Consider the following 57,671-nt stretch of genomic DNA (forward strand, 5'->3'; position numbering starts at 1 on the left):
CTATTGAGTTCTCAAACATCATCCGCACACTCTTTGCACTGAAGCTATTTATTCATTGCTCTGAGCGGCTGGAGTTCATACTCTAGCCAACAAGTTTAAATCTTGTCAACTGGGAGTTAATCTCCTTGTCACCGGCGTCTTGCGGCGACTCGAATTAATATACGCACACCCCCATACTTGAACAAATCCGCAGTTCATACCATGTTTTTCGACTTCCTTAACTGCTTTGCCGATTGCCCCACGGTAAAACGACGAATCCCGCCGCAGTACGCGACGGGATTGACCTAATTCAGGTCCGCAGTGGACACCCACTAGCTAGTTGAGCTTGGCACCAGCAAAATTCTTCTTACCACGACGCAGCACTAGCCATGCCCCGTGGAGCAGGTCGTCGGCAGCCGGCTCCCAGTCATCAGATTCAATGCGCTGGTTATTAACGTATGCGCCGCCTTCCTTGATAGTGCGACGGGCCGCACCCTTGGAATCAGCAAGGCCGGAGGCAACCAACAAGTCGACAATGGTGCGCGGTTCACCAGCGGCTATGTCAGCCGCGGTAGTCTCCGACAGCGCGCCAACCAGAGTTTGCTCATCCAAGTCAGAAAGCTCTGCCTTGCCGAACAGCGCCTGCGCAGCGAGCTCGACGGACTTCGTGGCTTCCTCGCCATGCACCAAGGTGGTCATCTCCTGCGCAAGGCGGCGCTGTGCCTCACGACGGAAGGGCTCCTCGGCTACCTTCTGCTCGTATTCAGCGATTTCTTCCTGGCTCAAGAAGGTAAACCACCGCAAGTAGTCAATGACCACGGAGTCACCCGCGTTGAGGAAGTACTGGTACCAGGAGTACGGCGATGTTTTCTCCGGATCGAGCCAGAGCTTTCCGCCGCCAGTGGACTTACCAAATTTCTGCCCCTGGGCATCCGTCACGAGCGGAACCGTCAGGCCATGCACCTTGGCTCCCTTGACACGTCGGTTGAGATCAACGCCAGAGACGATATTGCCCCACTGATCGCCACCACCGATCTGCAGAACACAGTCAAACTCATCGTGCAGATGAACATAGTCATTGGACTGCAGGAGCATGTAGGAAAACTCGGTGTACGAGATGCCATCAGACTCCAAACGGCGCTTGACGGTGTCACGGTCCAGCATGGTGTTGAGAGAAAAGTTCTTACCCACATCACGCAAGAAGTCGATGACGGTCATCTTCGAAGTCCAGTCAGCATTGTTGACCATGGTGGCAGCGTTCTCGCCCTCAAAATCAATGAACTGACGCAGTTGCTTCTTAATGGCGACCATATTGTCGTTGATAGTCTCCTGCGAGAGCATGGTGCGCTCCCCTACATCGCGCGGGTCACCGATCTGGCCCGTCGCACCACCTGCCAGGGCAATCGGATGGTGGCCAGCCTTCTGGAAGCGACGAAGCATGATCATCGGTACGAGGTGGCCGGCGTGCAGCGAATCACCTGTCGGGTCAAAACCGCAATACAAGGTGATGGGTTCTTCGCAAGCCTCACGGAGTGCGTCGAGATCGGTGGACTGGTTAATGAGGCCGCGCCACTGCAGCTCATCAATGATATTCATGAAGGCTCCTTTGAAAATCGATTCGTTCTTTTGAGATCTAGTTCTGGCGCGGCCACGGCGTAGCGTGGTCCACCAGCATGACGGGGATGTCGTTCTCAATGGGATAGGCCACGCCAAGACGATCATTGACCAAGACCTGTTCCTCGGCCAGATACTTCAACGGACCTTTATCCTGCGGACACACCAGGATGTCAAGCAGTTGCGAATCGAGACTCATAAGCGCTAAGCCTACACTTCCCTAGATTCCACGGAAGGAAGGGTCCCACCATATTCGAGTTTGAGCGCCATAGAATGATTGCGCAGCTTGCGGACCGAGTTCTGGGAAATCGCCTCCTTGATTTGCTCCATTTCGCGGCCCAGGATACTGAGCGATTCACTCATCTCCTCGACAGCAACCGGATCCTTCAGGTCTGTCACATCGAGGTAAGACCTCACCAGCTCCTTGGAGTGTTGTTCAATCATGTCGCGCACGAGGGCTTGCTGGTGCGGAGCCTCATCGAGGCGGTGCCAGTTGTCCAACACCCACACTGCTGATTCATCGAAAGAATCCCACGCTCGTTGGACAGGGCTAGGAAGCTTGTGCGCTGTAAAGGTGTATCGGACTTCCTCCAAGGTATGGATAAGCTCGCCTTCTCCGGCTTTGGGAGGCTCCAGAACCTTCTCCTGCCGTGGCGGCGTCACGAACCCAGCCGCCATACCTGTGCAGATTGCGACAACCGGCCACAGGAAACCCAATCCACCGCCGCTTAAGACATGAAGGACAACGACGAGCGCGGTAACCGCAACGCCGACGACAACTTTTCGCGAGTTCAGGGCGTTCATGTAGTGCAGATCCTCCTGGGAAAGGTGGAATTGTTTTACTGGTAGGCACGAATTTCTTCGAACGCGGCAGCAAGGTCACCGTTGAGCGCATCAAAGGTCTTGCCACCAGTCAGCTGAGCTAGTTCTTCCATCTCTTGGATATTGGCTTCACCATACAAGATGACAAAGACAGGAATCTCCTTTTTGTCCTCGGGCAACTGCGCATAAGCTTCCTTCAGCTGTGCAAATGTGCGCCCACGTGTAACTTCGCCGTCGGTCATGAGCACCACTGTGCCAATATCGCCGCCGCTGGTATCCACTTCATCGAAAGCGTTCAGGACGGCCTCGAAGGTCGCGGTATCGCCATCCGCAACGAGGCGTTCCACGCGGTCTGCAAGCTCCTTGGTAGTTGCCGGCTTATCCTTATCCACGCGTGCACGAGTTGGCTGCTGGGGCTCTGAAGAATACGGAATCAGCTTGATATGCTCGCGATTTCGGAAGGCAACTTGACCTTCGCCATCTGGGGTGCCGTCAGCTGAGCCGTCGATAAGCGGGAGCAAACTACTCTTGAGTAGATCCATGCGCTCGCCTTCCATGGAGCCGGAGGTATCGAGGACCAAAGCCGTGTTGCCAGGATTGCGCAGTTCATGGGCGAAGGCAGCCTCCAGCGCATCAACGGTTTGCTCGTTTGCCGGGTAAGGCAGCTCAAAAACAGTGCCGGGCAAGTCAGAACTATCTACTCGCAAATGGAAACTTGTGAGCTTGTCTGGATGCTCCGCAAACCATTCAGCAAGCGCCTGCACTTTCGCTTCTGCGTCTTTGTCCGAAGAGCTCGCCAAGGAAGACAGCGGATAGTCAGCCGAAATCACTCCATCGGAGGGGATGACCACCTCTATGTCTGCTCCCTCATCTTTGAGCTGGTAGAGCACAGATTCATAGTTAAAAATTGCATCGGCTTGCTCTGGGTGCTCGCGGAAGCGGTCGGCCAACCAGCCAGAGGAACCCGATGTCAGGGTTTGGTTGCCAAAGAGCTTCTGCACTTTTCCAGTGGACTGCCTGATGTCCTCTTCCGTGAGGGCGCGTCCTGTGTCCGCAAAAGCGGTCGTTGCTGCCGATAGTGCGGAGAAACCCGAATTTGAGGTAGAAGGATCCGTCATGCCAAAAGTTATTCCGGAGTCAGCGATTTCTTGCCACGACGGCTGCTTGCTGGTCCAGCCTTGCTCTTGTGCCACAGAGGACTGCACGCCGAGAGCTATTGGGGAACGCGCCACGCTGTGCTCTCTTCCCAGCTGGTCATCTGCACCAATAATGCGCGCATAGCGATTGGTGGCAAACCACGTCGCGTCATAGGTCCCTTCGAAACCACCTTGCTTAAGGGTACGGGAATTCGCCAGCGTTCCGTCCTCGGTGGTCATGGTGATGTCGAAGCCGAGGTCTTGGGAGGCGTCGGCAAGCACGGGCTCCAGAGATTCGAGCTCCGTTGCCGCCACGATTCTGAGACCGCCGCTGAATGAATTCCCGGAGCCGGGTTTCTGAGAGTCATCGAACAGATCCCCCATCGAACAGGCCGTCAGCGCCATGGTGCCCACTAGGATGAGCAGCACTCTCAGTGACCGAAACATTCCCTCACAACCTTCCTGATGCTTGTTGCTGCGGAGCCTTAACCGACTACCTGCAGAATTTCCTCGAAATCCGCCCACCGCAGCTGGCTATATTCGCCGCCGTCCACGGGGATACTGTGATCGTTGGATGGATCAAATTTCGGGTTGAAGCCGGAGCCCTGCGTACTGAGCCCGAGGCCCTCCATCACCGCAGGGATGCCGTCCTCATTCATTGCTTTAGCAAACAGCACTCCCTCCTCAGTGCGAGGAATGACGATGCTGATCAACGTCGTCGGTGGATCCAGAGCTAGGGGTGTATAGGGGGACAGGTCCTCGCCCTCATTGCGCAGGCGCACGTACTGATCGGTAGTTGCCAAGACCATGGGCATCTCCCCCTTATCCACCCGAAGAAAAGCATCGAGGATTCCCTGCTCGGTGGTCTCACTGTAGCCCTGTTCCGCTACGAGATGCCGCATGATGTCATCAGCTTCCGCATCAATCTTCGCCTTGTCATCACGTCCTAGCTCCTTCTGCGCGTAATCCTCCCCAACGGTGCGAAGAAGGCGTGCGTAACGCAATGCGGCAAAAGACTGACTTACCTGGGGCACTGCCACGTCCACGACACGCGGCGATCCGAAGGCTGGGCTAATGTCACGCCAGCGAGTGTTTTCCTGGGACATGTCCACCAAGGTCTCTACATTCAACGAAGCTAAGTTGCCGGATTCCGTGACCAAGTCGTGGTCCTTCATGTCCTCGACTAGGTCACTATGCACCAGCACCTGCAACTGATTGCCAAACACCATCGGAAAACCTTCATCCAGTTCCGCCAGCTCCGGGTTGGCATTGCGCAGATCAGACACCCACGCAGCGCCATTGGGATCCGTCAGAATGAAGTCATAGTCCTTGTCCACGCTGCTACTGTGCTCAACGAAGTCCCCAGCCGGCACAACATCGAGTTCGACCTCGATGTTGTGTTTCTCTAAAGCCTTGAGCATGGCAGGGTCGTTAAAGGTGGCTTCCAGTTCTGGACTAATTGCGCCCGTGACAAGGGTCGTGTCCTTGAAAAAGTTGAACTTCGGCAGGGAATCTCCGCCACGCCCTACCGCGAGGGAGGCCACGGCGAGGACGATGAACACTGCGGCAATCACGAAGGACTTGGTGCGCTTCGTCGACGATGTGCTGCTCATGATCTAAATCATAAAGTGATCTTCTTCTCATTGCTGGGTAAAGGAAGGGGTGAGGGGGTAAAGCGGCGGCCCGCCACCCTGCCCCACCCGGTTCTCTAAAGAAGAGAAGGAACGTTCGCCACCAAAAAGTAGAGGTCCTTCGGGACCTCAGGGTTAGCGATAATATCAATCTCGGACTCTAAGTCGGTGCCACGAAGGTGGGAAAGATATTGTCGGCGTCGACAAGCACGCCGATGGCCGGAACCGTCTGGAATCCGTACGCGGACTGGAAGGATGACCGTTGACGAACTTAAAGGATAGAACCAGCCCCAACGATGTCAGTGTGCCGAGCGGCAAGCCGGAGCCGATAGCAGAGACAATGGCAATCATCTGCAGCTACCGGTTGCTCATCCCCTTCTGGAGGACCTGTTCCTCCGAGACATAGAGCACTTTCTCTTAATCTTGAGACTCCGCGCTAGGGGTCCGAAGTGCTTCAGCAATGGGTTACTCCATGTCACCCCACATAAGAAAAGAACCGCATGGCCATAAGGACCATGCGGTTAAAGAAGCTGGCGGGTTTAGCGCAGCGGAGTCTGCGCCCATTCGCGTGCGTCACGAGCACGCTCGCGAACCTTTTCGCGCTGCTCCACCACACGGACACCGGCGGTGCCGCCCTTAGTGGAGCGCGACGCCACTGCCCCATCAATGGTCAGCACCTCACGGACCTCTGGGAGCAGGCGCTTGTCGACGCCCGCCAGTTCCTCATCCGTGAGATCCACCAAGTCAACGCCGCGGGACTCTGCGATCTGCACACACGCACCGGAAGCCTCATGAGCCTCGCGGAAAGGAACGCCTTGGCGCACCATCCACTCGGCAAGATCAGTGGCCAGAGTGAAACCGCGCGGTGCGAGCTCGCGCATGCGAGCTTCGTGGAAGGTCAGCGTTTCAACCAATCCGGTCATCGCCGGTAGCAAGAGGTTCAGCTGCGCCACCGAGTCAACGATAGGCTCCTTATCCTCCTGCAGATCACGGTTATAGGCCAAGGGCTGCGCCTTAAGCGTTGCCAGCAGGCCCGTGAGGTTGCCAATGAGCCGGCCGGTCTTACCACGGGTCAACTCCGGTACGTCCGGGTTCTTCTTCTGCGGCATGATAGACGAGCCCGTGGACCAGGCATCATCCAAGGTGACATAGCCATATTCCGGGGTGCACCAGTAGATGATCTCTTCGGATAAGCGCGACATGTCCACGGCAATCTGGGTAAGGACGAAGGCCGTTTCGGAAGCAAAGTCCCGTGCTGCCGTGCCATCCAGAGAGTTCTCCGCGGAGGAGTCGAAACCGAGCTCCTCGGCGATAGCCTCCGGGTCCAAGTGCAGCGAGGAACCCGCGAGTGCACCCGAGCCATAAGGTGACACGGCCAAGCGCTTGTCCAAATCCTGGAGGCGCTCGATATCACGCAGCAAGGGCTGGGCGTGTGCGAGAAGCTCGTGCGCAAGCAGAACTGGCTGCGCTGCTTGGGAGTGGGTCTTGCCCGGCATGATGGCATCCGGGTGAGCCTCGGCCTGACCAGCCAAAGCTTCCACCAAGTCGGTGACTTGGAGCGCGATATCGCGGATGGTATCGCGGATCCACATCCGGAACAGGGTGGCTACCTGGTCGTTGCGTGAGCGTCCAGCGCGCAGGCGTCCACCAACCTCGGGGCCAACAATGTCAATGAGTCCGCGCTCCATCGCGCCGTGGACGTCCTCGTCCGTCGGCAGTGGGGTGAATTCGCCAGAAGCAACCTTCTCCCCTAGTTCGCTGAGGCCGTTGAGCATGGTGTCCAAGTCTGCGTCCGACAGCAATCCGGCCTTGTGCAGGACCTTGGCGTGAGCCTTGGAGGCCAGCACATCATAGGGGGCGAGGACCCAGTCGAAGTGGGTGGATACGGACAGGGCAAACATCGCCTCGGAAGGGCCGCCCGAAAAGCGGCCTCCCCACAACGCGCCCTCATTAGTCTTGTGCATCGATTCCTTACCTTGACCTTGACTGTGCTGGTTTACTTGCCGGTGGGGAAACCGCCGTCGCGGTCACGCTGGTTAGAGATCTGCGTCGACAGACCGTGCAGCTGGACAAAGCCCTTGGCCGCAGTCTGATCGAAGGTATCACCGGTGTCATAGGTGGCCAGGTCGAAGGAGTACAGCGACTGGCCAGAGCGACGGCCATTGACGGTGGCGGTGCCGGCATGCAGAACCATGCGGATATCGCCGGTGACGTTCTCCTGGGTGGACTCGGTGAAGGCATCCAGGGAGCGCTTCAGCGGCGAGAACCAGAGGCCGTCGTAGACCTCTTCGGACCAGCGGGCGTCGGTAAGGCGCTTGTAGCGGGCCAGCTCACGCTCCACGGTGACATCTTCCAATGCCTCGTGGGCCTTGATGAGAACCATGGCGCCCGGGGCCTCGTAGACCTCGCGGGACTTGATGCCCACCAGGCGGTCTTCCACCATGTCGAGGCGGCCAATGCCCTGGGCGCCGGCGCGGCGGTTGAGCTCCTCGATAGCCTGCAGGACGGTAACCGGCTTGCCGTCGATGGCAGTGGGCACGCCCTTATCGAAGGTGATGGTCACCTCGTCCGGGGCATTGCCCAGGTCTGGCTGCTCGGTGTAGGCGTAGAGATCCTTTGTCGGCGGGTTCCACAGGTCTTCGAGGAAGCCGGTCTCGACCGCACGGCCCCACACGTTCTGATCAATCGAGAACGGGGACGCAGCGGACTGCTCGATCGGAAGGTTGATTTCCTCAGCGAAGGCAATCGCCTTATCACGGGTCCAGGCATAGTCACGCGCCGGCGCAATGATTTCCAGCGCCGGATCCAATGCACGGAAGGAGACCTCGAAACGCACCTGGTCGTTACCCTTGCCGGTGCAGCCGTGAGAAACATGGGTACCACCGTGGGCCTGAGCGGCCTCCACGAGGTGCTTGACGATGAGCGGGCGCGAGATAGCAGACACCAGCGGGTACTGCTTCATGTACATGCCGTTCGCCTTGATGGTGGGCAAGCAGTACTCTTCTGCGAACTCATCCTTTGCGTCGACAACGATGGACTCGACAGCACCGCAGTCGAGAGCACGCTGGCGCACAGATTCCATATCCTCGCCGCCCTGACCAAGGTCAAGGGACACGGCGATAACCTCGCCGCCGGTCATCTTGGCCAGGTAGGGAATGGCGACGGAAGTATCCAGACCGCCAGAGTAGGCAAGCACAACGCGTGCAGTCATAGTAGTTTGCTCCTTTTAAGACAGACAGGTGCTAAAAATTGAACTTATTTATATTATACAGACTTACGTATAAATGTTAAATGCTGCGGCTGGTGAGCTTTTCTGCAAGCTCACGGCCTCCGAGTCCTTCACGTGCTAGGACAAAGATGGTGTCATCGCCCGCAATACACCCCACCACATCTGGCAGGCCCACACGATCAATGAAGGAAGCTAGGTACTGGGCAGCGCCCGCGGGCGTGCGGAGCATCGCGATATTGCCGGAGAAATCGTGGGAGACCACGAGTTCTTCGAGCATGCGACGCAGCTTCTCGCGCGGACCGTTGAGCTGGTCTTCGAATTGCTCCAACTCGCCGCCCACCACGTAGAAGGACCGGCCACCATCGCGTTTTACTTTCTTGGCGCCCAGCTCATCGAGGTCACGCGACAAGGTGGCTTGCGTGATGTCGATTCCCTCATCGAGCAAGAGCTCGGAGAGCTGGACTTGGCTCGTGACCCGTGTGCGGTCAAGAATCTCCAAGATCTTTGCTTGGCGGGCATTGCGCGTCGTTGGGGTCGTCGTCATTCGCTTAGTTCTCCTCCTGAGCTGCAAGAAGCCACACGAGCAGCGCCTTCTGAGCATGGAGGCGGTTTTCCGCCTCGTCGAAGACACGAGATTGTGGTCCGTCAATCACCTCAGCGGTCACTTCGCTACCGCGGTAGGCCGGCAAGCAGTGCAGGAAGATTGCCTCATCCTTGGCACGGGACATGACCTCTGGGGTGACCTGGTAAGGCAGGAACGGGGTGCGACGGTCCTTGCCGTCATCTTCCTGCCCCATGGAAACCCACGTGTCAGTGATAACAACGTCGGCGCCGTCGACGGCGTCGAGAGAATCAGTCACAGTCACCGTGCCGCGCTTGCGGGCACGTTCCACAAACTCCGGCTGCGGCTGGAAACCTTCCGGCGCAATGATCGTCATCTCCATGCCCGCGGTGGCAAAGCCCAACATATAAGAGTTAGCCATATTGTTGTTGCCATCACCCAAGTAAACGGCCTTGCGGCCAGCTAGGTCACCGAAATTCTCGCGGCAGGTCACCAAATCTGCCAGGATCTGGCAGGGGTGTAGGTCGTCGGACAGGGCGTTGACGATGGGTACCGTCGCGGTTTCAGCCATCTCCAACAAATTCTGGTGCGCATAGGTGCGCCAAACGATAGCCTCGACGAAACGGGAGAGCACGGCTGCGGTGTCTTGGTATGTCTCGCCCTTCCCCATTTGCGTGGACTTAGTCTCCGTAACGATGGCGTTGCCGCCTAGGTGAGCGATTCCTGCCTCGAAGGAGAAGCGCGTGCGCGTCGACGTCTTATCAAAAAGAACCGCGACTGACTTCGGGCCCTCCAAAGGACGCTCGGCAAAAGGATCCTTCTTCAACCTCAGCGCAAGATCAAGAACCTCCGCTTGCTCCTGCGGTGTGAGGTCATCATCGGCCAAGAAATGGCGCACGCTCATCCAATATCCTCCAGTACCTTATGCAGGCGCTCCACAGCCTGCGCGAGTTCTTCATCGGTAATCACTAGCGGCGGGGTCAAGCGCACGACCTCGCCGCTTGGGGCGTTGAGAATAAGACCGTGTTGCAGGCCCGCAGCCACAACGTCCTTAGCCACCGACTTATTTAATACAACTCCTAGCATAAGCCCTCGGCCCCGGACAGACTGCACAGCCGGAGATTTAGCCAGCTCGGCGCGTAGCCACTCGCCCTTGCGGCTAACGTCGGCGAGGAAGGGGTCGTCGACAAGCTCCAGCACCGTCGCTGCCGCCGCACAGGAGACGGGATTGCCGCCGAAGGTCGTACCGTGCGAACCCGGAGTGAAAAGGCCTTTGGCCTGACCACGAGCAATGGTGGCGCCAATCGGCATGCCCGCGCCCAAGCCCTTGGCCATGGTGATGACATCCGGAAAGACGTCCTCATGTTGGAAGGCAAAGAAATCGCCGGTGCGCCCCACACCCGTTTGCACTTCATCGACGATCATGAGGATCCCGTGTGTGGTGCACAGCTCGCGCACTGCGCTCAAGAATCCATCGGGCGCCGGAATCACACCGGTCTCCCCCTGAATGGGCTCCAAGATGATGGCGGCAGTATCCTCCGGGTTCTGTTCCACCAAGGTGGTCAAGTATTCAATGTCGCCGTAGGTGTAGAACTCCACCCCGCCCGGGAAAGGTTCAAAGGCCTTGCGCTTTGCAGGCTGCCCCGTCATGGCGAGAGAGCCCATCGTCCGGCCATGGAAACCATGATGTGCGGCGAGAATGCGGCGGCGCCCCGTCAGGCGAGCCAGCTTAAAGGCAGCCTCATTGGCTTCGGCCCCGGAGTTGGAGAAGAAGACACGGGCGTCGCTGTCCCCCACCTTCTCCAGCAGCTTTCCGGCAGCCTCGACGACGGGTTTGCTGGCGAAGAGATTGGAGACATGCCCCACGGTCGCCACCTGAGTGCTTACCGCTTCTACGATGGCCGGGTGGGCATAGCCCAGCGAGTTCACCGCAATGCCGGCGAGCATATCGATGTATTCTTTACCGTCTTCATCAGTCACCGTGGCTCCCTTGCCGGAAACGATGGCCACGGGTGGGGTGCCATAGGTGTTGCTTAACACCTCTCCCCACCGTTGCGTCAATGTGGTCTGCGCAGTCACTTGTTATCGTCCTTCCTGAAGACCGTTCCTTCTGGGTAGTCCTCACGGTTGTAATCATTGGGCAGCACCATCGTGCCGATGCCGCCCGTAGTGAGCAGCTCCAATAGCACGGCGTGGGCGATACGCCCGTCGATGACGTGGGCGGCGCTCACATCACCCTCGACGGCCATGAGGCAGGACTCCATCTTCGGAATCATGCCCGAATCCAGGCCTGGGAGCAGGGCTTTGAGTTTGTCGACCTCAATTTTCGACACCAGTGAATCGCGATTGGGCCAGTCGGTGTACAGGCCCTCCACATTGGTGAGGATGACAAGGCGCTCAGCACCCAGTGCTCGTGCCAATGCACCGGCGGCGATATCCGCGTTGATGTTGTAGACCTCGCCGTCATTTCCGGGAGCGATGGTCGAGACCACCGGAATGCGCCCAGCCTCGATGATGTCCATGACGGCGGAGGGATCGACGCTGACGATGTCTCCCACCATGCCGATATCGGTGGGCTCGCCGTCGACGTCGACAAGCCGCTTGCGGGCCTTAAACAGACCCGCGTCCTCACCGGATGTTCCCACGGCGTAGGGACCGTGGGAGTTGATGAGGTTCACCAGACCGCGCCCCACCTGGCCGAAAAGAACCATGCGGACCACGTCCATGATTTCCGGGGTGGTGACGCGGAAGCCGCCCTTGAATTCTCCCTCAATGCCGAGCTTGCCCAGCATCTCATTGATCTGCGGGCCGCCACCATGCACAACCACAGGCTTAGCGCCTACGGTGCGCAGGAAAACCATGTCGGCGGCAAAGGCGGCCTTGAGCGAGTCATCCACCATCGCGTTCCCGCCGTACTTGACGACGACGATCTTGTCGCGGTAGTGCTGCAGCCATGGCAAAGCTTCCGCGAGCACCGTGGCGCGGTCAGCATTGCTTAATCCCGGAAGCATTCTTCCTCCCTGTGAGAACTAAGAGCTATACGCGGAGTTGATCTCCACATAGTCGTGGGACAAGTCGGTGGTACGCACAAAGGCAGTACCGCTTCCTCCGGTTCCGAGGTCCACGCGCACGTCAATGTCGGCGCCAGAAAGGTCGACATCGCGCGCGCCGGGCGCACCGGTGGACTTAACGCACACGGCCTGGTCATTGAAGAACACGGAAATATTCTCCGGATCCATATCAGCATCCGCCATGCCCACTGCGGCGAGCACGCGGCCCCAGTTGGGATCCGAGCCGAACATCGCGCACTTAAAGAGGTTGTCCCGCCCCAACGTCCGCGCAGCGTTCAGCGCCTGCTCATCGGTGCTTGTCCCCCCCACGGTAATCTTTACGCGCTTGGTCACGCCCTCCGCGTCTGCCTGGAGCTGATCCGCGATATCGGAGCACACGGCTAGGACCGCCGCGTCCAACTCCTCCTGGCTCGGCTCTACACCGGAGGCGCCAGAAGACAGGATAATGACGGTGTCATTCGTTGACGTAGAGCCGTCCACATCGAGTGTGTTGAAGGTCTGATCGCTAGCGGCCTGCAGGGCGGAGTGCAATGCTTGCGGGGAGGCCACGGCATCCGTGGTCACGCATACCAGCATGGTGGCCAGGGAGGGAGCCATCATCCCCACGCCCTTGCCCATCGCGCCCATGCACCAGCCGTCGGACTCGACGACGGCTTCCTTGGTTACGGTATCGGTGGTCATGATGGCCTCTGCCGCGGCCTGACCGTGAGCCTTATCCGCCCCCAACTCCCCGGCAACCACCCCGATGCCCGCGAGAGCCTGCTCCATGGGCAGTGGTTCTCCGATGAGGCCCGTCGAGCAGGCAGCAATGTTAGCTACAGGAATACCCGTATGCTCGGAGACAGCGGCAACCATCGCCGCGGCGTCCTTGTCCCCCTGCTCGCCGTTGCAGGCATTAGCGTTGCCGGAGTTATAAATAACTGCTTGGAGTGTGCCATCGGCTACTGCTTCGCGGGAAAGCTTCACGGGTGCGGCCACTACGCGGTTGCGGGTGAAGACCGCAGCGGCGTCGAAATTCGGCCCTTGGTTAACCACGAGTGCCATATCTGGCTTTCCCGAGGGCTTAATCCCAGCCCTCGTAGCCGCTGCCAGGAAGCCGGCGGGTGCGGTGATCATCTTTATGTTCTCCTTGTCTTAACAGAACGGAAGTCCCCGGGGAATTGGATAGCGCGGGGAACGCGCGCGAGTATTTCGAGTGCTTAGGGTGCGACGGCCGCCTGCGGCAGACCCAAGGTTTCCTCCCAGCCCAAAGTCAGGTTCATGCACTGGACAGCTGCACCGGCGGTGCCCTTGCACAGGTTGTCTAAAGCCGCGGTTATCACCAGGCGCTGAGCACGCTCGTCCACGTGCGCCTGGATGTGGACCATGTTGGTACCCACTACGTTCTGTGTTTCCGGCTGCTGAGCTTCCGGCAGAACCAGGCAGAACGGCTCTTCCGCATAGAAGTCGCGGAAGGCTTGAGCAACGCTGTGCTTGTCGACGTCCCCCTTCAGAGGCGCCGTAATCGTCGCCAAGATGCCACGCGGCAACGGCGCGAGCACCGGAGTAAAGCTCACCGAAACCGAATCCTGGGTAAAGGGCTGTAAGTTCTGCAGGACCTCCGGAGTGTGTCGATGGGTCCCACCCGGCTTATAAGCCTTGAGATTGCCCATCGTCTCCGCGCCGAGCTGGGCCACGGAGGCCTTCTTTCCCGCTCCGGAAACACCGGTAATCGCGATAACGGACAGGTCCGGTTCAATCAGCCCTTTCGCCACGGCGGGCAGAGCGCCGAGAGTAATCGCGGTGGGGAAACACCCGGGGACGGCCACACGGTTGCTGCCTTTAAGCTTGTCCCGGTTGCCGGGAACTTCAGGAATTCCATAAGGCCATGCACCGGCGTACTCCCCGCCATAGAATGCATCCCAATCTTCCTTGTTGCGGAGGCGGAAATCGGCGGCGCAATCAATGACGGTGACGGACTCCCCCAACTGGCGGCCAATCTCCGCGGAATGCCCATGCGGCAAACCGAGGAAAACGATGTCATGGCCCGCTAAGACTTCCGGAGTGGTGTCTTCGATGACGCGATCTGCTAACTGCGGCAGGTGCGGCATGAGTTCGGAGACTCGCTGACCAGCATTGGAGTGCCCCGTCAGCGCGCCGATGAGCAGATCACCCGCAAGGTACGCTGGGTGCGACAGCAAGAGACGCAGAATTTCGCTTCCTGCATATCCCGTGGCTCCGGCGATAGCTACTGAAATAGTCATGCAGCCACAGTAGCAAATAATGCAGCCCGCCGTATGTTATTCACTTAAATTGGAAGCACTTTTCTTCATTCCACCGAGAATAAGGCCCGGATCTCCGCAGTGTCCTGCGAAATCCGAGCCTTGCAATAGAGATAGGAGCGAAACCTACATGACGCGGGATGAGACCTGCCCGAGCCCTTCGGCTCCTGATACGGCCTTCTTTCCTGCGTAGCCCAGGTACCCCTGTGGGCCAACGAAGTGGATGCCACCCTGGGCGTCCGCGATGGCGGTGACCTCATTGAATTGGTGAACTTGGCCGGGCTGCAGGCGCTTGAAGCTGGAAGGCGTTAGCCCCTGGTTGAAGCAATCAGCCTTGGAGCGGCCTGTGTGGTAAAAGAAGCGTGGGGCCAACTGACCCGGTGGGTTGCATTCTGGACTAGTGGCGCGAGCGCCATTCGACAAGCAGGCGATGTAAGTTCCTTCAATATTCGCTGCCTCGCAGTTGACGGTGCCATCAGCATTAGAGAAACCCTGGGACAAGTCTGCAGAGGCATGTGGGGCGATGGTCAGTACGCCGACGACGGCGGCGGTAGCTGTAAGACGTGAAATCAAACGCATGGTGTGAACAATCCTTTCGGTGTGGAAACGCTGCCCCTTTGAGGTTATGAGCCAAGCCACACTGCATCCAGTGCTAGGGGATCTATCCCCATCCCTTCGCTCGTTGCGGTATGAGAAAACCCGGTTCACGGGGTGCGTGAGCCGGGTTAAGGAACCGAAGGTGCCAGTGAACGCTAAGCGCGCATCTCTGCGCCAAGACGCTGCTTGGCTAGGTCTGCAGCAGCGAGTCGGTGCTCGTTAGCCTCTTCATCAGTCAGCGTGCGGTCATCCGCGCGGAACAAGAGCTGGAAGGCAAGGGACTTCTTGCCTTCACCGAGCTGCTCACCGCGGAAGACATCGAAAAGCTCCACGGATTCCAAGAGCTCGCCGGCGCCTTCCTCAACCACTCGGCGGACTGCCTCCGCCGGGGTATCCTCATCCACCACCAGCGCGATGTCCTGGTGCAGGGCTGGGAAGGAGGAGAGGACTGGTGCTGGGAACTTCTCGTGCAACGGCAGTGCGGTGACATCGAGCTCCATGGCGCACGTGCGGGCTGGAAGCTCGAGTGCCTCGAGTACTTGCGGATGCAGCTCGCCGGCATAGCCCACGACGGTCTCCTCGTCTGCAGCGAGGACCAAAGCGGCACAGCGGCCCGGATGCCACGGGAGCTGCTCGGCTGCCTTGACAGTGATGTCAACACCAGCAGCGCGGGCGACCTGGCGCGCGGATTCAATGGCATCTGCGTAGCTATAAGCACGACCGGAGCCCCACGGGCCCTCGTGCTCAATGTTGCCGGTAGCGACCGTGGCCACATGCAACGGCTGTAGCGGCAGCGACTCCACGAGCTCGGTCACGACGGAATCCTCCGGGCGCGACTCCACCGAAGGCATCGGAGACGCATCGGCGCGCTTGATTGCCACCTGCTGGAGACCGAAGAGGGCGAGGTCACTTCGGCCACGAGCCACGTTGCGGGCGATTGCTTCCAGGAGATTCGGAAGCAACGTCGTGGACAGAACGGCCTTATCCGCTTCGAGAGGATTCTGCACGGCAACAGTGCGGCGGCGCGGGTCTTCCTTATCCAAACCCCAGGTGTCGAAGGTGTCGTTGGCAATGAACGGCGAAGGCAGAACCTCGGCGTAGCCCGCATAAGCCAAGCCGTGTCCGATTGCACGGCGACGCTTCTGTGCCGGAGTAAGGCCACGACCTCCTACCGGGGTAGGAAGAATGGTCGGAATATCCTCGAGCCCCTCCAGACGCAGAATCTCCTCGATGAGATCCACATCCATTTCGATGTCGGTGCGCCAAGACGCGGGGACGACGGAAAGCTCTTCTTCGCCAGAGACCTCGCAGCCCACCTCAGTAAGGCGCTTTACCACGGTCTCGCGGGAGTACCCAACGCCGGCATACTCGCTCGGCTTGGCTGCGCGCAGCGTGATGGGCTCGCGCTTGGCGACGTCCCCCACGAGCGTCCGGCCCTCCTCAATGGTGCCGCCCGCGATCTGCTGGAGCAGCGCACACGCAACGTCGAGAGCAACCTCCACGATGGCCGGGTCGACGCCACGCTCGAAACGGCGGGAGGCTTCCGAGGACAGCTTGTGGCGGCGCGACGTGCGAGCCACGGTAATCGGATCCCAAATGGCGGATTCGAGGTACACGTCAGTGGTCGTCTCGGAGATTTCGGAAGTCGTGCCACCCATGACACCCGCCAGGGACTGAATTCCGTTGTCATCGCAGATGACCACGTCACCCGCCGAAAGCTCACGCTTGACATGGTCGAGGGTCTCAAACGTCTCTCCCTCGCTAGCGTTGCGCACCACGAGGTCGCCGCTCACGACGTTTGCGTCGAAGGCGTGCATCGGTGCACCGAGGAGCAGCATGACGTAGTTGGTGACGTCGGTCGCCAGATTGACGCTGCGTTGGCCAGAGAGCATGAGCTCGCGCGCCATCCAGAAGGGCGTGCGGGCAGCGGGATCAATGCCGCTAACCTTGCGTAGACCAAAGCGCTGTGCCTTGGTTTCTTCGCGCAGATCGACGGCGATCAGCTCGCCCTTCGGCGCCGGTACATCGGACATATCGATACCGGCAACGCTCGGATCCTGAGCCACGTCTGCGAAAGCCACGTCAAAGGCGGAGGCAATCTCACGTGTCAGGCCACGGGCCGACAAAGCATAGCCACGGTCTGGGGTGATGTTGACGTCGAAAACCGTATCGGAGAGGCCAATAATGGGGCGAGCGTCTTCACCGATCTTGTCGGCGACTTCCTCTCCCAGAACAATGATGCCATCGGCCTTCGGACCAAAGCCCAACTCAGCCGCGGAGCACATCATGCCGTTGGAGATGTGGTCATAGGTCTCACGGGCAGCAATCTTGAAGCCTCCCGGCAGCTCAGCACCCGGCAGGGAAACCACGACATAGTCATTGAGGCGGAAGTTACGAGCGCCGCAGATAATGCCCTGTAGCTCGCCGGTGCCGTTGGCTTGGCCAACATTCACCTGGCAGTAACGGATTGGCTTCTTGAACTGGGTGAGCTCTTCAATCTCAACGACCTGGCCAATAACCAGCGGCCCCGTGGTCTCCGGAAGAGCTTCATAGCCCTCGGTTTCGAAGCCGACGCGGACAAAACCGGAGTCTAGCTCTTCGGCGGATACGTTCCAGCCAGAGTTTGCGGTGCCAAGGAGGCGGGTAACCCAGTCTTGGGAAATAAGCATTGTTTTCTTTCTATCCTTTCTCTGGGTTCCTATGCCTGCACGCCGAATGGCAAGGTAAAGCGGACATCGCCTTCCACCATGTCGCGCATGTCGGTGAGACCATTGCGGAACTGCAGGGTGCGCTCGAGGCCCATGCCGAAGGCGAAGCCGGTGTACTCCTCCGGATCGATGCCAACCGCACGCAAAACGTTGGGGTTGACCATGCCACAGCCACCCCACTCGATCCAGCCGGCACCACCCTTCTTGTTCGGGAACCACACATCGACCTCGGCAGAAGGCTCAGTGAACGGGAAGTAGTTCACACGCATGCGAGTAGTGGTCTCTGGGCCGAAGAGAACTTTGGCCAAGTGCTCCAGAGTGCCGCGCAGGTGGGCCATGGTCAGTCCTTTATCCACGGCAAGGCCTTCCACCTGGTGGAAGACCGGCGTATGAGTCGCGTCGAGCTCGTCGGTACGGAAAACTCGGCCTGGGCAGGCGATGTAGAGCGGTACATCACGCTCAAGCATCGTACGTACCTGCACCGGCGACGTGTGTGTACGGAGAACCTGCTTGGAGCCCTCCTTACCCACGTGGAAGGTGTCCTGCAACGTACGTGCCGGATGGTCGGGCTTGAAGTTCAGAGCATCGAAGTTAAAGTACTCAGCCTCGACCTCTGGGCCATCGGCGATTTCCCAGCCCATGCCCACGAAGATGTCGGCAATACGCTCCGACAGCGCAGTAATTGGGTGCAGGGCACCGGTCTGCGCCCGGGTAGTTGGGACGGTGACGTCGACTTTCTCCGCCTTGAGCTGAGCGGCGCGAGCCTCCTGCTCGAGCGTTTCCCGGACCTGGGCAAAGGTCTTCTCCACCTTGCCTCGCGCCATGTTCACCGCACGACCGGCGTCCTTGCGCTGATCCTTTGGCAGCTGCCCCAGCGACTGGCGGGCCTGCGGGATATAGCCGCCGTCACCAAGATGCTCACGGCGGGCGGAAGTGAGCTCGTCGAGGTCGGATGCAGCCTCGAAGGCGGCAATGGCCTTCTGCGCGGCGGCCTCGAGGGCCTCTTCGGTCAATTCGATCTGAGGTGTGTCGGACACGTGCCTTGATTACCTTCTTCTCGCACAAAAACTAACGCGAGCTATCTTACCGTGCTCCCCGACTTCTGTGGCCACCAGCCCCAGCCCAAGGAAAGACTAGCGGTTCTGCTGCTTGGCAGATTCGTACAAGCAGATGCTGGCTGCCGTGGCAAGGTTCAACGACTCTGCACGGCCCAAAATTGGAATGCGCACGCGCATGTCGGCTTCATCCAACAGCTCCCCTAGTCCATGAGCTTCGTTTCCAAACAGCCATGCGGTGGGCTGGGAAAGATCGGCTTCAGCCAGATCTACTTCACCGTCAGCGGCCGTTGCCAGCACCTGCATACCGGAGGACCGTAACTTACCCAAAACATCTTTGATATTGGGATCACGCGCCACGGGTATATGGAAGAGTGAGCCTGCTGATGCGCGCGCGACTTTACAGCCCAATGGATCGACCGTCTCGCCCGCGAAGATGACGCCATCGGCGCCCATGGCATCCGAAGTCCTGATCAAGGTACCTGCATTTCCCGGCTCGGAAGTAAGCACTGGGACTGAGACCAAACGCGGCTTGCCCGCCAGGATTTTACCTGCACTCCACAGGACAGGACGGCACACTGCAAAAAGGCCTGTGCTCGTCGCCGTATCGGAGAGGTGCTTTGCTGCCTTGTCGGTGATGGGATGGACATAGACGTCCATGTAGCCGCAGGTTTGCACGATATGTGCAAAGCGTTCGGCGGCCTTCTCCGTTACGAAAACATCCGTGGCCGAGCCTGTCGACACCGCTGCATCGACAGCATTCTCACCCTCAATAAGGAAGCGCTCTGCCTTCCGACGGCTAGCGGCGCGATGCAATTTGGCGGCATTGACTATCCGCGGCGTGCGCTCGGTGAAGGCATTCTCAAAGTCCAGTTTCATGGCCTCCACCCTACCGAGGCCGCCTGCGAGGTCGCCGATCGAGTGGGTACACCACAATGCAGCAAGCCCACCGCTTTCCAAACTGTAGGAGGCGGTGGGCCACACGAGTATTGCTAAAGACTACTTCTTCAGCGGGATGCCATTGGAGTCTCGGTCATAACCGCCTGCACCGGCGATGATCATGATGAACTCGATAATCACCCAGATCCAGAGGATACCCGCCGAGATAGCTCCGATACCGAGCCAGGACGTCAAAACACTAAAGACGCAGAGCGATAGCTGGCCGATGGCGCGTCCTGTGCGACCAATATAGAAGTTGTGAGCGCCAAACCCGCCAAGGAAAAATGCAAGGAGCAACGCTGCCAGCCAGGACTTCTGCGGTGCGTTGACCGGGGCCTGCTGAGAGTAGTACTGGCCCTGCCCTTGGTACCCGCCCTGCTGAGCCGGCAGATTCTGTCCGTAGTTGCCGCCCTGGTACTGGTTTCCGTTGGAGTCGAACGGATTGGAGTACTGAGGGTTATTGCCAGAAGCATTCGGGTTGTTCTGCTGGAAACCGCCGTTGGGGTTCGTCATGAGAAAGACTCCTTTTTAAGCCTGCACACACAGGAAGAGAACGTGGGAACTTGATTAAGGTAACACAAAGCACACGCTATGTCCCCTTTTTCTTCACCCCACTGGGGCCTATTCCCCATTGGCTGTGCTGTGCCCCAATTGAAGCTTGGAACGCCAAACGCCCACCCTTTCTTGAAGTAGAAAGCGGTGGGCGTGAGCAGGCTAGTGAAAGCTTAAGCAGCCTTCGGAGCGTTAACGTCCTCCGGCAGTGCAGCCTTGGCGGCCTCGCACAGTGCGGAGAAAGCCTCGAAGTCATTAACGGCAAGCTCAGCCAGGATCTTGCGGTCAACCTCGATCTCAGCCAGGCGCAGGCCGTGGATGAGGCGGTTGTAGGTGATGTCGTTCATACGAGCAGCAGCGTTGATGCGCTGGATCCACAGCTTGCGGAACTCAGACTTACGGGCGCGACGGTCGCGGTAAGCGTAAGTCATGGAGTGCAGCCACTGCTCCTTGGCCTTGCGGTAGAGGCGGGAGCGCTGGCCGCGGTAGCCCTTAGCGGACTTCAGAATCGCGCGACGCTTCTTCTTGGCGTTAACTGAGCGCTTTACTCGTGCCACAGTAATACTTCCTTATCTTGATTGTGGTGTGTGGAAATGGAGTGTTTCGGCGCTGACTATGCGCGGCCGAGAAGGCGCTTGACGCGCTTGGTGTCTGCCTTGGCAACGTCCTCGGTGCCCTTCAGGCGACGGGTGCGCTTGGAAGGCTTGCCCTCCAGGAGGTGGCGGCGGTTAGCCTGCTCGCGACGCAGCTTGCCGGAGCCGGTCACCTTGATGCGCTTGGCGGTGCCCTTGTGAGTCTTCTGCTTCATGAGAATTAAATCCTTAAATCCTAAGTGGAGCGTGGTCTACTTCTTGCCTTTGCGGACGGGCCCAAGAACCATGGTCATATTGCGACCATCCTGCTTGGGGCGTGACTCCACGACGCCAACCTCTGCGACGTCGTCGGCCAAACGCTCCAGCAGCCGGAAACCGAGCTCCGGACGCGACTGCTCGCGACCACGGAACATGATGGTTACCTTTACCTTGGAGCCCTTCTCCAGGAAGCGCACCACGTTGCCCTTTTTGGTCTCGTAATCGTGATCATCAATCTTCGGACGGAACTTCTGTTCCTTCACCACGGTTTGCTGCTGATTCTTACGGGACTCGCGGGCCTTCTGGGCCTGCTCGTACTTAAACTTGCCGTAATCCATGATCTTGGCTACGGGCGGCTTCGCGTTCGGGGCAACCTCGACCAAGTCAAGGTCTGCTTCGTATGCGAGCTTGCGAGCATCGTCCGTGCGGACAATGCCCACCTGTTCACCACCGGGGCCAACAAGACGGACCTCGGGTACTCGGATGCGCTCATTAATGCGAGCTTCAGCGCTGATTGTGGTTCTCCTCGATTGTGGGGCTAGTAGTGTGCCTACCGTGACCACAAACGAATAAATCCCGGTGCCGTAGGCATCCGGGAGTTTCTTCTCAAGCACGCGCCAATAAATGGCGCCTACTCTTAACCTTTATCCTGCGCCGGATAATTCATCCTGCGCGGCATCGGGTGGGAGAAACTCCGCTTGCGGCCCAAGTACCTCCTGGAGGAGGCGCTACGGGCGGTAGTGGGCACTACTTTATCACCGCGATCATCGCGAACCAAATCGGCGTGCCGAGGTGGTTGCCGATACCTCTCTCGCAGTGCTTGAGGACGTCCCTTTCACCGCAGATGGCGCACTGGGTTGCGCGCAGCCTACCTGTGGCGTTAGCGCCCCGGCTTCCAGCGCCTCAGAAACCACTCGGTCCACTCCGGCAGCTAGCGTGTCGAGGGCGGGTATCGCTTCTTCTGCGTATTCCCCTGGCATGGTCACCTCAATGGCCAGACCCACGGCGCCATTTTCCGCAGTCCCGCCGCCTGCAGTTTCTCGAACTCCAATTTGACGGTGGGTATATCCGTTATCAGTTTCAGATAATCCCCATCCGCCTTTGGCGCGGGTGTCCGGCAGCTTATCAAGCCCATTGTCTTGCCACTCCACGATGTCATCCATCGCTTCATACACCTGCTCAGCTTCTGGTATGCACGGCAAGTGCGCGCCGAACTTAGCTTGTTCTTCGAGCACCCACGTGGAATAGCCAAAGGGCTCGGCAAATTCGCCGGTTGTGTCATACTCCTTCAATAGGGCTTTCACTGCGCTGCCGGCATCCCCTTCAGACCATTGGACGTGGGACCACAGTGCGTAGGCTGCGTCATTATCAGATTCTTTAATCGCGAGGTCCACGAGCTCGGGACTGGCTCCATCACGCAGAGCAGCGATGGCGATGGGAACCTTCACGGTCGACCATGCGGGTTCATCACCCTTGAGCCCTGCGTTGAACGTCTCCTCTTGATCCGCCACGGACACACCGGCACGGACGTCAAACTCGCTTTCTACGTCAGCGATGACCGCTCGCAGTTCCGATGACACATCGAAATTTTGTGCATCGTCTGTTCGAGACGCTTCAGCTGCTGGCTGATCTCGACTTTGTCCGGGTTCAGAGCAGCCAGTCGCCGTTGCGACCACAGCGAAGCCGAAGACTAACGCAGCCGCGTTCGCACGCTTCAGCCCCACCATTACACCATCTCCTTGAGGAACCCTCCCGTATAGGAGCCTTCTACTTGCGCCACGTCCTCCGGCGTGCCTTGGGCCACGACAGTGCCGCCACCGGAACCACCTTCTGGCCCCATATCTACGATCCAGTCGGCGGCCTTGATGACGTCTAAGTTGTGCTCAATGATGATGACCGAATTGCCCTTGTCCACCAGCCCCTGGATGACGAGCATAAGTTTGCGGATGTCCTCAAAGTGCAAACCGGTCGTCGGCTCATCCAAAATGTAGACCGTGCGCCCATTCGTGCGCTTCTGAAGCTCGGATGCCAGCTTCACGCGCTGCGCCTCACCACCAGAAAGCGTCGTGGCGGCCTGCCCTAAGCGGACATATCCCAGGCCTACCTCCACCAAGGTGTTGAGGTAGCGATGAATAGAGGTGATGGGTTCGAAGAACTCGGCTGCCTCCGAAATCGGCATATCGAGAACCTCGGCGATGTTCTTGCCCTTATAGAGGACCTCGAGGGTCTCGCGGTTATAACGAGCACCATCACAAACCTCGCACGGCACGTAAACATCGGGCAGGAAGTTCATCTCAATCTTGATGGTGCCGTCGCCTTGGCAGGCCTCACAGCGTCCGCCCTTAACGTTGAAGGAGAACCGGCCTGGCTTGTAGCCGCGGACTTTCGCCTCCTGGGTTTCCGCGAAAAGATTACGAATCTTGTCGAAGACCCCTGTGTAGGTTGCCGGATTCGAGCGCGGGGTGCGGCCGATGGGGCTCTGGTCCACCTGCACCAGCTTGTCTAGGTGCTCCACGCCTTCAACGCGCTTGGCGCGACCGGGCACCTGGCGTGCACGGTTGAGTTTATTCGCCAAGGTCTTGGCCAAGATCTGGTTGACCACCGTGGACTTTCCTGAGCCAGACACACCAGTGACGCAGACGAGGACGCCCAGTGGAATCTCGACGTCAATACCCTTGAGGTTATTCTCGCGCGCGCCGACCACCTTGAGCATGCGCTCGGGGTCAATCTCGCGGCGAGTATCCGGGACCGTGAGCTTCTTCTTACCTGACAGGTACTGCCCTGTCAGGGACTCCTCCACGGCTTCAATACCGGCGGGTTCGCCCTGGTAAACCACAGTTCCGCCGAATTCGCCGGCGCGCGGGCCAACGTCGACAAGCCAGTCTGCCTCCCGGATGGTGTCCTCATCGTGCTCCACCACGATGAGGGTGTTTCCGATATCGCGCAAGCGCTTCAACGTGGCGATAAGGCGTTGGTTATCGCGCTGGTGCAGACCGATGGAGGGCTCATCCAGGACATACAAGACTCCCGCCAGACCAGAACCAATCTGGGTGGCAAGGCGAATGCGCTGTGCTTCACCGCCGGACAACGTGGAGGCGCCACGGTCGAGGGTGAGGTAGTTCAGGCCGACGTCGAGAAGAAAGCGCAGGCGAGCCTGGATTTCTTTGAGCACGGCACCGGCGATGATCTCCTCGCGGTGGCCCAGCACGAGCGAGTCGAGGAACTCCGCTGCCTCCTCGATGGACAGCGCCGTCAAGCCAGCGATGGACTGCTCGCCATGCGCGGTGGAGGCCAAGCGCACCGCCAAGATTTCCGGCTTCAGCCGAGTACCGCCGCAAGCGTTACAATGTACGCGGCGGGTGTACTGAAGCAGACGGTCCTTTTGTGATTCGGAATCCGCCTGATCGAGTTTGCGCTCCAAGAAGCCGATGGCGCCCTCGAACGGTGCGGACCAGTTGCGTTGGCGGCCATAGCGGTTCTTATAGCGCACGCTGACTTCCACATCCGTGCCATAAATCAGCGCGTGGCGCTGCTCCTTGCTCAGCTCGGACACCGGGGTGCGCGGATCAAAGTCCAGGGCTTTCGCTAGGCCTTCAACTAGTTTGACAAAGTACCGCGCATTGGGGCTCGACGTCCAAGGTTGGATGGCCTCCACAGCCGGGGCATCCGGATCCGGGATCAACAGATCCACATCCACCTCAAGGCGCGTGCCCAAGCCATCGCACACCGGGCAGGAACCGAAAGGCGCGTTGAACGAGAACGCGCGGGGCTCGTATTCCTCAATGGTCAGCGTATGGCCGTTGGGGCAGGCAGCTTTTTCCGAGTAGGTGTGCGTGAGCTCTTCGTGGTCAACGAAATCCAGGGTGACGAGGCCGTCTGCCAAGCGCAGTGCCGTCTCCACCGAATCCGTCAGCCGCTGCTTCTGGGAAGCCTTCACCTGCAGGCGGTCCACGACGACATCGATGTCGTGTTTGATCTGCTTCTTCAGCTTCGGCGGATCACTGAGCTGATAAAGCTCACCATCCACCCGAACACGGGAGTAGCCCTGCGCCGCGAGGTCTGCGAAGAGGTCAACGAACTCGCCCTTACGGCGGCGCACCACAGGGGCAAGGACCTGGAACTTCAGCTTCTCCTCGTGGCTTAAGACCTCATCCACGATCTGCTGCGGGGTTTGGCGCTCAATGACGGCATCGCACTCAGGACAGTGCGCAGTACCCGCGCGGGAAAAGAGCAAACGCAGGTAGTCATAGATTTCTGTGATGGTTCCCACGGTGGAACGCGGGTTGTGGTTGGTGGATTTTTGGTCAATCGACACCGCCGGGGATAGACCGTCGATGAATTCGACGTCCGGCTTATCCATTTGGCCAAGGAACATACGCGCATAAGAGCTTAAGGACTCCACGTAGCGCCGCTGGCCCTCGGCGAAGATGGTGTCAAAGGCGAGTGAGGACTTGCCGGAGCCTGATAGACCGGTAAACACCACCAGGTTATCGCGTGGAATGTCGATATCCACGCCCTTGAGGTTGTGCTCACGCGCACCTCGTACGACCAAACGATCAGCCACTAGTTGCTGCCTTCCTACACAAAAGAATGTGTGTTCAGAGAGTTCTCACTCAGAATCTACCCGTATGGTTGGACTTATGAACAACGCCCTGAAGCTTCATAAAATTTCCGTTTCTGAAATGGACAACAACTGCTACCTGTTGTGTGCTGGTGACGAGGCGCTGCTTATCGACGCTTCCGCTGACGCCCCGGCACTGCTTGCTTTGGCCGCCGAGCACGGCGTTAAAATCACCGCAGTGCTCACCACGCACCGCCACTGGGACCACGTGCGCGCGCTCAAAGAGGTCCTGAATAAAACCGGCGCCGTGCACTACTCCTCTTTCTTGGACTCGCCTGCCTTACCCGCCCCCGTCGACGTCGAATTGGAGCATGGCGATACGCTTTCTTTCGCCGGCCACGATCTGCCCGTCATTATCCTGCGCGGACACACCCCCGGAGGTGCGGCCATTGCCGCAGAGATTGATGGCGTTACCAACCTCTTCGTCGGTGATTCCCTCTTCCCCGGCGGCGTGGGCAAGACCACCTCGGAAGGTGACTTCGTGCGCCTGTACAAGGATGTCACCCGTCGGCTCTTCGATGTCTACCCGGACGAAGCGATCGTCCGCCCCGGGCACGGCGCACCCACGACGCTTGGCGCGGAGCGCCCGCACATAGATGCGTGGTGGAAGCGCCGTTGGTAACTGCGTATTAACTGCTGCGCTGACAGCGGCAATTGTTTAACCCGCGTACTATGGTGTGACGAACGTCTTTACAGATCTATTGAATGGAGCACGTTATGATTCGTAAATTTGCCCGTCCTATGCTGGCCTCCGTGTTTGTTTGGGATGGTGTGGATACGCTCCGCAACACCTCGGAGCACGTCGCGGACACCGAGTCCGTGCTCAAGCGCCTACGCAAGGTGCTGCCCCGCGAATACGCAGGCTACATCCCGAATGACCCAGAGCTGGTTACCCGCGCACTCGGCGGTGCAAAGACCGCTGCAGGTACCACTTTGGCGCTGGGCAAGGCCCCGCGTACCTCGGCTGCAGTGCTCGCGCTGACCCACGTCCCTAACCTGGTGGGCAATGCTTTCTGGACCGCCGATTCCAAGAAGGACAAGGAAGCACAGCGCAACAGCTTCATCACCAACACCGCCCTGCTTGGCGCCTTGGCCATTGTTACGCAGGACACTGAGGGCAAGCCCTCCGTGCGTTGGCGTGCTGCCAAGGCCTCGGAGCGTGCCAACAAGAAGATCCAGCAGGCTCTGCCGGGTAAGTCCGAGCAGCAGAAGTTCGCAGAAGACTTCTCCAACCGCGCCAACGAGATTTCTTCTGATGTGACCACCAAGGCCAATGACTGGTTCGAAACCACCAAGGAATACGTCGAGGACAACCGTGATGATTGGGAGTCCGCTGGCCGGGACTTCATCGACTCCGCGCGCTCCTTCGTCGAGGACAAGGCTGAAACCGCTCGTGAGTTCTTTGAAGACAACAAGGATGATTGGCTCGACGCTGCACGTGACAACACCGAAACCGCCCGCAAGGGTCTGGTAAAGGCAGCCGGCAAGGCACAGGACCGCGCTGACGAAGCACTGGCCAAGGCGGATTCGCTCGATGGAAAGCGTGCCCAGAAGAAGGCTCGCAAGCGCGCCGAAAAGCTGCAGAAGGAAGCTTCCAAGAAGCTGGATAAGGCTTTCAAGAAGTTTGGAGACCGCTTCTAAGCTCTCCCTCCTACGCTGCGGAAAGCCCCGCAACACACCGCGATAATGACCGCGGTGGAGACATCAACGGCTCAGCTAGTATGCTGGGCCGTTGTTCTTTTTCCTGTCCACCCATCCTTATCTCCTTTTAACTTCCCGTCTGTCCACGAGAAGTCTTCATACGCACCCAAGGAGCCTTGTGTCTGAATCTTCATTCGCGACTCACACCGGGAAAGTCGACGCCCACGCGAGCGAGCAGAGCGCGGAAATAGCTAGCGAGCAAGCCTATGTCGATGGCCTCTTCGAGCGTCTGGACAACGAGGTCCACGCCGCCAATGTGCGCCTCAACGAGGTGCAAGCAGCCGTCGACCCTCATACCCCAGATGCTGATGCGCTCGTGCGCCGCGAAACCGAATACCACGGCCTGCAAGCAAAATTAGATCGGCTTAACATCGCCCAACTCGGTCTAGTTTTCGGCCGCATCGACATTGATGCACCTGGCGATAACCCCACCCCAGAAGGCCTAGACCGCCGCTATATCGGCCGTATGGGACTCGATGCCCGGGAGGAGGATTACCGCACGCTTCTTTTGGATTGGCGTGCCCCGATGGCACGGCCCTTCTACTTGGCAACCACTGCACACCCTGAAGGGGTTCACGTACGCCGGCACATCAGGACTACTGGTCGCACTGTCACCGGTATCAGCGACGAGATCCTCGAAGGAGACAACGCTGCAGAAAGCAGCGATGTCGCTAGCGAATCCGCCCTCCACCACGTCATGCAGCGCGCCCGAACCGGCCATATGCCATCCATCGTGGAGACCATCCAGCGCGAGCAAGATGAAATCATCCGTGACAGCACGCGCGGTGTCATGGTAGTTGAAGGCGGACCAGGAACCGGCAAGACTGCGGTAGCGCTGCACCGTGTGGCCTACTTGCTCTACACCTACCGCGAACAATTAGCCGCCACGGGCGTGCTCATCGTGGGCCCCAATTCCACCTTCCTGGAATACATTTCCCGAGTGCTCCCGGAACTTGGTGAGACCGGCGTTGTGCTCTCCACCATTTCTTCCCTTTTCCCCGGCATCGAGGCCACGCACGCTGAGTCTCTACTCGCCCGCGAGATTAAGGGTTCCGAAGCCATGGTGGAGATCCTCGGCAACGCGGTGAAGGACCACCAGCGTTTGCCCGAGCATCCGCGCACGCTGGAGATCGATCGGCTCGAGCTCACCGTGGACCCCCAGATGGTGAAGGCAGCACGAACCCGCGCACGGCGCTCCCGCAAGCCGCACAACGATGCTCAAGCGGCGTTTGCGGAACACCTCATCGAATCGTTGGCCCAACAGATGGCCGAACGGATCGGTTCTGATCCGCTGGGAGGCGCCAACTTGCTCTCCCGCGCGGACGTGGACCAGCTCCACGATGATCTAGCCGAGGAACCACAGGTCACAGAACTCATCGACGAGTTCTGGCCCCATCTCGCGCCTACCGAGGTACTCGCCGAACTACTGAGCAGCACCGAACGCATCGATTCGGCGGCCAGCGCCTACGATGAGGAAACCCGAGGTGCCCTCTACCGCGAGGATGGCAGGGCTTGGGCGGCGTCCGATGCTGCGCTTCTCGACGAGCTCGCTGTCCTCATCGGTATGCCTGACCCAGAGGCAGAACGCGCTGCCGAGGAGAAGGAATGGCGTGAGCAAGTTGCTGAAGCAGAAGATGCCCTCGATATTCTGAGCTCCTCCGATTCCACCGACAACGATGATGACATGTTCGAAGCGGAGATTCTCTCCGCCCACGACGTCATCGATGCCGAGCACCTCGCTCGACGCCACGAAGTTCGGGATTCCCGCACCACCGCTCAACGTGCCCGCGAGGACTACACGTGGGCCTACGGGCACGTCATCGTCGATGAGGCCCAGGAGCTGACCCCGATGGAGTGGCGCATGATCTTCCGTCGCAGCCCCTCCCGGTGGATGACGCTCGTCGGCGATACCTCCCAGACTGGAGCCCCCGCCGGCGTTGATGATTGGGGCGAGACACTCGAACCTTTCGTCGGCCAGCGCTTCCGATTGCACGGCCTGAGCGTTAACTACCGAACCCCACGCCCGATCACGGAGCTGGCCAACCAACTCCTTCAATCCATTAACCCGGAGGCCACGCCAGGAATCGCGGTGCGCGACGGTGTGGACGTTATCTGGCAGGACGGCGAGAGCGACCTGCAGCCAGCAACCATCCAGGACGCTGACGGGCGCCTACGCGCTGTGATCACCGCGGCCAATGTTGAGCAGATCAAAGGCCTGGAGTTTGACCACGTCACCGTAGTCAACCCGGATGACATCGTGGCAGCGTCCCCGCAGGGCTTGCACAATCTCTACGTGGCGCTGACGCGTGCGACGCAATCCCTCACCATCGCCGGCCGCTACGCGGAGGTTTTCCGTTAATCTGGTGCGCATGGCACTTTCCGATATCGCCCGCAAAGTCGAATCCACCGCGAATGCTTATTCTCTCAAGCGCTCAGCACGCAAGGGCTGGCGCCCCAGTGTTACTGGCTATGCCGGCTACGGCAATGAGGAATTCGTCCACGTGCTGGGGCGGGTTCTCATGCATGACCCTGCCGCCGAAGAGCGCGATACGTGGGCTCAACGCGGATACCGCCAGTTCTTCACCATCCAAGTCACTCACCACGAGGTCGAAGTTACTGTTGGCGGGAAGACGGTAGCGGGCGCCACGAACGACAACGGCTATATCGACGTGCTAGTCCATGACCACGGGCTAGAACCCGGTTGGCACGGGGTCACCATCCGTGCCAAGGGCGCCGCGGAGGCCAGCGCGGAGGTCCTCATCGTGGACAAAGACACGACCTTCGGTGTGGTCAGCGATATCGATGACACCATCATGGTGACGTGGCTACCACGCGCGATGATTGCGGCGTGGAATTCCTGGGTCAAGCGCACCAATACGCGCAAACCCGTAGAAGGCATGGCCAGCTTTTACCGCGAGATCTCCCAACAGCACCCAGAGGCTCCCTTCATCTACCTCTCCACCGGTGCGTGGAACACCTATGACACTTTGGTGAATTTCATGGCGGAAAACGGGTTCCCTCGCGGCCCGCTACTGCTGACGGATTGGGGGCCGACACCCACCGGCCTCTTCCGCAATGGCCTCGAGCACAAGCGCGTCCAATTGCGAAACCTGTTCATCGCTTTCCGCAAACTGCGTTGGCTGCTCATCGGTGATGATGGCCAGCACGATCCCTTAACCTATGCCGACGCGGCAGCGGAGCACCCCAACCATGTGGCCGCAGTTGCCATACGCAACCTCACCCCGCAGGAGCAGCTGCTCTCCCATGGTTCGCTCGCTCCCTTGGTGAAGGTCAACGAACAGTCTTCTTTCAATATTCCGCTCATTCAAGGCACTGACGGTAACGCCCTTGCCCGTGCCTACCGCACGCTTCCTTCCAGTTAGGACGATAAGAAAAGGCGCGCAGCGGCCCAGGAGGCTTCTTCTTTGAAGGTCTCTGAGCGCTGCGCGCCGTGAACGCAATGAAGCGTTAGTTGACGGTGTGGACAATCATGACATCGCAATCAGACTGACGTGCGACATCCGCCGGAACCGAACCAAGCAGGCGGCCGGTCAGGGAATTGATTCCACGGTTACCCACGATGAGCAGGTCTGCCTTGTTGTCGTTGACAATGGACATCAGGGCCTGAACCGGGGTGCCCGGGCGCACAGCGGTCTCCACCTTCGTCACGCCGAACTTCTCTGCGTGCTCCTTGCCGGAGGCGAGGTTGGCCTGGGCCTTCTCATCACCGAGAATCGTCACAGAATCCTGGCGCAAAGTCTTGGAAGCCTGCTCCTGGTTCTCGTAGTAGGCGCAACCGATGATGAGAGTGGCATCGAAGGCTGCGGCGATCTTGGCGGCGCGCTCCACTGCAAGCAGGGAGGACTTGGAACCGTCGGTGCCGACCACGATCTTGTTGTAATCGCTCATGATGACCTTTCTTCGCTGGCCCCAACCATGAGGCCACCGCTTGACAAAATTTTAAAGCTTTTGCGCACCCGCTAGTCTAACAACGCTGGCGCGTTCACGTCGATCAGCGCGCACGAGGCGCAGCGCGCCATGTTCTGTCCTAGTCAGTGGTGTTGACCACCACGACGTCGGCGTGGGCTTTACGAGTGAGCTCCGTCGCTACAGAGCCAAAGACGCGACCCCGCACCGAGTGAATTCCCTTGTTGCCCACGACGAACATATCCACGTCGTAGTCCTTGCCCACCTCGAGGAGCGAATTCACAGGATCACCGGACTTAGCAATGATTTCAATGCGCTTCGCACCCTCACCGTGCGCAATCTCCGCGGCATTGTTGAGGAAGCTTTCGGACATCTCTTCGCTCACCACCGGTACTCGTGCGTCCTCTGAGTTCGGGGCGCCGAGCATCGAACCCGAGTGGTTGTAGAAAGCGGACACGATAATCAGCGTGGCGTCATAGGCGCGCGCCATTGATGCGGCAGATTGGACAGCGCGCATGGAAGTCTGCGAGCCATCGGTTCCGACGGCGATCACGTTGTAGCTCAGCATAATTCTCCTTATAAGTAGCGATTAATCCTTAATAGTATGACACGGTCTTCTGCACAGAGATGGGTTTTACCCGCACATTGAGTGGGCAAAACTCTGAGCCCTGACGCGCGCCACTAGATCCCGGCCTCCTTAAGACCGCGTTGCTCCTTTTTCAGATCAGCAATCTCATCGCGCAAGCGCCCTGCTAACTCGAACTTGAGCTCGCGGGCTGCCTCGCGCATTTGAGTCGTTAGGTCGTCGATAAGCGCCTGCACCTCGTCGGCAGCCATGGAGGACACATCCGGCTTGTCGACGATCGCCGTGGGATCCGCGTCCTGCCCTTGCTCGTCGGCGTTCTCATAGACTTGATCCAAGATATCGGCGATCTTTTTGCGCAGCGGCTGCGGGTCGATGCCGTGCTCCTTGTTATAGGCAATCTGCTTCTCACGGCGGCGCTCAGTCTCCTCGATGGCCTCCTGCATCGAGTCCGTAATCTTATCCGCGTACATGATGACCTCACCAGAGACGTTTCGGGCGGCGCGGCCAATTGTCTGAATAAGCGAAGTAGTGGAACGCAGGAAACCTTCCTTATCGGCATCCAAAATGGCGACGAGTGACACTTCAGGGAGGTCGAGGCCCTCGCGCAGCAGGTTGATGCCCACGAGGACATCGAATTCACCCAAGCGCAGCTGCCGCAATAGCTCCACGCGCTGCAGCGTATCGATATCCGAGTGGAGGTAGCGCACCTTGATGCCATGCTCCAGAAGGTAATCGGTGAGGTCTTCTGCCATGCGCTTAGTCAAGGTGGTGACCAGTACACGCTCTTGCTTAGCGGTGCGGGCGCGGACCTCATCGATGAGGTCATCGATCTGGCCCTTGGTGGGCTTGACCGTCACCTTGGGATCTACGAGGCCGGTGGGGCGAATGACCTGTTCCACGAACTCGCCGCCGGAAGCCGTCATTTCGAAGTCACCTGGTGTGGCCGACATGTAGACGGTTTGGCCCACGCGCTCCTCAAACTCATCGAAGGTCAACGGCCGGTTGTCTACGGCAGAAGGCAAACGGAAGCCAAACTCCACGAGGTTGCGCTTGCGGGCCATATCGCCCTCAAACATGCCGCCGATCTGCGGGACGGTCACGTGAGACTCATCGATGATAGTGAGGAAGTCCTCGGGGAAATAATCCAAGAGCGTCGCCGGCGCGGAACCAGCGGGACGTCCGTCAACGTGGCGCGAATAGTTCTCAATGCCGGAGCAAAAGCCCACCTGTTCGATCATCTCAAGGTCATATTCGGTACGCATGCGCAGGCGCTGCGCTTCGAGCAACTTGCCGCGGTTCTCCAGCTCCGCGAGGCGCTCCGTGAGTTCCTCCTTGATGTCCTCGATGGCACGAGCCATGCGCTCTGGCCCAGCTACATAGTGCGTTGCGGGGAAGATTCTTACCTCGTCGACCCGCTCCAGCACGTCGCCCGTCAAGGGGTGGATGTAGTAGAGCTCGTCCACGTCATCGCCGAAGAACTCGATGCGCACAGCGCGCTCTTCATAGGCGGGGATAATATCCACGGTATCGCCCTTGACGCGGAAGGTTCCGCGCGTAAAGCCCACGTCATTGCGCTCATACTGGATATCCACGAGCAAGCGCAGGAAGCGATCCCGGTCGATCTCCTCCCCTTCCTCCAGCACAACAGAACGATCGAGATAGGACTGCGGCGTGCCCAGGCCATAGATGCACGACACAGAAGAAACCACAACCACATCACGGCGGGATAAAAGAGCTGACGTGGCGGAGTGGCGCAGGCGTTCCACGTCCCCGTTAATGGAGGAATCCTTTTCAATGTAGGTATCCGTCTGCGCGATATAGGCTTCCGGTTGGTAGTAGTCGTAATAAGAGACGAAATACTCCACCGCGTTGTGCGGGAGAAGCTGGCGCAGCTCATTCGCCAGCTGCGCTGCCAGCGTTTTATTCGGCGCCATCACGAGTGTTGGACGCTGCTGCTTTTCGATGAGCCAGGCGGCGGTCGCGGACTTACCGGTACCCGTGGCACCCATGAGTACCACGTCCCGCTCGCCGCGGCTGAGACGCTCATCCAGTTCCGCGATGGCGGCGGGTTGGTCGCCAGCGGGCTGGAATTCGGACTCAACACGGAACTCGGCTGAGCGCCGCTCGATTTCACCAACAGGGCGATGTTCGGAGACGGGCAGGATGGGGTGTTCAGCAGCAAAAGCCATGCTGACCAGTCTAACGCGCCCACCACGAAACCTGCTAGGCCCCACAGGCTGGGCAACCTGCCTCATCTGTGCCTGTGGAACGAGACCTCACTGCATTTTAGGGCAACGCGGCGCGCGTCCTGCGCAACCACAGTTCAAGCTCACCCGTGGTTTCCCACAGCGCATAAATCGGGGAACTGTTGGGTTCCATCGCTGTGTTGATTTTCTTGCGCAACCAGGCCCGGGTCTGCGGTGTGCGCAATACCTTGACGTCATCCGCGCTAATTCCAGCGGGGAGCCTATCTACAGGCGTGGTGGCCAATGCACCCAGGGCGATGATTACCCCAGCATCGTCGACATCGATGGGAGAATCCACGCAGCTTCTCTTAAACGTATCAAGATCGAAGGAGCCATCACGGATTGCCGCGAGCACTTCGCACGCGGCGTGATTATCAAAAGGCCCAACATCCCACGTTCCCATGAAGGTGCAGATTAAGCAGGGAAAGTGAACGGGGTGCGAGCACAAGGTAAATTTTGGCCACCATATCCTTTAAAAGTTGGCGCTCTCCGGCGCAGGATACGTGATGTGCACTACTCCGGCCTCTGCAAGAGAAAGCAAAGAAAATCCAAATACCACTAGCTTTCTGACCACGTAGCGCTGCTTGCTCTTAGGAAAGCGCGGAGCTTTTCGACGAGCCCGTCAACCTGCGAATCGAGCTTATCGCGAGCACCGTTGTTATCAATGATGAAATCAGCAGCGGCACGACGCACATCGTCTGGGATCTGCGCCGCTATCCGGCGGCGTGCATCCTCCTCATCCAGCCCGCGATACTCCACAAGACGGCGCACCCGCTCCGCCACTTCAACGTCAACGACGATGGTGGCGTCCATATCTTTGTGTAGACCCTTGTCCACGAGGAGCGGCATGTCATAAACCACGAAATCGGCTCCAGCGCGGCGCGCGGAGTCAAAGCGGGCCTGGGTCTCCTCCTGAATACGCGGGTGCGTAATGGAGTTGAGGAGATTGGTCTTCTCCCGGCTGGCGAAGGCGCGAGAAGCCAGCTGCCCTCGATCGAGGCTTCCATCGGCTTGAAGGATATCCTCCCCGAAAGCGTCCGCTAACTCAGCGAGCGCTGGTTGACCCGGTTCAACAATGTCCCGGGCTATCTGATCGGCATCCACTAATTCCCAGCCGTGGCGCACGAGAAGCTGCGCCACAGTCGATTTTCCACTGCCGATTCCGCCGGTGAGTCCAATGAGTTTCATACCGGCTTAGGATACGCGAAAGGCCGCCCCTCCCACAGCGGGGAGAAGCGGCCTTTCTGCAAGAACTACATCGTCTCGGACTAAGCGGCGGAGCCTATCCGAGAGGACTTAGTTTTTAGTTGCCAGCGAGCTTGTCGCGCAGAGCAGCAAGCTGCTCGTCGGAAGCGAGGGAGCCGCCAACCTCTGCCTGAGAATCGGATGCCGGAGCTGCATCCTGAGACTCGGAAGAGTAGTTGGAGTTGGCAGCGGACTCGGCGGCCTCAGCGGCTGCAGCACGGTTGCGCTCGATCTGAGCGGTGTGCAGGTTGAAGCGACGCTCGGACTCTGCGTAGCGAGCCTCCCAAGCCTGGCGCTGCTCGTCGTAGCCCTCGAGCCACTCGTTGGTCTCCGGGTCGAAGCCCTCCGGGAACACGTAGTTGCCCTGCTCGTCGTAGGAGTCAGCCATGCCGTACTTGGACGGATCGAACTCGTCGGTGTAGTCCTCGTCTGCCTGCTTAACGGACAGGGAGATGCGGCGACGCTCGAGGTCGATGTCGATGACCTTGACCATGACTTCCTGGCCAACGTTGACAACCTGGTCCGGAACCTCCACGTGGCGCTGAGCCAGCTCGGAGATGTGGACGAGGCCCTCGATGCCCTCCTCGACGCGAACGAAGGCACCGAACGGAACGAGCTTGGTGACCTTGCCCGGGACGATCTGGCCCACAGCGTGGGTGCGGGCGAAGACGCGCCACGGATCCTCCTGGGTTGCCTTCAGGGACAGGGACACGCGCTCGCGGTCCAGGTCGACGTCAAGAACCTCGACGGTGACCTCGTCGCCCACGGTGACAACCTCAGACGGGTGGTCGATGTGCTTCCAGGACAGCTCGGAAACGTGAACCAGGCCGTCGACACCGCCGAGATCGACGAAGGCGCCGAAGTTGACGATGGAGGAGACAACGCCCTTGCGGACCTGGCCCTTCTGCAGCTGGTGCAGGAACTCGGAGCGGACCTCGGACTGGGTCTGCTCGAGGTATGCGCGGCGGGACAGGACAACGTTGTTGCGCTGCTTGTCCAGCTCGATGATCTTGGCCTCGAGCTCCTGGCCGATGTACGGCTCCAGGTCGCGAACGCGGCGCATCTCAACGAGGGAAGCCGGGAGGAAGCCACGGAGGCCGATGTCGAGGATGAGACCACCCTTGACAACCTCGATGACGGTACCGGTAACCGGCTCTTCCTTGGCGTGCAGCTCTTCGACGGCGCCCCAAGCGCGCTCGTACTGTGCGCGCTTCTTGGACAGGATCAGACGGCCTTCCTTGTCCTCCTTGGTGAGAACAAGTGCGTCGATCTGGTCGCCGACCTCGACAACCTCATCCGGGTTGACGTCGTGCTTGATGGAGAGCTCGCGGGACGGGATGACGCCTTCGGTCTTGTAGCCGATATCGAGCAGGACCTCATCGTGGTCAACCTTGACCACGGTGCCCTCGACGATGTCACCATCGTTGAAGTACTTGATGGTGGCGTCGACGGCAGCGAGGAAATCCTCTGCGGTTCCGATGTCGTTGATCGCAACCTGAGGGGTGTTAGAAGTTGGCATGTAGTTATGCTCCGAATAAACGTAGGAGATCGTAATTGGACAGTTACGTGTCTCTTGAAAAGCGTCATTAAGCAGCGCAGATGCGCAAGACTTAAGATGGATTTCAATCCCGACTCGCAGCCGAGCTGAGCTCTCCTACAGTAGCCCAGCGCGTCCCAAGTCATAGACACGCCCGTACAACCCTACATCCTCGCAGCTAAAACGGCAAATGCGCCATGGAATAAGAATCGAAAAAGACCAATGTCTTCTGTAACTTTTTCTGCGTCCTCAGCCAATCGTGATTTTTGGGATCGTGACGCCGATTCCTACCACGCCGAACATCCCGAGTATCTATCCTCTTTCTACTGGTGCCCCGAGATGCTGCACGAGGCTGATGCGCAGCTGCTTGGCGATGTCTCCTCCGCGACCGTCCTCGAGCTCGGCTGCGGATCCGCGCCCTGCACGCGGTGGCTGCAAGGACGCGCACGCTTTGCGACGGGCTTCGATCTCTCGTCCGGCATGCTCTCCCATGCCGAGGGTGGCCTACCGCTCGTTCAGGCTGATGTCCTAGCTCTTCCCTATCGTGATGAAGTCTTTGACATCGCCTTTTCTGCCTTCGGCGCCCTACCCTTCGTCGCCGACCTAGACGCGGCACTGCGCGAAGTCCACCGTGTTCTGCGACCTCATGGCCGCTTCGTCTTTTCCGTGCCGCACCCTATGCGTTGGGTTTTCCCTGACAATCCACAGGACCTCACCGCGGAGCTGTCCTATTTTGAGCGCGCCTACCTAGAACAGGACGCTAACGGTGAGCTCACCTACGCCGAGTTCCACCGCACGATGGGTGATTGGGTACGAGCACTGCAGGCTCGCGGTTCTTTCGAGATCTGCAACCTCATTGAACCCGAGTGGCCAGAGGGCCTCGACATCACTTGGGGCCAGTGGTCTCCTGAGCGAGGTGCGGTCTTTCCCGGTACCGCCATCTTCGTGTGCGAAGCACGTTAGGTCAGACACTGCCTCCCCTGGTATCGAATCAATCGGCTGCAGCGAACTAAGCTGACAGGCATGCTTCTAGAACGCCTCGGGATTTTCGTGCGCCGCACAGTGGCCTGGTGGATTGATGCCTTTCTCGCCGCCGCCATCATCGTGGCGCTCAAGTGGCTTATCAACCTCATCACCGATGGAGTGCTAACCGGCCGAGCGGGCGCGGTCTATGACATCGTCGCCCTTGCGCTCGTCTTCTACGTCTTCCGAGTGTGGATTGAGGCTGCAAAGCAGACCTCCCTGGGCAAGTGGTCGCTGAGGCTAGAGGTTATTGCTGAGCATCCCGGAATCGGCAGCGCAGCCGTTCGCAACAGCTGGCTCCTCCTCACACTTCTGGCATTGACAGGACTCCCCTTCGTGGAGGCAACCATCCTGGGCATCCTCGGTCTCAGTGTCCTGCTGCTGGGACAAACCCCATTCGACCTCCTTGCCGGGTGCTTGGTCGAGCGCCGCACGCCCACCGAGGACGAGCGCGCGGTGGGCTTAACCTAAGGCCTAGTGCGCCGCGGCATCCCAGTTCTTACCCACACCAACGGAGACTTCAAGGGGCACAGTCAACCCGATAGCCTTGTCCATCTCTCGCTCCAAGATGCGCTGCACGTCCTCCGCTTCGCCGGGAGCCACCTCCACGACAAGCTCATCGTGAACCTGGAGCAGCACACGCGATGCTAAACCTTCAAGCGCCCTGTCCACGCGGATCATGGCCACCTTGATGATGTCTGCTGCAGTTCCCTGGATGGGTGCATTCAAAGCAGCTCGCTCCGCATTTTCACGGGCAACACGATTATCAGAGTTCAGCTCCGGTAAGTAGCGGCGACGCCCAAAGACCGTGGAGGTGTAGCCATCCTTTCGGGCCTGCACGACAACTTCGTCGAGGTAACGCTTGACGCCACCGAAGCGCTCGAAATAGCTCTCCATAATCTCTTTGGCCTCACGCGCCGGAATTCCCAGCTGTTGCGATAGGCCGAAGGCGGAGAGACCATAGACCAAGCCATAGGACATGGCCTTGACTCGGCGGCGCAGCTCCGGGGTTACCTCATCCACCGGAACGTCAAAGACCTTGGAGCCGACATAGTTGTGGAGGTCCTCACCTTCGCGGTAGGCCTCAATAAGCCCCGGATCAGCGGAGAGGTGCGCCATGACGCGCATCTCAATCTGTGAGTAGTCAGCCGTAATCAAGGTCTCGTAGCCTTCACCAACCACGAAGGCCGAACGGATCTGGCGTCCAGCCTCCGTGCGCACCGGGATATTCTGCAGGTTCGGCTCCGTCGACGACAAGCGTCCGGTTGAGGTCACCGTCTGATTAAACGTGGTATGAATACGACCATCTGGCTGAATGGTCTTGATGAGCCCCTCCAGCGTCGTCTTCATCTTCTGGTACTCGCGGTGCGCCAGCAGGTGGTCTAGGAACGGGTGCGGGTGCGTGGCAGCAAGCTGCTCAATTTCCTTAGCGGCGGTCGAATAACCTGTCTTAGTCTTCTTCGTCTTCGGCATATCGAAGGTATCGAAGAGCACCGCCTGCAACTGCTTCGGGGAGTTCAGATTAAGTGATTCATCACCAGCCAACTCGCGGGCGGCGCGTTCCTGCTCATTGACCTGCTCAATGAAGGCATCGCGCTGCGTTTCCAAGACGTCTCGGTCGACCGCAATACCAGCGGCCTCCATCTGGGCCAGGATGCTCACGAGTGGCAACTCAAGGTCTGTATACAGCTCGAAGGAGTCAATCTCCTGGAGTTGACGCGTCAGTTCTGCTGCTAGTTCCATAATGGCAGCGGCCTGATCCACCAGCGGGTTTTCATCCAAGATGGAAAGCTGCTCTGTCGCTGCTCCCAGGGACTTCTGCAGATGGCGCTGGTACACGTCCGTCAACGCATACGTGCGCTGACCCGGACGCAGGAGGTAGGCAGCGAGGGCTGTGTCATGGGCGATTCCGCGCAGTTCGATCCCTCGCCCCGCCAGCATGTGCCAAGCAGCCTTTGCCTCGTGCAAATACTTCGGCGCATCTGACGACAACCACGCGGCGAGCGCGGCGTCGTCCTCAGCATCGAGATCTGCTAACTCAATCTGGCGGCCCTCAAAGGAGGAATCAACCAGTGCCAGTGCCGCAGCATCACCCGCGCCCGGGGTCCCATCGCCCTGCACGAATACCGCGACATGTTCCTTGCCCTTGATCCACTCAGTCAGCCGTGTATCCACCACGGTCACCGTTACCTCTGGTGCTTCCTCTACCGCAGCAGCCTCGGCGGCGGCGTCATGAGGAACGGCGTTGAGGACTCGCTCGCGCAAGTTGGTACCAAACTCCAGCTCATCGAAACGTGCCGCGACTTCGTTGGCGACCGCACCCTTGAATTCCAAATCCGCCGGGCCGACCTCTAGGTCCATATCCGTCACCATCTGGGTGAGCTGTCGGTTGAGCTTGACCTGCTCGATGCGATCGCGGAAGTTCTGCCCCGCCACGCCCTTGATTTCTTCGGCATGCTCGATGAGGCCATCGAGGGAGCCATACTGGGTAATCCACTTCGTGGCGGTTTTCTCCCCCACCTTAGGGACAGACGGCAGGTTATCGGAAGGGTCGCCGCGCAGGGCTGCGAAATCTGGGTATTGCTTGGGGCTCAGGCCGTACTTCTCCTTCACCGCCTCTGGAGTGAAGCGATGCAGCTTGGACACCCCACGCATGGGATAGAGGACGGTCGTGGAGTCGTCGACAAGCTGCAGATAGTCGCGGTCACCAGTGACCAAGAAGGTCTCATAATCTGCGCCCGCCTCGGTGGACAACGTGGCCACGATGTCATCTGCCTCGAAATTCTCGCGCGAGAGCGTGGTGATTCCCAGCGTTTCCAGCACGTCCCGGATGAGCTCAACTTGGCCGCGGAACTCTTCGGGGGCGGCCTCACGCTGCGCCTTGTACTCGGGGAACATGTCAGTGCGAAAGGTCTTGCGGCCCACATCGAAAGCTACAGCGACGAAGTCTGGCTTCTCCTCGGCCAGGATATTCGCCAACATGGAAAGGAATCCGTACACAGCGTTCGTGTGCTGGCCGCCCGAGGTTGAAAAGTTCTCCGCGGGCAGTGCATAAAATGCGCGAAAGGCCATGGAGTGGCCGTCAATGAGCAAGAGTCGGGGCTGAGAAGTAGTCACCCGGCCCATCCTAACGTGTTGCATGGAGCGGCACCGTTGAGGGCCTTAGGCAGGCAATTAGGTTCACGTTGGTCTACTGCGCTACTATCGTTGCTTGTGCGCCCCTGTAGCCCAATTGGCAGAGGCAACGGATTCAAAACCCGTGTAGTGTGAGTTCGAGTCTCACCAGGGGCACAATGTCACCCCACAACAGAGTCTGTTGTGGGGTGTTAGCGTTTTTTCAACTGAGAGGAACCCGTTTCTATGCGTCGCACTATCATCGCTTTGAGCACCGCGGTTGCCCTTACTCTGGGTGGTACCACCGTGGCTACCGCTGCAGAATCGAGCGCTAATAAAGAGGTCCTTCCCAAGATCGAAGGTTCCTCCTACTACCAAGAGCTGCGTAAATCTGCGGCTTTCTCGGATGATCCGCAGCTCAACACTTTCGCCACTGTGCTTCTCGATGGCCTTGTAGGCCTCGCTGCCTTCGCCATCTTGGGTTCAATCTACGGCGAGATAGCTAAGCGCCTGCCCATGTAAAAGGCGTATAACCTTCCGTAAATTGAATAGTTTGCATAAGCCTGTTGTGCGGTGAGAGAATAAAAAGTCATCTGCTCACCCACTCTTCCCGGCACGGCAATCCCACCGGGTAGACAGTCAAGGTTACTTTCGGTTTATGCATTATCTTTTTAACGCCATTCGCGGCGCCCTCATTGGCATGGCCGAGTTAGTCCCCGGAATCTCCGGCGGCACCGTTGCGCTCATCGTCGGCATCTATGAGCGCGCTTTGCATAACGCCAATGATCTCATCTCCGGCCGTTTCAAGAAGGTCGAATGGGGCTTCCTCGTCTCCGTAGCCGTCGGCATGTTCGCCGCTGTTTTCGGTTTCTCCACGATCCTCCATAACTTTGTGGAGGGTCAGGTTTCGCTATCCAGCGCCCTCTTCCTCGGCATGGTCGCCGTCTCCATCGTCGTGCCACTGAGCATGATGTCGCGTTTTTCTCCCGCGTCCATCGCCGCGCTTGTTATCGCCGCCGTCGCAATCTTCTTCGTCACCGGCTTCACCTCCACCCCAGTAGAAGACCCCAACCTTGTCGTGGTCTTCATAGCGGCCATGGTGGCTGTGTGTGCGCTCGTTCTTCCTGGTGTCTCAGGCTCCCTTATCTTGCTGACGATGGGCCTCTACGCGCCGATCATCGGTGCAGTCTCGGACCGCAACATGATCGTCGTGGGTGTCTTCGCACTCGGCGCGGTGTGCGGCCTCGCGGCTTTCGTCAAGGTGTTGAACTACCTGCTGGATAATCACCGCGATATCACCCTCGCGGCCATGGCCGGCTTCATGCTCGGCTCCCTGCGCGCGTTGTGGCCGTGGGGCGCTGACCAAGATGCTTCCACACCGCTCATCCTGCTTATGTTCGCGATTGGCGGCATCATCGTGGCCATTTTCATCGTTGTGGACCGGCGCAAAGCCGCAAGCTACCAAGAGAGTTAAAGCATGATTAAGAAAACGGGCATCGTGGGCGTCGTCGGAGCACTTGCCGCTACTGTTCTTTCCGGCTGCGTCACCAACGAGGAGCCGGCGCTGCCAGAAGGCTGGTCCGAGCCCAACGTGGAGAAAGTTCCCGAGATTGCCGCGATGTATGAGGACGCAGATGGAGTCCTCACCGTGGGCACGAACCCACCATTCGCACCTTTCGAGTTCAAGGATTCCGATGGCTCGATCATCGGCTTGGAAATGGACCTAGCCAATGCAGTCGCCCAAGTGTTGGGGCTCGAGTTCCAGCCGGTAGAGCAAGACTTCTCCATGATCTTGCCGGCGGTTCAGTCGGGACAGATTGATCTCGGCGGTTCCGGGTTCACCGATACCGAAGAGCGCCGGGAGAACTTCGATTTCGTCGACATCCTCTACGCCGGTATTCAGTGGGCCAAGCTCACCGATGGCCCCCACGAGGTAGACCCATCTAACCCTTGTGGCCTCACCGTCGCGGTGCAACGCACCACGGTGTCGGAGACCGACGATCTGCGCCCCAAACAGGAGGCCTGCGATGGCAATCTGACCATCCTGCCCTATGACACAAGCGATAACGCCGCTCTTGCGGTTTTGATGGGCCGCGCGGATGCGCTCTCAGCAGATTCACCAGTCTCTGCTTGGGCTGTCAACCGCTCAGATGGACGTATGTCCATGGTCGGCGAGATGTTCGACGCCGCGCCCTACGGCTTCGCCGTCCCGAAGGATTCCGACCTCGGCCCTGCCGTAGCGGCGGCGCTCCAGCATCTCATCGATACCGGGGCATACGCCGAAATTCTCGATAAATGGGGTGTTAACGACGGACTCGTCGAACACGCAATGATTAACGAAAGGCCGATCAATGACTAACTCCTCTCTCCCAGCAGCGTCGGAGTCGTCGGCTTCGACTACCCCAGAAAAGATCGAAGCCCGCCCACTGCGCCACCCTTGGCGCTGGGTCTTTGCTACCCTCCTCGCGTTGCTTGCCGTATGGTTCATCATCTCCTCGGCGCGCAATGAAGCCTTCGGATGGGGAACCTACTTCCAGTATCTTTTCGATACTCGGATTGCCACCGCTGCACTGCACACCATTGCTATTACGATTCTGGCGATGATCATTGGCGTCGTGGGCGGTGCGGCCCTCGCGGTGATGCGTATGTCCCCTAACCCTGTGCTGGGTGGCGTGTCGTGGGTCTTCCTGTGGCTCTTCCGTGGCACCCCAATCTACGTACAGCTGGTCTTCTGGGGTCTACTTTCGGCCCTCTATCAATCCATCAACCTTGGATTCACAGAGATTTCCCTCACCGAGGTACTTAATAACGCATTCCTCCTGTCGGTTTTGGGCTTGGGCCTAAACGAGGCCGCGTACATGGCGGAGATTGTCCGCTCCGGTATCTCTTCTGTTCCGGAGGGCCAAAAGGAAGCCAGCAAGGCCTTGGGAATGGGCTGGTGGATGACCATGCGCCGCACGGTGCTCCCGCAGGCCATGCGCATCATCATCCCGCCGACTGGCAACGAGTTTATTTCACTGCTCAAGACTTCTTCTCTTGTCGTGGCAATTCCCTACACGGCGGAGATTTTTGGCCGCGCCACGGACATTTCCGCTGCGCTCTTCGAGCCCATCCCCCTGCTCATGGTCGCGGCGACGTGGTACCTGGCCATCACTTCCCTGCTCATGGTGGGCCAGTACTTCTTGGAGCGCCGCTTTGAGCGCGGCGCCACCCGCGAGCTCACCGGCCGCCAGCTGGCCGCGCTTGCGGACGCCGAAGGAACTATCCCCCGCAACGTCTCTGTCATCCCGGAGGTAAAGAACTAATGCCGACTCCCATGATTTCCGCGCAGAATGTGCACAAGTCTTTCGGCCAGCTCGAAGTTCTCAAAGGTATCGACCTCACCGTCATGCCTGGCGAGGTCACGTGCCTACTGGGCCCCTCTGGTTCCGGTAAGTCCACCTTCCTACGCTGCTGTAATCACCTGGAGAAGGTCACGGCCGGCCGCCTCTACATCGACGGCGAACTCATCGGTTTCCGCGAGCGCAATGGCGTGCTTTATGAAATCTCCGAGAAGGAAGCTGCAGCCCAGCGCCAAGATATCGGCATGGTCTTCCAGCAGTTCAATCTGTTTAGCCATCGCACCGTGCTGGAGAACATCATCGAGGCCCCCGTCCAGGTAAAGAAGCAGAGCCCGGAGCAGGCGAAGAAGAAGGCCATGGAGCTGCTGGAAAAGGTTGGCCTCGCGCACAAGGCGGATGCCTACCCGGTACAGCTCTCTGGTGGTCAGCAGCAGCGTGTCGCCATTGCCCGCGCGGTTGCCATGGACCCGAAGCTCATGCTTTTCGACGAACCCACCTCGGCCCTCGACCCCGAGCTCGTCGGTGAGGTGCTCCGCGTGATGAAGGAACTTGCCGCCGATGGCATGACCATGCTCGTCGTGACCCACGAGATGGGCTTTGCCCGGGAGGTCGCCGACAACATCGTCTTCATGGACGGCGGCAGCGTCATCGAAACCGGCACCCCGGAGCAGGTCTTGGACAATCCTCAGCACCAACGGACGAAGGATTTCCTCTCTTCGCTCTTGTAGAACGCTTGGGCAGTTCTCTACTTGAACCCGTCCAAGACAAAACTCCGGCCAGTCCGCAAAGGGTAACTGGCCGGAGTTTCGGGCTTCAGGGAAAGACGTGGGCTCTACTCGGAGTCGCCTTCGTCTTCCGCAGTCTCAGCGGGCTCTTCGGACTCCTCGGAAGAGGCCGAGGCCATCGGGCTATCCGCAGACTGGGATTGGATGACGTCATCCAGCACCGCGTGGATATAAGGCGCGGCCTTGTCATTAGAGTATTCGGAAGCAAGCTCCACGCCTTCAACAAGCGCGGTAGCGTTCGGAACATCCGCGTTGAAGAGGATTTCCCATACCGATACGCGCATGATCGCGCGGTCAACGGCGGGAATGCGCTCGAGCGACCACTCGCTGGAGAGGTAACGAGCAATCGCATCGTCGATGGCATCCAGCTCTTCAGCTGCTCCACTGACAATTTCGCGGGTGTAGTCCGCGATCGGCGCCACGCCGTTTTCCGGATCACGAGCAAGCTCGACGCGGTCTTCCACGATAGCTACCGGATCAACGTCGCGTGATTCTGCCTCGAAGAGAATATCCGCAGCTCGGCGGCGCGCGCGGTAGCGCGCGGTGTGCCGCTTATAGTTTGGCTCTGGTTGGGTCATTTTAGTTGTTGACGCGGGAGAGGTATTCGCCGGTACGGGTATCGATCTTAAGAACGTTTCCGATCTCGATGAACAGCGGAACCTGGATCTCGGCGCCGGTCTCGAGTGTCGCCGGCTTGGTGCCGCCGTTGGAGCGGTCACCCTGCAGACCCGGCTCGGTGTGCTCAACCTTCAGGTCAACGGAGATCGGCAGCTCGCCGAACAGAGCCTCGCCGTCATGGAAGGAGACCTGCACGCGCATGTTTTCCAGGAGGAACTTGCCAGCGTCGCCGAACTTATCAAACGGCAGCTCGTACTGCTCGTAGGTCTTATCATCCATGACCACGTAGTTCTGGCCATCGTTGTACAGGTAGGTCATGTCGCGGCGGTCAACGTTGGCGGTCTCCACCTTCACGCCAGCGTTAAAGGTCTTGTCGGTGACCTTGCCAGAGACCACATCCTTGAGCTTGGTACGCACGAATGCAGGACCCTTGCCAGGCTTGACGTGCTGGAATTCAACGATCTGCTGCAGCTTGTTGTCGATCTTCAGAACGAGGCCGTTCTTGAAATCAGTGGTATCTGCCATGAAATGACTCTCCCAAATTACTTGTAGTCGAAACTATGAAAACAGTGTCTAAGCATACCTCACGCGCCGCACCAGCGGCGCGAAGGGGTGCTGGCTACAGCACCTGAAGTTCCTTCGGATAGGCCGTGATGATCTTTGGCGCCCCTGAGGTGATAAAGAGGCTGTCCTCAATACGTACACCGCCCTTACCCGGAACGTAGATGCCCGGCTCAATGGTCAGCGTCATTCCTTCGGCCAGCTCGCCCTTGCCGGTTTGCGCAGCGGAGGGTCCTTCGTGCACGTCGAGGCCGATGCCGTGGCCAGTCGAGTGAACGAAATACTCGCCATAGCCGGCCTCAGTGATGATGTCACGGCAGGCCGCGTCGACGTCGACAAGCTTGGCACCTGGCACCGCCGCCTTCACGCCAGCTTCCTGGGCGCGCAGGACAATGTCGTAGATTTCACGGGCGAAGTCAGTGACCTCACCGATAACGAAGGTGCGGGTGCAGTCGGAGTTAAAGCCGCGCAGGTGGGCTCCGAAGTCGATCGTGACCAAATCTCCCTTGCGCAACTCGCGGTCATCCGCGCCGTGGTGTGGCTTAGCGGAGTTCTCACCGGAAGCCACAATGGTGTCAAAGCTCACACGTTCCGAACCGAGCATGCGCATGCGGTACTCCAAATCAGCAGCGACCTGACGTTCCGTGCGCCCAGCGGCAACCTCCCCGGCCTCCACGAGATCGGTGAGTGCCTGATTTGCCAGGGCAGCGATTTCCTCGAGCTTCTGCAGCTCAACACGATCCTTGACCAAGCGGATCTTCTCAATCACGCCGGTGACCGGTACCAGCGTCACGCCCTCCGGCTTCGCCTTCTCCAGACGCTCCAGTTGTGAGACGGTGAGGTAGTCGGCTTCATAGCCCACGCGTAGATCTTGGGAAACCTGCCCCAGCAAGTGCGGGCCCACATCGCGACCGAGGCTGGCTTCAATGTCTGGAACCTCTTCGGCGATCTGCGTGGTATAGCGACCGTCCGTTGCCATGAGCGCGGAGAGGTCCTTGCGCAACAGCAGTCCACCATTCGACCCCGAGAACCCGGTCAAGTAACGCACGTGCGTCAGGTGGGTAACGATAATGGCGTCAATGCGCTGACCAGTCAGCTCAGTCATGAGCTTGCGGCGGCGGTTGCTATAACGAGTATCGGCTAATGCCATGAGAGAACCACTCCAATCAATTCAAGCGATACTTCATGATAGCTAATGCGCCAGGAAGTACCCCAGTGCCGCGACATAGCCATAAGAACCGAGGCCCGCAATAACACCGCGAGCGATGGGGCTTATGTAAGAGTGCTGCCGGAACGCTTCCCGCGCATGCACATTGGAGAGGTGTACCTCAACGAATCCTGGGCCATCGGCTACCTCCGCCAAGGCATCACGCAGGGCCACCGAGGTATGTGTAAAACCACCCGGGTTGATGATGACCGGCCAGCCCTCATCGGCAGCGCGATGCACCTGTTCAATGAGTTCGCCCTCGTGGTTGGATTGGAAGAAGACGATCTCTTCCTCCCCCGCCGCCGCACGGACGCGAGTCTCTATATCCTCCAAGGTTTCGCTGCCATAGATTTCTGGCTGGCGCTTGCCCAGGCGGTTAAGGTTCGGGCCGTTGAGGACGAGAATAGTCATGGCGAACTCCTTAAATTCCTAAGCGGTGAGCTGCGCGTAGGCTGCGCGCAGCTCCTCATCAGTGGCATCTTCCAATCGCGTGGTTTCCCCGATCCCGGTGAGCGCTACAAAGCGGATGTGGCCGCCGCGGTTTTTCTTGTCATGGCGCATTGCATCCAGCAGCTCCTCGAAATGTCCCTGCTCATAAGTGGTCGGCAGCCCGATCCGGGTCAAGATGTCGCGGTGCGTGGCCACGAGGTTGGCATCGATAAGCCCGCGCGCGTGGGATAGGTGAGCAATGAACATCATTCCCACCGCCACCGCGCGGCCGTGGCGCCACGAGTAATTCTCGCGACGCTCCACTGCGTGGCCGAAGGTGTGACCGTAATTGAGGGTCTCGCGCAGCCCGGATTCCTTCAAGTCCTGGCCCACCACGTGTGCCTTGACCGCAATAGAACGCTCGATGAGCTCCGGCAGCAGGCCGTCGGGCTCAAGACATGCAGCGGCATCCTTCAGGTAGTGCTCAATGATCTGCGGGTCATGGATGAAGCCAGTCTTGATGATTTCTGCAGAACCGGCGACTATTTCGTCGGCCGGTAGCGTGCGCAAATGATCCAGATCAACAAAGACTGAGTCCGGCTCGTGGAAAGCCCCAACCAGGTTCTTTCCCGCGGCGGTGTTGATGCCGGTTTTGCCGCCCACGGCGGCATCCACCATGGCGAGCAACGTCGTCGGTGCCTGAATCACCGGGATACCGCGCATCCACGTGGCCGCAGCAAACCCAGCCAGGTCTGTCACCGCACCACCGCCTAGGCCAATGACTGCGTCACGGCGACTAAACCCTGCCTCGCCGAAAATATCCCACAAGCGAGCGAGCACGTCGAGCTGCTTTGCGGCTTCGGCATCGGGGACCGCAACTGAGGTGGCTTTAATCCCCTGTGCTCGAGCCTGTTCAACTAGGTCATGGGCAGCTTGCGCGAGCGGCGGTTGGTGGATGATTGCGACCTTAGCCGCACCAATCGCCGCGGCGCGCTTAATCATGGCGGTACTCAGGCCACTGCCAAGAGTGACCTCATAAGGTGATGGTCCATTAACAGCAATGGTGTGCATGGGTGGTGCTCCTTTGGCTGGGGTGGCAAGGTTCGTGAGGCGTTGACATGTAGCGGGTAAAGAAGGTTCGTTTTCCTAGAAGGTTTCGAGGAAGCTCAAGATGTCACCCACCACCTGCTGCGGGGAGCGCACACCCGTGCGCACCTTTAGGTCAGCCACCTCGCTGTAGAGGGGCCGGCGCGCTTCCAAAAGCTGGGTGTAGTGCGCCAGCGGGTCCGCAGACTCCAGCACAGGTCGGTTGCTATCCCCCAGCGTGCGGGTTACGCCTTCTTCGGGAGTGATATCAAGGAATACAACAGTCAGGCCATCGAGCAGGGCTCGCGTGGATTCAGTCAGTACTGCCCCGCCGCCTAAACTCACCACACCAGTAGTGGCGAGTGCCTCGCGCACTACTTCGGCTTCGACCTCACGGAATGCTGGTTCACCCAGCTCAGAGAAAACCTCGCCGCAAGCCTTGCCGTAGCGGGCCTCGATAAGGGCATCGGAGTCAACAACCTCGCAGTTCAGCGCCCGGGAGAGGCGCCTGCCAATCGTGGTCTTTCCGGAACCGGGAGGCCCTACGAGAACGACGTGCGGGGAGTTCATGCCTCACCCCAATCCAGGCGGCTAGCCACGTAATCCTGGTAGGCAGCAATGTTTCGCTTGGTCTCGGCCAAGCTATCGCCACCAAATTTCTCCAACACGGCACGCGCAAGGACGAGAGCTACCATGGCTTCGGCCACTACACCAGCCGCTGGAACTGCGCAGACATCAGAACGCTGATGGATGGCAGTGGCTGCCCCACCGGTGGACATATCAACGGTCTTCAGGGCACGCGGGACCGTGGAAATCGGCTTCATCGCCGCACGCAAACGCAGCGTCTGGCCGTTGGTCATACCGCCTTCCAGACCACCAGCGCGGTTGGTCTCACGATCCACACCATTGTCAGTGCGGACCATTTCATCGTGTGCCTCGCTACCGCGGCGGCGGGCCTCAGCGAAACCATCGCCGACCTCGACGCCCTTGATCGCCTGAATACCCATCAAGGCGGCGGCGAGCTGTGCGTCGAGGCGGTCTTCACCCGAGGTGTGCGAGCCCAAGCCAATCGGCAAGCCCTCCACGATGACCTCTACGATGCCGCCGAGGGTATCGCCCTGCTTCTTGGCGGTCTCGATTTCTGAAATCATCGATTCCTCTGCGGCCTTATCGCAGGCACGTACCGGTGAAGCATCAATAGCCTCAAGGTCCGCGAAGCTAGGGTGCGGGCCCTCATAAGGTTCAGAGGCACCAATGGAGATGACGTGGGACAGCACCTCGACTCCCAGGGTTTCGCGGAGGAAGTTGCGCGCGACCGTGGCTGCGGCCACGCGAGCAGCGGTTTCACGCGCGGAGGAGCGCTCCAAGATGGGGCGAGCCTCGGAGTGATCAAACTTCACCATTCCAGCGAAATCGGCGTGACCGGGACGCGGGCGAGTCAGCGGGGCACCGCGACCGGAGGCCATAGCTTTAGCGACCTCTGGGTCCTCAAGATCCAAGGCCTCGGGCGACATGATGGTAGTCCACTTTGGCCACTCCGTGTTGCCGATCATGATCGCGATGGGGCTTCCCAGGGTAAGACCGTGGCGGATGCCGCTGAGCAGAGTGAGATCATCGGCCTCGAACTTCATGCGGGCGCCCCGGCCATAGCCGAGGCGGCGGCGAGAGAGCTGGAGAGCAATATCGTCTTGAGAAATGGGAACCCCGGCTGGCATGTGCTCAATGAGTGCAACGAGTGCCTGGCCGTGAGATTCACCTGCGGTAGTCCAACGAAGCATGCGGACTATTATCACACGCCAGGGTTTCCTTCGGGGCCACTAGGCCGACTATTACACCGTGTCGGGGCAAAATATCACGACAAGTCCTGCGGCAATCAGCATCCCGGGTCCATGCGCAGGTGTCCTATCCCTGGCTATATAGCCCCAGAGCACCGTGCTTAACGACGCCCCCATCATCGCCAGCGCGACCCCCGGTACTCCCGCCGCATGGGCGGTCACCATTCCTAGCGGCAGCGCCAGCTTTAGGTCTCCCCCGCCCACGCTTCCGGCACGGCTCAGCAAGGCAACCAGAATATAAAGTCCTGGCCACAGCAGCCCGGCAGGGTCGAACCACCACAGCGACAGTACGGCGGCAGGCAGGGTCAAATAGTTAGGCAGGCGTTTGAAACGCAGGTCATAAATAATTAAGGTGCACCCCCACGCCAAGAAAAGCACGTCCCCCATGGTCCCGCAGCCTACCGCGTGGGCGGACAAGACGCACGCGGTAAGCTGCGGGGAATTGCTTAGAGCAGCTTGAGCGCCTTGTTGAGCGCCGCCAGCATCTCTGCCCGCGGGGCGGTGTGCCCGGTAAATTGCTCAAACTGTGAATAGGCCTGGTTCGCCAGCATGATGTGCCCGCCGACGGTCGGGTAGCCATCAGCGGCCGCATACACTGTGAGCGGAGTAGGCCACGGATCGTAAATAACGTCAAAGACCGGCGCCTTGGCCAGCTGCGTCAGGTATCCCTCCACCGCAGCAGAGGGCACGGTGGAGACAAGGAGATCTGCTGCTCTCGCAAGCCCTGCTAGATCATCCTCGAAGTCTGCCGCATAGAGCGTGAGACCGAGGGCCTCAGCGAGCGGGCGCAGCTCTGCTAAACGGTCGGAGCGATTCAACACGGTAACATGCTTCACGCCGCGCTGAGCCAGACCCCACAGGACCGGCCGCGCGGTACCGCCGGCGCCGATGAGCAGCGCCGAAGACGGCTGGGAAGAGCCCAGAAGCTCATCCAGCGCGCCCAGCACGCCTTCGGTATCCGTGTTATCCGCGCGCCACCCTTCCGAGGTGCGCACCAAGGTGTTCGCGGAGCCGATGAGCTCAGCTCGATCGCTGACGATATCAGCACAGGCGAGGGCATCGAACTTGAGCGGCATGGTGACGGAGAAACCGCAGTACTCCTCGCCTACTTCGGCGAGGAAGGCGGGCAAGTCCGTCACCTCATGCTTGGTATAGTCCCACTCCTTCAGGCTCAAGGCCTCATACCCTGCGTTATGCAGGACTGGTGAAAGCGAGTGGGCAATGGGGCTGCCCAAGACTGCGGCGCGCGGCATCAGATTACTGCTCCTCGGCCGGTGCCTCACCAACGGCCTCGCGCTGGCTGTCCAGGATGCCGGAGCGCACCGCATCATCAACGTTGGCGAGGTGCTCATCGTAGTTATCGGTAAACACCGTGGTGCCCTTGTCATCGACGGTGACAAAGAAGAGCCAGTTACCTTCCGCTGGGTTCTCCATGGCCTGGATAGCTTCCTCCGAAGGAGAGGCAATCGGCGAATCAGGAAGACCGTCCTTGGCATAGGTATTCCATGGCGTCTCGCGGTGGCGGTCCTCATCGGTGGTGGCCAGCTCCACGTCCTCGAGGCCATAGTTCACGGTGGAGTCCAACTCCAGGCGCATCGGCTCATCGAGACGGTTGAGGATCACTCGAGCAACCTTGTCGAATTCACCAGCCGGGGACTCGCGCTCCACCAGGGAAGCCGCAGTCAGAAGCTCATAGGGCTTCAAACCAATTGCTTGGGCGCGGTCAACGATGTTGGTGTCGTTGTACTTCTTCGTCGAGCGGGTGATCAGATCCGTCAGAATCTCCTGGGCATCCATGTTCGGGTCGAGCACATACTGGCCTGGGGCAATCAGCCCCTCAAGGCGCTTCGGGTCCTCGCCTCGTGCGCGAACCTCTTCCAGGGCCCACTCCGGTGCGCCCAGCTCAGCCGGGTCCACGGTGGCCGCAATCTTCTCGAGCTCTTCAGCGGAAACGCAGCCGCCTTCCTTACACGAAACCTGGGAAATCAAGGAGTAAATGCCGTAGCGAACATCACCGCCGAGCACATTGACATCGAGCAGCGTTGCACCGCCTTGGACGTCGAGGAGGTCCACCATATTGGCTTCATCGAGCAGCGCTTCGACGGCTGCCTTCGCGCTCATCTCCTCCTGGAGACGGTAGAAGCCGGGCTTGATTTGGCTTGCGCGTGGGTTGGAGTTGGCCGCTGAGGAGAAAGCTTCGGATGTCTTCACCACGTTCTTTTCTGCCAGCTCGGGTGCCAGTTCACCCATGGATGAGCCTTCTGGGACCTGAACGAGCTGGGTTACTCCATTACCTTGTCCCTCGTAGTCCAAGGTGCTGCCTCCTCCCAACAGGCGGAAACCGATGTAGCCGAGTCCACCGATGATGAGGACCAAGCTCGCAATGAGCACGGCCATGCCGCGCTGACGGCGCTTGACATATTGAGGTTCCATCGAGCGTCCGATGCGTGAAGGTTTACGGCTCACGTACTTCGTCTCCTACGTTTGAAGGGCTGTGGCCGTTCAACGCGAAATGGCGCGCATCCAGCCAGGACTGCAAAATTTCCACCGCGGCCGCTTGGTCAATGACCGAGCGGCCACGCTTCTCTGACACGCCAGAGGCCCGCAAAGCAGAGGTTGCCACCACCGTAGTGAGGCGCTCATCCACCATTCGCACGGGCGGAGGTTCCTTCATCCTGTCATCTTTTGCCAAGCGGCGGCGGATACGAAACGCGATTTCCTTGGCATGTTTAACACTTGATGAGCCATTGCCTTTGAGATCACGCGGCAAACCAACAGCCACCTCGACGGCGTCATACTCATGGATCAGGTCAAGCAAACGGTCAATATCGCCCTTGTCGCGATCCTTAAACCCGGTCTCACGCCGGACGGTTTCGACCGGCATGGCCAAGCGCGCGTCCCGGTCAGATACCGCCACGCCGATACGGACGGTACCGACATCGAGGCCCAATCGGCGCCCCGGGCCGGGATCGTCCACACCTGGTTTGTCGGGTTCTACGGCCATCGTGCTCCTCCTGGTTCTGCGAGTCAGCTACAACTGCACGCCAATTAAGGCGCGCTCGTTAGTGGGCTTCGAGCTCATCACGGACGGAGTCGAAGGCCTGCTGGAGGCCTTCGACGTTGGCGCCGGAGCCTTGTGCCATATCGGGCTTACCGCCACCCTTGCCGTCAACATAGCCGGAAACCACTTTAACCAAGTCCCCAGCCTTGACACCACGTTCGTTGGCAGCCTTGGTAGCCCCCACGATGAATGGCAACTTGCCGCCCTCATTCTCCGACGCCAAGACGACCACAGCAGCGACATCGCCGAGGCGGTTCTTGATATCGGAGGCCAGCGTACGCAGGTCACCGCCGTTCACGCCCTTTGGTAGCTTGGCAGCCACGAGGGTGAAATCGTTGATGGTCTTCGCCGTCGAGATCATCTCCGCGGTCTGGGACATGAGCCGGGCCTTGTGAAGCTCGGCAATTTGCTTCTCAGCGGCTTTGAGCTTCTCCGTCAACTGCGCGATGCGCTCCGGCAGGTCCTCAGTCTGGACTTTGAGCTCGCGGGAGACCCCCTCTACGAGGGCGGTCTCCTTCGAGTAGTAGCGGAATGCATCCAGGCCCGAATAAGCCTCGATACGGCGCGCGCCCGAGCCCACGGAGGATTCGCCGAGGACAGACACCGGGCCGATCTCTGCGGTGTTCTTTACGTGCGTACCACCACAAAGCTCGATGGAAAAGGGTCCGCCCATCTCCACGACGCGGACCTCAGAACCGTAGTTCTCACCAAAGAGGGCCATCGCGCCCATCTCCTTGGCCTTGTCCAAGGAGGTCTCGATGGTATTGACCGGGAAGTGCTGGTCCACTGCCTGGTTAGTCACCAAAGCGATCTCATCGAGCTGCTCCTGGGTGAGCTGGTCGGTGTAGTTGAAGTCAAAGCGCAGGTAGCCCGGACGGTTCAAGGAACCAGCCTGGACTGCAGTCGGGCCCAGTACCTGGCGCAGCGCGGCGTGGATGAGGTGCGTGGCGGAGTGCGCCTGCACGGCGCCGTGGCGCCATTGTTCATCAACGGCAGCCGTCACGCCGTTGCCCAACTCAAGGCCGCCGGCGGTCACCGTGGCCTTGTGGACCCACAGCTTCTTGCCGATCTTCTGCACGTCGTTGACCTCAAGGAGGGTCTCGCCAGCGATAATGCGGCCCCGGTCGGCGGTCTGGCCGCCGGCTTCGGCGTAGAGCGGCGACTGGTCCAGAATTACCTCGACGGTGTCTCCTGTCTCGACCTCAGTGACCTTCTCGCCATCGCGCACAAGGCCGATGACCTTGGCCTCGGACTCCAAGGTTTCATAGCCCGTGAACAGGGTCGGGTGATTATCCACCCACTCGCGGTAGAGCGACAAGTCAGCATGACCATGCTTCTTGGCCTGGTTATCAGCCTTGGCACGGCGGCGCTGCTCGCCCATGGCGGCGTCGAAGCCGTCCATATCTACGGTCAAACCGGCTTCCTGCGCCATCTCCAGGGTCAAGTCGATGGGGAAACCATAGGTATCGTGCAGTTCAAAAGCCTTCTCGCCGGAGAGGACCTTCGGAGTGGCCGCACGAGAGGTGTTCTTCAGCTCGGTCACGGCTTCGTCGAAAAGCTTGGTGCCCGACTCCAGCGTCTTCAGGAAGGCCTTCTCCTCCGCCACGGCAACGCGCAGAATACGCTCGCGGTTTTCTGCGATCTCCGGGTAGGACGGGGTCATGGTGTCCATGATGGTGTTCATGAAACGCTCCATGGTCGCCCCCTTCGCGCCCAACAACTTAGCGGAGCGAATGATGCGACGAAGCAGGCGACGCAGAATGTAGCCACGCCCCTCGTTACCGGGGGTAACGCCATCCAAGATGAGCATCATGCCGGTGCGCGAGTGGTCTGCCACTACGCGGAAACGGATCAGGTCTTCCTTCGGCGCATCCGGAACGTACTTCGCACCGGTGAGCTCTTCGGCTACGTCGATAACCGGGCGCAGCAGATCCGTCTCATAAACATTGTCCACGCCCTGCAGGATGCAGGCGACGCGCTCGATGCCCATGCCGGTATCGATATTCTTCTTGGGCAGCTCACCAATGATTTCAAAGTTGCCCTTGCCGATGCCTTCGCCGCGCTCGTTCTGCATGAAGACCAAGTTCCAGATCTCCATGTAGCGGTTATCGTCCGCGACGGGACCACCGTCCTGGCCATATTCCGGACCGCGGTCATAATAGATCTCGGAGCACGGACCGCACGGGCCGGGGATACCCATGGACCAGTAATTATCCTCCATTCCGAGGCGCTGGATGCGCTCGCGGGGAACGCCGATCTTGTTGTGCCAGATATCAGCTGCCTCATCGTCATCGAGGTAGACCGTGACCCATAAACGCTCGGGGTCGAGCCCCAAGCCGCCATCCTCTACCGAGTTCGTCAGAAGGTTCCAGGCGTGGGTAATGGCCCCCTCCTTGAAGTACTGGCCAAAGGAGAAGTTGCCTGCCATCTGGAAGAAGGTGTTGTGGCGGGTGGTGATGCCTACTTCCTCGATATCCAAGGTGCGCACGCATTTCTGGATAGAGGTCGCCGTACCGTTAGCAAAAGGCGGGTTCTGCTGGCCCAAGAAGTAGGGCTTGAAGGGAACCATGCCGGCGTTGACGAAGAGCAGGTTCGGGTCATCCAGGATCAGCGATGCGCTGGGCACAGCCTCGTGGCCGGCCTTGACGAAGTGCTGGGTAAAGCGTTCCCGGATCTCATGAGTCTTCACGAGCAAAAGTCCTTCACTGTTGAATGGTTTCTAGTCAGCGCTCAACTTTACCCGTCCGGTGCTGTGCTTAGCGACGCCGCCCCCGGATGATGTCCCGCAACCTCCCCAGGTACTCGCGCACCCGTTTTTCCGCGCCGTGGTCGGTGGGCTGATAATACTCGGCATCAGCCAGCGTCTCCGGCAAATACTGCTGGGCTAGCACACCGCGTGGATCATCGTGCGGGTACTGGTAGCCGACGGCGTTTCCCAAGCGCTTAGCCCCCTCGTAGTGACCGTCGCGCAGGTGCGCGGGCACGTGCCCGCTCTTACCGGCCTGGACATCGGCTTGGGCGGCGTTGATGGCATTAATAACAGAGTTCGACTTCGGCGCCGTGGCCAGGTGGATTGTGGCCTGCGCCAGCGGAATGCGCGCCTCGGGCAGGCCAATCAGGGCCGCAGCCTCCGCCGCGGCCACGGCGGTGGGCAAAGCGGTGGGATCCGCCATCCCGATGTCTTCGGAGGCATGCACGATGAGCCGGCGCGCGATGAAGCGTGGGTCTTCACCGGCCTCAATCATGCGGGCGAGGTAGTGCAACGCTGCGTCCACGTCGGAGCCGCGGATGGACTTAATAAAGGCGGAGACAACGTCATAGTGTTGGTCCCCGTCACGGTCATAGCGCACCACCGCGCGGTTGACGTTGTCTTTGAGAATGTCGACGGTGAGCTCGCCGCCATCCGGTACCGCTTCGGCAGCCGCCTCGAGATAGGTCAGCGTGCGTCGCGCATCACCGCCGGCGAGCAGCACCAGCTGATCCAAAGCGTCTTCCGATGCGGTTATTCGCCCCGCCAAACCGCGCTCACTCCTCAGCGCCCGTTCCGCGAGGCTGCGGAGGGAGGCGTCGTCAAGCGGCTCCAAGTGCAGCAGCAGCGAACGCGAAAGCAGCGGCGCCACCACAGAGAACGAAGGATTCTCGGTGGTCGCGGCCACGAGAAGGACAGTGCGGTTCTCCACGGCAGCCAGCAATGCATCCTGCTGGGTTTTGGAGAAGCGATGTACCTCATCGATAAAGAGC

54 protein-coding genes and 1 tRNA gene (1 of these 55 running past the window's edge) are annotated in these 57,671 nt (G+C 59.4%); 12 read left to right on the top strand and 43 right to left on the bottom strand.

Annotated elements, in window-relative coordinates; translation table 11 throughout:
* Positions 1-315: 315 nt before the first annotated feature.
* The 23 genes from tyrS to uvrA all read right to left on the bottom strand — a co-directional run bounded on the left by tyrS (position 316) and on the right by uvrA (position 25,571).
* Positions 316-1,575, bottom strand: coding sequence for a tyrosine--tRNA ligase (gene tyrS / locus HMPREF2743_RS01335; protein ID WP_070644809.1), 1,260 nt, complete (start codon positions 1,573-1,575; stop codon positions 316-318).
* Positions 1,576-1,612: 37 nt separating this feature from the next.
* Positions 1,613-1,792, bottom strand: coding sequence for a Trm112 family protein (locus HMPREF2743_RS01340; protein WP_070527553.1), 180 nt, complete (start codon positions 1,790-1,792; stop codon positions 1,613-1,615).
* Between the two features lie 11 nt (positions 1,793-1,803).
* On the bottom strand, positions 1,804-2,397 hold the full coding sequence (locus HMPREF2743_RS01345; protein WP_070744727.1) for a hypothetical protein: 594 nt from the start codon (positions 2,395-2,397) through the stop codon (positions 1,804-1,806).
* A 35-nt stretch (positions 2,398-2,432) separates the two neighbouring features.
* Positions 2,433-3,998, bottom strand: coding sequence for a vWA domain-containing protein (locus HMPREF2743_RS01350; protein ID WP_070744729.1), 1,566 nt, complete (start codon positions 3,996-3,998; stop codon positions 2,433-2,435).
* 38 nt (positions 3,999-4,036) lie between these two features.
* Entirely contained in the window at positions 4,037-5,164 is a 1,128-nt protein-coding gene (locus HMPREF2743_RS01355; RefSeq protein ID WP_070744731.1) for a hypothetical protein, read from the bottom strand.
* A gap of 557 nt (positions 5,165-5,721) precedes the next feature.
* Positions 5,722-7,146, bottom strand: a complete 1,425-nt coding sequence (gene argH / locus HMPREF2743_RS01360) for an argininosuccinate lyase (protein ID WP_070744733.1) — start codon at positions 7,144-7,146, stop codon at positions 5,722-5,724.
* Between the two features lie 32 nt (positions 7,147-7,178).
* A complete protein-coding gene (locus HMPREF2743_RS01365) occupies positions 7,179-8,393 on the bottom strand; it encodes an argininosuccinate synthase (protein WP_010190050.1) in 1,215 nt (404 codons plus the stop codon).
* A 76-nt stretch (positions 8,394-8,469) separates the two neighbouring features.
* Positions 8,470-8,955 carry an arginine repressor gene (locus HMPREF2743_RS01370; RefSeq protein WP_070527538.1) on the bottom strand — a complete coding sequence of 162 codons (486 nt, stop codon included), beginning with the start codon at positions 8,953-8,955 and terminating at the stop codon, positions 8,470-8,472.
* 4 nt (positions 8,956-8,959) lie between these two features.
* Positions 8,960-9,877 carry an ornithine carbamoyltransferase gene (gene argF / locus HMPREF2743_RS01375; RefSeq protein WP_070527535.1) on the bottom strand — a complete coding sequence of 306 codons (918 nt, stop codon included), beginning with the start codon at positions 9,875-9,877 and terminating at the stop codon, positions 8,960-8,962.
* Complete coding sequence (locus tag HMPREF2743_RS01380) at positions 9,874-11,052, bottom strand: acetylornithine transaminase (RefSeq protein WP_070527532.1); 1,179 nt, start codon at positions 11,050-11,052, stop codon at positions 9,874-9,876. Before HMPREF2743_RS01380 ends, argF begins: the two co-directional genes overlap by 4 nt.
* The gene (gene argB, locus HMPREF2743_RS01385) at positions 11,049-11,984 is read right to left on the bottom strand and encodes an acetylglutamate kinase (protein ID WP_070527529.1); all 936 of its coding nucleotides are present in this window, start codon (positions 11,982-11,984) and stop codon (positions 11,049-11,051) included. Before argB ends, HMPREF2743_RS01380 begins: the two co-directional genes overlap by 4 nt.
* Positions 11,985-12,002: 18 nt before the next feature.
* Positions 12,003-13,160 (bottom strand): bifunctional glutamate N-acetyltransferase/amino-acid acetyltransferase ArgJ, encoded by a 1,158-nt coding sequence (gene argJ, locus HMPREF2743_RS01390; protein WP_070818066.1) that lies wholly within the window; start codon positions 13,158-13,160, stop codon positions 12,003-12,005.
* An 83-nt stretch (positions 13,161-13,243) separates the two neighbouring features.
* Complete coding sequence (gene argC, locus HMPREF2743_RS01395; RefSeq protein ID WP_070527522.1) at positions 13,244-14,287, bottom strand: N-acetyl-gamma-glutamyl-phosphate reductase; 1,044 nt, start codon at positions 14,285-14,287, stop codon at positions 13,244-13,246.
* A 144-nt stretch (positions 14,288-14,431) separates the two neighbouring features.
* On the bottom strand, positions 14,432-14,884 hold the full coding sequence (locus HMPREF2743_RS01400; protein ID WP_070527520.1) for a hypothetical protein: 453 nt from the start codon (positions 14,882-14,884) through the stop codon (positions 14,432-14,434).
* Positions 14,885-15,057: 173 nt separating this feature from the next.
* Positions 15,058-17,571 (bottom strand): phenylalanine--tRNA ligase subunit beta, encoded by a 2,514-nt coding sequence (gene pheT, locus HMPREF2743_RS01405; protein WP_070818067.1) that lies wholly within the window; start codon positions 17,569-17,571, stop codon positions 15,058-15,060.
* Positions 17,572-17,600: 29 nt separating this feature from the next.
* Positions 17,601-18,647 carry a phenylalanine--tRNA ligase subunit alpha gene (gene pheS, locus HMPREF2743_RS01410; RefSeq protein ID WP_070527515.1) on the bottom strand — a complete coding sequence of 349 codons (1,047 nt, stop codon included), beginning with the start codon at positions 18,645-18,647 and terminating at the stop codon, positions 17,601-17,603.
* Positions 18,648-18,743: 96 nt separating this feature from the next.
* The gene (locus HMPREF2743_RS01415; protein WP_070527627.1) at positions 18,744-19,544 is read right to left on the bottom strand and encodes a TrmH family RNA methyltransferase; all 801 of its coding nucleotides are present in this window, start codon (positions 19,542-19,544) and stop codon (positions 18,744-18,746) included.
* A 120-nt stretch (positions 19,545-19,664) separates the two neighbouring features.
* Positions 19,665-20,117: an NINE protein gene (locus HMPREF2743_RS01420; RefSeq protein ID WP_070527512.1), complete on the bottom strand. Its 453-nt coding sequence runs from the start codon at positions 20,115-20,117 to the stop codon at positions 19,665-19,667.
* A 212-nt stretch (positions 20,118-20,329) separates the two neighbouring features.
* Entirely contained in the window at positions 20,330-20,713 is a 384-nt protein-coding gene (rplT, locus tag HMPREF2743_RS01425; protein WP_005323264.1) for a 50S ribosomal protein L20, read from the bottom strand.
* A 56-nt stretch (positions 20,714-20,769) separates the two neighbouring features.
* Positions 20,770-20,964, bottom strand: coding sequence for a 50S ribosomal protein L35 (gene rpmI / locus HMPREF2743_RS01430; protein ID WP_010190075.1), 195 nt, complete (start codon positions 20,962-20,964; stop codon positions 20,770-20,772).
* 36 nt (positions 20,965-21,000) lie between these two features.
* Positions 21,001-21,570 carry a translation initiation factor IF-3 gene (gene infC / locus HMPREF2743_RS01435; RefSeq protein WP_083298996.1) on the bottom strand — a complete coding sequence of 190 codons (570 nt, stop codon included), beginning with the start codon at positions 21,568-21,570 and terminating at the stop codon, positions 21,001-21,003.
* Between the two features lie 201 nt (positions 21,571-21,771).
* On the bottom strand, positions 21,772-22,587 hold the full coding sequence (locus tag HMPREF2743_RS01440) for a serine hydrolase (RefSeq protein WP_246824436.1): 816 nt from the start codon (positions 22,585-22,587) through the stop codon (positions 21,772-21,774).
* Between the two features lie 146 nt (positions 22,588-22,733).
* On the bottom strand, positions 22,734-25,571 hold the full coding sequence (uvrA, locus tag HMPREF2743_RS01445; RefSeq protein ID WP_070527504.1) for an excinuclease ABC subunit UvrA: 2,838 nt from the start codon (positions 25,569-25,571) through the stop codon (positions 22,734-22,736).
* A 76-nt stretch (positions 25,572-25,647) separates the two neighbouring features.
* Between uvrA and HMPREF2743_RS01450 the strand changes: the two genes are divergently transcribed.
* The 4 genes from HMPREF2743_RS01450 (at position 25,648) to HMPREF2743_RS01465 (ending at position 30,712) form a co-directional block, all read left to right on the top strand.
* On the top strand, positions 25,648-26,250 hold the full coding sequence (locus HMPREF2743_RS01450) for an MBL fold metallo-hydrolase (RefSeq protein WP_070744742.1): 603 nt from the start codon (positions 25,648-25,650) through the stop codon (positions 26,248-26,250).
* Positions 26,251-26,345: 95 nt separating this feature from the next.
* Positions 26,346-27,269 carry a DoxX family protein gene (locus HMPREF2743_RS01455; protein WP_070527498.1) on the top strand — a complete coding sequence of 308 codons (924 nt, stop codon included), beginning with the start codon at positions 26,346-26,348 and terminating at the stop codon, positions 27,267-27,269.
* 178 nt (positions 27,270-27,447) lie between these two features.
* Positions 27,448-29,688, top strand: a complete 2,241-nt coding sequence (locus tag HMPREF2743_RS01460; RefSeq protein WP_070527496.1) for a HelD family protein — start codon at positions 27,448-27,450, stop codon at positions 29,686-29,688.
* 10 nt (positions 29,689-29,698) lie between these two features.
* Positions 29,699-30,712: an App1 family protein gene (locus tag HMPREF2743_RS01465; RefSeq protein WP_070527624.1), complete on the top strand. Its 1,014-nt coding sequence runs from the start codon at positions 29,699-29,701 to the stop codon at positions 30,710-30,712.
* Between the two features lie 85 nt (positions 30,713-30,797).
* Here the strand turns inward: HMPREF2743_RS01465 and HMPREF2743_RS01470 are convergent, their stop codons facing one another.
* The 6 genes from HMPREF2743_RS01470 to rpsA form a co-directional block, all read right to left on the bottom strand.
* On the bottom strand, positions 30,798-31,238 hold the full coding sequence (locus HMPREF2743_RS01470; protein ID WP_010190091.1) for a universal stress protein: 441 nt from the start codon (positions 31,236-31,238) through the stop codon (positions 30,798-30,800).
* 139 nt (positions 31,239-31,377) lie between these two features.
* Complete coding sequence (locus HMPREF2743_RS01475) at positions 31,378-31,824, bottom strand: universal stress protein (protein WP_070527492.1); 447 nt, start codon at positions 31,822-31,824, stop codon at positions 31,378-31,380.
* 113 nt (positions 31,825-31,937) lie between these two features.
* A complete protein-coding gene (gene uvrB, locus HMPREF2743_RS01480; protein ID WP_070527489.1) occupies positions 31,938-34,031 on the bottom strand; it encodes an excinuclease ABC subunit UvrB in 2,094 nt (697 codons plus the stop codon).
* Between the two features lie 97 nt (positions 34,032-34,128).
* Complete coding sequence (locus tag HMPREF2743_RS01485) at positions 34,129-34,491, bottom strand: DUF4259 domain-containing protein (protein WP_246818739.1); 363 nt, start codon at positions 34,489-34,491, stop codon at positions 34,129-34,131.
* 155 nt (positions 34,492-34,646) lie between these two features.
* Positions 34,647-35,276, bottom strand: a complete 630-nt coding sequence (gene coaE, locus HMPREF2743_RS01490) for a dephospho-CoA kinase (protein ID WP_070527483.1) — start codon at positions 35,274-35,276, stop codon at positions 34,647-34,649.
* A 115-nt stretch (positions 35,277-35,391) separates the two neighbouring features.
* Entirely contained in the window at positions 35,392-36,852 is a 1,461-nt protein-coding gene (gene rpsA / locus HMPREF2743_RS01495) for a 30S ribosomal protein S1 (protein ID WP_070527480.1), read from the bottom strand.
* Positions 36,853-37,092: 240 nt separating this feature from the next.
* On the opposite strand from rpsA, the gene HMPREF2743_RS01500 reads away from it, so the two are divergent.
* Both HMPREF2743_RS01500 and HMPREF2743_RS01505 read left to right on the top strand, forming a co-directional pair.
* Complete coding sequence (locus HMPREF2743_RS01500; RefSeq protein WP_070527477.1) at positions 37,093-37,833, top strand: class I SAM-dependent DNA methyltransferase; 741 nt, start codon at positions 37,093-37,095, stop codon at positions 37,831-37,833.
* A 60-nt stretch (positions 37,834-37,893) separates the two neighbouring features.
* Complete coding sequence (locus HMPREF2743_RS01505; protein ID WP_070527474.1) at positions 37,894-38,364, top strand: RDD family protein; 471 nt, start codon at positions 37,894-37,896, stop codon at positions 38,362-38,364.
* A 3-nt stretch (positions 38,365-38,367) separates the two neighbouring features.
* On the opposite strand, the gene polA is transcribed toward HMPREF2743_RS01505, so the two are convergent.
* A complete protein-coding gene (polA, locus tag HMPREF2743_RS01510) occupies positions 38,368-41,019 on the bottom strand; it encodes a DNA polymerase I (RefSeq protein ID WP_070527472.1) in 2,652 nt (883 codons plus the stop codon).
* 91 nt (positions 41,020-41,110) lie between these two features.
* Between polA and HMPREF2743_RS01515 the strand changes: the two genes are divergently transcribed.
* From HMPREF2743_RS01515 to HMPREF2743_RS01540, 6 genes are all read left to right on the top strand, one after another.
* Positions 41,111-41,184: transfer RNA gene (locus HMPREF2743_RS01515), tRNA-Leu, on the top strand.
* A gap of 69 nt (positions 41,185-41,253) precedes the next feature.
* The gene (locus HMPREF2743_RS01520; protein WP_070527469.1) at positions 41,254-41,529 is read left to right on the top strand and encodes a hypothetical protein; all 276 of its coding nucleotides are present in this window, start codon (positions 41,254-41,256) and stop codon (positions 41,527-41,529) included.
* A gap of 136 nt (positions 41,530-41,665) precedes the next feature.
* Entirely contained in the window at positions 41,666-42,481 is an 816-nt protein-coding gene (locus tag HMPREF2743_RS01525) for a DUF368 domain-containing protein (RefSeq protein ID WP_070527466.1), read from the top strand.
* A gap of 3 nt (positions 42,482-42,484) precedes the next feature.
* On the top strand, positions 42,485-43,366 hold the full coding sequence (locus HMPREF2743_RS01530) for an ABC transporter substrate-binding protein (RefSeq protein WP_070527463.1): 882 nt from the start codon (positions 42,485-42,487) through the stop codon (positions 43,364-43,366).
* The gene (locus HMPREF2743_RS01535) at positions 43,359-44,312 is read left to right on the top strand and encodes an amino acid ABC transporter permease (protein ID WP_070527460.1); all 954 of its coding nucleotides are present in this window, start codon (positions 43,359-43,361) and stop codon (positions 44,310-44,312) included. The genes HMPREF2743_RS01530 and HMPREF2743_RS01535 overlap by 8 nt, the downstream gene beginning before the upstream one ends.
* Positions 44,312-45,076 carry an amino acid ABC transporter ATP-binding protein gene (locus HMPREF2743_RS01540; protein WP_070527457.1) on the top strand — a complete coding sequence of 255 codons (765 nt, stop codon included), beginning with the start codon at positions 44,312-44,314 and terminating at the stop codon, positions 45,074-45,076. Before HMPREF2743_RS01535 ends, HMPREF2743_RS01540 begins: the two co-directional genes overlap by 1 nt.
* Before the next feature lie 104 nt (positions 45,077-45,180).
* Here the strand turns inward: HMPREF2743_RS01540 and nusB are convergent, their stop codons facing one another.
* The 13 genes from nusB to HMPREF2743_RS01605 all read right to left on the bottom strand — a co-directional run.
* Positions 45,181-45,711 carry a transcription antitermination factor NusB gene (nusB, locus tag HMPREF2743_RS01545; protein WP_070744749.1) on the bottom strand — a complete coding sequence of 177 codons (531 nt, stop codon included), beginning with the start codon at positions 45,709-45,711 and terminating at the stop codon, positions 45,181-45,183.
* A gap of 1 nt (position 45,712) precedes the next feature.
* Entirely contained in the window at positions 45,713-46,276 is a 564-nt protein-coding gene (gene efp, locus HMPREF2743_RS01550; RefSeq protein WP_070527452.1) for an elongation factor P, read from the bottom strand.
* 94 nt (positions 46,277-46,370) lie between these two features.
* Positions 46,371-47,462, bottom strand: a complete 1,092-nt coding sequence (locus tag HMPREF2743_RS01555) for a M24 family metallopeptidase (RefSeq protein WP_070527449.1) — start codon at positions 47,460-47,462, stop codon at positions 46,371-46,373.
* Positions 47,463-47,504: 42 nt separating this feature from the next.
* Complete coding sequence (gene aroQ / locus HMPREF2743_RS12575; protein WP_070527446.1) at positions 47,505-47,930, bottom strand: type II 3-dehydroquinate dehydratase; 426 nt, start codon at positions 47,928-47,930, stop codon at positions 47,505-47,507.
* Positions 47,931-47,948: 18 nt separating this feature from the next.
* Positions 47,949-49,019: a 3-dehydroquinate synthase gene (aroB, locus tag HMPREF2743_RS01565; protein ID WP_070527443.1), complete on the bottom strand. Its 1,071-nt coding sequence runs from the start codon at positions 49,017-49,019 to the stop codon at positions 47,949-47,951.
* A gap of 75 nt (positions 49,020-49,094) precedes the next feature.
* Positions 49,095-49,604, bottom strand: coding sequence for a shikimate kinase (locus HMPREF2743_RS01570; protein WP_070527440.1), 510 nt, complete (start codon positions 49,602-49,604; stop codon positions 49,095-49,097).
* Complete coding sequence (gene aroC, locus HMPREF2743_RS01575) at positions 49,601-50,812, bottom strand: chorismate synthase (RefSeq protein ID WP_070527437.1); 1,212 nt, start codon at positions 50,810-50,812, stop codon at positions 49,601-49,603. Before aroC ends, HMPREF2743_RS01570 begins: the two co-directional genes overlap by 4 nt.
* 51 nt (positions 50,813-50,863) lie before the next feature.
* Positions 50,864-51,256, bottom strand: coding sequence for a prepilin peptidase (locus HMPREF2743_RS01580; protein ID WP_070527433.1), 393 nt, complete (start codon positions 51,254-51,256; stop codon positions 50,864-50,866).
* Positions 51,257-51,315: 59 nt separating this feature from the next.
* Positions 51,316-52,122 carry a shikimate dehydrogenase gene (locus tag HMPREF2743_RS01585; protein WP_070744751.1) on the bottom strand — a complete coding sequence of 269 codons (807 nt, stop codon included), beginning with the start codon at positions 52,120-52,122 and terminating at the stop codon, positions 51,316-51,318.
* A 4-nt stretch (positions 52,123-52,126) separates the two neighbouring features.
* Entirely contained in the window at positions 52,127-53,302 is a 1,176-nt protein-coding gene (mltG, locus tag HMPREF2743_RS01590) for an endolytic transglycosylase MltG (protein ID WP_070527621.1), read from the bottom strand.
* 22 nt (positions 53,303-53,324) lie between these two features.
* Positions 53,325-53,873 (bottom strand): Holliday junction resolvase RuvX, encoded by a 549-nt coding sequence (ruvX, locus tag HMPREF2743_RS01595; protein WP_070527428.1) that lies wholly within the window; start codon positions 53,871-53,873, stop codon positions 53,325-53,327.
* A 58-nt stretch (positions 53,874-53,931) separates the two neighbouring features.
* The gene (gene alaS, locus HMPREF2743_RS01600; RefSeq protein ID WP_070818069.1) at positions 53,932-56,619 is read right to left on the bottom strand and encodes an alanine--tRNA ligase; all 2,688 of its coding nucleotides are present in this window, start codon (positions 56,617-56,619) and stop codon (positions 53,932-53,934) included.
* 67 nt (positions 56,620-56,686) lie between these two features.
* Positions 56,687-57,671, bottom strand: the 3' portion of a protein-coding gene (locus tag HMPREF2743_RS01605; protein WP_070527422.1) for a replication-associated recombination protein A. The gene runs 371 nt beyond the window's last position; the window shows 985 of its 1,356 coding nt (coding positions 372-1,356); its start codon lies beyond the right edge, outside the window; its stop codon occupies positions 56,687-56,689.

Source organism: Corynebacterium sp. HMSC036D02 (assembly GCF_001836165.1).
GTDB lineage: Bacteria > Actinomycetota > Actinomycetes > Mycobacteriales > Mycobacteriaceae > Corynebacterium.

Excerpts from the sequence above, each read along its gene's own strand:
- tyrS (WP_070644809.1), bottom strand. The coding sequence starts at position 1,575 with ATGAATATCATTGATGAGCTGCAGTGGCGCGGCCTCATTAACCAGTCC.
- HMPREF2743_RS01340 (WP_070527553.1), bottom strand. The coding sequence starts at position 1,792 with ATGAGTCTCGATTCGCAACTGCTTGACATCCTGGTGTGTCCGCAGGAT.
- HMPREF2743_RS01345 (WP_070744727.1), bottom strand. The coding sequence starts at position 2,397 with ATGAACGCCCTGAACTCGCGAAAAGTTGTCGTCGGCGTTGCGGTTACC.
- HMPREF2743_RS01350 (WP_070744729.1), bottom strand. The coding sequence starts at position 3,998 with ATGTTTCGGTCACTGAGAGTGCTGCTCATCCTAGTGGGCACCATGGCG.
- HMPREF2743_RS01355 (WP_070744731.1), bottom strand. The coding sequence starts at position 5,164 with ATGAGCAGCACATCGTCGACGAAGCGCACCAAGTCCTTCGTGATTGCC.
- argH (WP_070744733.1), bottom strand. The coding sequence starts at position 7,146 with ATGCACAAGACTAATGAGGGCGCGTTGTGGGGAGGCCGCTTTTCGGGC.
- HMPREF2743_RS01365 (WP_010190050.1), bottom strand. The coding sequence starts at position 8,393 with ATGACTGCACGCGTTGTGCTTGCCTACTCTGGCGGTCTGGATACTTCC.
- HMPREF2743_RS01370 (WP_070527538.1), bottom strand. The coding sequence starts at position 8,955 with ATGACGACGACCCCAACGACGCGCAATGCCCGCCAAGCAAAGATCTTG.
- argF (WP_070527535.1), bottom strand. The coding sequence starts at position 9,877 with ATGAGCGTGCGCCATTTCTTGGCCGATGATGACCTCACACCGCAGGAG.
- argB (WP_070527529.1), bottom strand. The coding sequence starts at position 11,984 with ATGCTTCCGGGATTAAGCAATGCTGACCGCGCCACGGTGCTCGCGGAA.
- argJ (WP_070818066.1), bottom strand. The coding sequence starts at position 13,160 with ATGATCACCGCACCCGCCGGCTTCCTGGCAGCGGCTACGAGGGCTGGG.
- argC (WP_070527522.1), bottom strand. The coding sequence starts at position 14,287 with ATGACTATTTCAGTAGCTATCGCCGGAGCCACGGGATATGCAGGAAGC.
- HMPREF2743_RS01400 (WP_070527520.1), bottom strand. The coding sequence starts at position 14,884 with ATGCGTTTGATTTCACGTCTTACAGCTACCGCCGCCGTCGTCGGCGTA.
- pheT (WP_070818067.1), bottom strand. The coding sequence starts at position 17,571 with ATGCTTATTTCCCAAGACTGGGTTACCCGCCTCCTTGGCACCGCAAAC.
- HMPREF2743_RS01415 (WP_070527627.1), bottom strand. The coding sequence starts at position 19,544 with ATGAAACTGGACTTTGAGAATGCCTTCACCGAGCGCACGCCGCGGATA.
- HMPREF2743_RS01420 (WP_070527512.1), bottom strand. The coding sequence starts at position 20,117 with ATGACGAACCCCAACGGCGGTTTCCAGCAGAACAACCCGAATGCTTCT.
- rpmI (WP_010190075.1), bottom strand. The coding sequence starts at position 20,964 with ATGAAGCAGAAGACTCACAAGGGCACCGCCAAGCGCATCAAGGTGACC.
- HMPREF2743_RS01450 (WP_070744742.1), top strand. The coding sequence starts at position 25,648 with ATGAACAACGCCCTGAAGCTTCATAAAATTTCCGTTTCTGAAATGGAC.
- HMPREF2743_RS01455 (WP_070527498.1), top strand. The coding sequence starts at position 26,346 with ATGATTCGTAAATTTGCCCGTCCTATGCTGGCCTCCGTGTTTGTTTGG.
- HMPREF2743_RS01465 (WP_070527624.1), top strand. The coding sequence starts at position 29,699 with ATGGCACTTTCCGATATCGCCCGCAAAGTCGAATCCACCGCGAATGCT.
- HMPREF2743_RS01470 (WP_010190091.1), bottom strand. The coding sequence starts at position 31,238 with ATGAGCGATTACAACAAGATCGTGGTCGGCACCGACGGTTCCAAGTCC.
- HMPREF2743_RS01475 (WP_070527492.1), bottom strand. The coding sequence starts at position 31,824 with ATGCTGAGCTACAACGTGATCGCCGTCGGAACCGATGGCTCGCAGACT.
- uvrB (WP_070527489.1), bottom strand. The coding sequence starts at position 34,031 with ATGGCTTTTGCTGCTGAACACCCCATCCTGCCCGTCTCCGAACATCGC.
- HMPREF2743_RS01485 (WP_246818739.1), bottom strand. The coding sequence starts at position 34,491 with ATGGGAACGTGGGATGTTGGGCCTTTTGATAATCACGCCGCGTGCGAA.
- coaE (WP_070527483.1), bottom strand. The coding sequence starts at position 35,276 with ATGAAACTCATTGGACTCACCGGCGGAATCGGCAGTGGAAAATCGACT.
- rpsA (WP_070527480.1), bottom strand. The coding sequence starts at position 36,852 with ATGCCAACTTCTAACACCCCTCAGGTTGCGATCAACGACATCGGAACC.
- HMPREF2743_RS01500 (WP_070527477.1), top strand. The coding sequence starts at position 37,093 with ATGTCTTCTGTAACTTTTTCTGCGTCCTCAGCCAATCGTGATTTTTGG.
- HMPREF2743_RS01505 (WP_070527474.1), top strand. The coding sequence starts at position 37,894 with ATGCTTCTAGAACGCCTCGGGATTTTCGTGCGCCGCACAGTGGCCTGG.
- polA (WP_070527472.1), bottom strand. The coding sequence starts at position 41,019 with ATGGGCCGGGTGACTACTTCTCAGCCCCGACTCTTGCTCATTGACGGC.
- HMPREF2743_RS01520 (WP_070527469.1), top strand. The coding sequence starts at position 41,254 with ATGCGTCGCACTATCATCGCTTTGAGCACCGCGGTTGCCCTTACTCTG.
- HMPREF2743_RS01525 (WP_070527466.1), top strand. The coding sequence starts at position 41,666 with ATGCATTATCTTTTTAACGCCATTCGCGGCGCCCTCATTGGCATGGCC.
- HMPREF2743_RS01530 (WP_070527463.1), top strand. The coding sequence starts at position 42,485 with ATGATTAAGAAAACGGGCATCGTGGGCGTCGTCGGAGCACTTGCCGCT.
- HMPREF2743_RS01535 (WP_070527460.1), top strand. The coding sequence starts at position 43,359 with ATGACTAACTCCTCTCTCCCAGCAGCGTCGGAGTCGTCGGCTTCGACT.
- HMPREF2743_RS01540 (WP_070527457.1), top strand. The coding sequence starts at position 44,312 with ATGCCGACTCCCATGATTTCCGCGCAGAATGTGCACAAGTCTTTCGGC.
- nusB (WP_070744749.1), bottom strand. The coding sequence starts at position 45,711 with ATGACCCAACCAGAGCCAAACTATAAGCGGCACACCGCGCGCTACCGC.
- efp (WP_070527452.1), bottom strand. The coding sequence starts at position 46,276 with ATGGCAGATACCACTGATTTCAAGAACGGCCTCGTTCTGAAGATCGAC.
- HMPREF2743_RS01555 (WP_070527449.1), bottom strand. The coding sequence starts at position 47,462 with ATGGCATTAGCCGATACTCGTTATAGCAACCGCCGCCGCAAGCTCATG.
- aroQ (WP_070527446.1), bottom strand. The coding sequence starts at position 47,930 with ATGACTATTCTCGTCCTCAACGGCCCGAACCTTAACCGCCTGGGCAAG.
- aroB (WP_070527443.1), bottom strand. The coding sequence starts at position 49,019 with ATGCACACCATTGCTGTTAATGGACCATCACCTTATGAGGTCACTCTT.
- HMPREF2743_RS01570 (WP_070527440.1), bottom strand. The coding sequence starts at position 49,604 with ATGAACTCCCCGCACGTCGTTCTCGTAGGGCCTCCCGGTTCCGGAAAG.
- aroC (WP_070527437.1), bottom strand. The coding sequence starts at position 50,812 with ATGCTTCGTTGGACTACCGCAGGTGAATCTCACGGCCAGGCACTCGTT.
- HMPREF2743_RS01580 (WP_070527433.1), bottom strand. The coding sequence starts at position 51,256 with ATGGGGGACGTGCTTTTCTTGGCGTGGGGGTGCACCTTAATTATTTAT.
- HMPREF2743_RS01585 (WP_070744751.1), bottom strand. The coding sequence starts at position 52,122 with ATGCCGCGCGCCGCAGTCTTGGGCAGCCCCATTGCCCACTCGCTTTCA.
- mltG (WP_070527621.1), bottom strand. The coding sequence starts at position 53,302 with ATGGAACCTCAATATGTCAAGCGCCGTCAGCGCGGCATGGCCGTGCTC.
- ruvX (WP_070527428.1), bottom strand. The coding sequence starts at position 53,873 with ATGGCCGTAGAACCCGACAAACCAGGTGTGGACGATCCCGGCCCGGGG.